At 71.7% G+C, this 55,396-nt stretch carries 52 protein-coding genes and 1 pseudogene (1 of these 53 cut by a window edge); 27 read left to right on the top strand and 26 right to left on the bottom strand.

What is annotated here, in order from left to right; translation table 11 throughout:
* The 4 genes from ACZ67T_RS39515 to ACZ67T_RS39500 all read right to left on the bottom strand — a co-directional run.
* Positions 1-405, bottom strand: the 5' portion of a protein-coding gene (locus ACZ67T_RS39515) for an SDR family NAD(P)-dependent oxidoreductase (protein ID WP_469990989.1). Its footprint begins 354 nt before the window's first position; only the first 405 of its 759 coding nucleotides appear in the window; its start codon is at positions 403-405; its stop codon lies beyond the left edge, outside the window.
* 26 nt (positions 406-431) lie between these two features.
* The gene (locus tag ACZ67T_RS39510) at positions 432-1,850 is read right to left on the bottom strand and encodes a DUF6421 family protein (protein ID WP_469990969.1); all 1,419 of its coding nucleotides are present in this window, start codon (positions 1,848-1,850) and stop codon (positions 432-434) included.
* 82 nt (positions 1,851-1,932) lie between these two features.
* Positions 1,933-2,877, bottom strand: a complete 945-nt coding sequence (locus tag ACZ67T_RS39505; protein ID WP_469990987.1) for an alpha/beta hydrolase — start codon at positions 2,875-2,877, stop codon at positions 1,933-1,935.
* A gap of 71 nt (positions 2,878-2,948) precedes the next feature.
* The gene (locus ACZ67T_RS39500) at positions 2,949-4,088 is read right to left on the bottom strand and encodes an LLM class flavin-dependent oxidoreductase (RefSeq protein ID WP_469990968.1); all 1,140 of its coding nucleotides are present in this window, start codon (positions 4,086-4,088) and stop codon (positions 2,949-2,951) included.
* Positions 4,089-4,240: 152 nt separating this feature from the next.
* On the opposite strand from ACZ67T_RS39500, the gene ACZ67T_RS39495 reads away from it, so the two are divergent.
* The 3 genes from ACZ67T_RS39495 to ACZ67T_RS39485 all read left to right on the top strand — a co-directional run bounded on the left by ACZ67T_RS39495 (position 4,241) and on the right by ACZ67T_RS39485 (position 5,800).
* Entirely contained in the window at positions 4,241-4,825 is a 585-nt protein-coding gene (locus ACZ67T_RS39495; protein WP_469990966.1) for a PadR family transcriptional regulator, read from the top strand.
* Positions 4,826-4,910: 85 nt separating this feature from the next.
* Positions 4,911-5,036 (top strand): hypothetical protein, encoded by a 126-nt coding sequence (locus tag ACZ67T_RS39490; protein ID WP_469990964.1) that lies wholly within the window; start codon positions 4,911-4,913, stop codon positions 5,034-5,036.
* A gap of 80 nt (positions 5,037-5,116) precedes the next feature.
* Positions 5,117-5,800, top strand: a complete 684-nt coding sequence (locus ACZ67T_RS39485) for a glycerophosphodiester phosphodiesterase (protein WP_469990963.1) — start codon at positions 5,117-5,119, stop codon at positions 5,798-5,800.
* Between the two features lie 56 nt (positions 5,801-5,856).
* Here the strand turns inward: ACZ67T_RS39485 and ACZ67T_RS39480 are convergent, their stop codons facing one another.
* Positions 5,857-6,408: a GNAT family N-acetyltransferase gene (locus ACZ67T_RS39480; protein ID WP_469990961.1), complete on the bottom strand. Its 552-nt coding sequence runs from the start codon at positions 6,406-6,408 to the stop codon at positions 5,857-5,859.
* Between the two features lie 79 nt (positions 6,409-6,487).
* Here ACZ67T_RS39480 and ACZ67T_RS39475 point away from each other — a divergent pair, with 79 nt between their 5' ends.
* Both ACZ67T_RS39475 and ACZ67T_RS39470 read left to right on the top strand, forming a co-directional pair.
* On the top strand, positions 6,488-6,874 hold the full coding sequence (locus ACZ67T_RS39475) for a VOC family protein (RefSeq protein WP_469990959.1): 387 nt from the start codon (positions 6,488-6,490) through the stop codon (positions 6,872-6,874).
* Positions 6,875-7,007: 133 nt separating this feature from the next.
* Positions 7,008-8,366, top strand: a complete 1,359-nt coding sequence (locus ACZ67T_RS39470; protein ID WP_469990957.1) for an NAD(P)/FAD-dependent oxidoreductase — start codon at positions 7,008-7,010, stop codon at positions 8,364-8,366.
* 23 nt (positions 8,367-8,389) lie between these two features.
* On the opposite strand, the gene ACZ67T_RS39465 is transcribed toward ACZ67T_RS39470, so the two are convergent.
* Genes ACZ67T_RS39465 through ACZ67T_RS39440 form a run of 6 tightly spaced genes read right to left on the bottom strand, consistent with a single transcriptional unit; the run spans position 8,390 to position 16,275 of the window.
* The gene (locus ACZ67T_RS39465; RefSeq protein ID WP_469990955.1) at positions 8,390-10,870 is read right to left on the bottom strand and encodes a penicillin acylase family protein; all 2,481 of its coding nucleotides are present in this window, start codon (positions 10,868-10,870) and stop codon (positions 8,390-8,392) included.
* Entirely contained in the window at positions 10,870-12,390 is a 1,521-nt protein-coding gene (locus ACZ67T_RS39460; protein ID WP_469990954.1) for a sodium:solute symporter family protein, read from the bottom strand. Before ACZ67T_RS39460 ends, ACZ67T_RS39465 begins: the two co-directional genes overlap by 1 nt.
* Positions 12,387-12,734, bottom strand: a complete 348-nt coding sequence (locus ACZ67T_RS39455) for a DUF3311 domain-containing protein (RefSeq protein WP_469990952.1) — start codon at positions 12,732-12,734, stop codon at positions 12,387-12,389. Before ACZ67T_RS39455 ends, ACZ67T_RS39460 begins: the two co-directional genes overlap by 4 nt.
* Before the next feature lie 34 nt (positions 12,735-12,768).
* On the bottom strand, positions 12,769-13,557 hold the full coding sequence (locus ACZ67T_RS39450) for an SDR family NAD(P)-dependent oxidoreductase (protein WP_469990951.1): 789 nt from the start codon (positions 13,555-13,557) through the stop codon (positions 12,769-12,771).
* A gap of 37 nt (positions 13,558-13,594) precedes the next feature.
* Positions 13,595-15,043, bottom strand: a complete 1,449-nt coding sequence (locus ACZ67T_RS39445) for an aldehyde dehydrogenase family protein (RefSeq protein WP_469990949.1) — start codon at positions 15,041-15,043, stop codon at positions 13,595-13,597.
* Positions 15,040-16,275 carry a M20 family metallopeptidase gene (locus tag ACZ67T_RS39440; protein ID WP_469990947.1) on the bottom strand — a complete coding sequence of 412 codons (1,236 nt, stop codon included), beginning with the start codon at positions 16,273-16,275 and terminating at the stop codon, positions 15,040-15,042. Before ACZ67T_RS39440 ends, ACZ67T_RS39445 begins: the two co-directional genes overlap by 4 nt.
* Positions 16,276-16,417: 142 nt before the next feature.
* Here ACZ67T_RS39440 and ACZ67T_RS39435 point away from each other — a divergent pair, with 142 nt between their 5' ends.
* Complete coding sequence (locus ACZ67T_RS39435; protein WP_469990946.1) at positions 16,418-17,197, top strand: FadR/GntR family transcriptional regulator; 780 nt, start codon at positions 16,418-16,420, stop codon at positions 17,195-17,197.
* A 129-nt stretch (positions 17,198-17,326) separates the two neighbouring features.
* Here the strand turns inward: ACZ67T_RS39435 and ACZ67T_RS39430 are convergent, their stop codons facing one another.
* On the bottom strand, positions 17,327-17,857 hold the full coding sequence (locus ACZ67T_RS39430; RefSeq protein ID WP_469990944.1) for a MarR family winged helix-turn-helix transcriptional regulator: 531 nt from the start codon (positions 17,855-17,857) through the stop codon (positions 17,327-17,329).
* A complete protein-coding gene (locus ACZ67T_RS39425) occupies positions 17,854-19,620 on the bottom strand; it encodes an FUSC family protein (protein WP_469990942.1) in 1,767 nt (588 codons plus the stop codon). The genes ACZ67T_RS39430 and ACZ67T_RS39425 overlap by 4 nt, the downstream gene beginning before the upstream one ends.
* Positions 19,621-19,836: 216 nt before the next feature.
* Here ACZ67T_RS39425 and ACZ67T_RS39420 point away from each other — a divergent pair, with 216 nt between their 5' ends.
* From ACZ67T_RS39420 to ACZ67T_RS39410, 3 genes are all read left to right on the top strand, one after another.
* Positions 19,837-20,388 carry a DUF5134 domain-containing protein gene (locus ACZ67T_RS39420; protein WP_469990940.1) on the top strand — a complete coding sequence of 184 codons (552 nt, stop codon included), beginning with the start codon at positions 19,837-19,839 and terminating at the stop codon, positions 20,386-20,388.
* A 202-nt stretch (positions 20,389-20,590) separates the two neighbouring features.
* Entirely contained in the window at positions 20,591-21,526 is a 936-nt protein-coding gene (locus tag ACZ67T_RS39415; RefSeq protein ID WP_469990938.1) for a M56 family metallopeptidase, read from the top strand.
* Between the two features lie 73 nt (positions 21,527-21,599).
* On the top strand, positions 21,600-22,274 hold the full coding sequence (locus ACZ67T_RS39410) for a phosphatase PAP2 family protein (RefSeq protein WP_469990936.1): 675 nt from the start codon (positions 21,600-21,602) through the stop codon (positions 22,272-22,274).
* A gap of 92 nt (positions 22,275-22,366) precedes the next feature.
* Here ACZ67T_RS39410 and ACZ67T_RS39405 read toward each other — a convergent pair.
* A pseudogene (locus ACZ67T_RS39405) lies at positions 22,367-22,610 on the bottom strand (DUF2630 family protein).
* Positions 22,611-22,902: 292 nt separating this feature from the next.
* Between ACZ67T_RS39405 and ACZ67T_RS39400 the strand changes: the two are divergent.
* Positions 22,903-23,583, top strand: a complete 681-nt coding sequence (locus tag ACZ67T_RS39400; protein ID WP_329576827.1) for a TetR/AcrR family transcriptional regulator — start codon at positions 22,903-22,905, stop codon at positions 23,581-23,583.
* On the opposite strand, the gene ACZ67T_RS39395 is transcribed toward ACZ67T_RS39400, so the two are convergent.
* On the bottom strand, positions 23,571-25,073 hold the full coding sequence (locus ACZ67T_RS39395; RefSeq protein ID WP_469990934.1) for an LVIVD repeat-containing protein: 1,503 nt from the start codon (positions 25,071-25,073) through the stop codon (positions 23,571-23,573). The genes ACZ67T_RS39400 and ACZ67T_RS39395 overlap by 13 nt on opposite strands.
* 115 nt (positions 25,074-25,188) lie before the next feature.
* On the opposite strand from ACZ67T_RS39395, the gene ACZ67T_RS39390 reads away from it, so the two are divergent.
* The 3 genes from ACZ67T_RS39390 (at position 25,189) to ACZ67T_RS39380 (ending at position 28,820) form a co-directional block, all read left to right on the top strand.
* The gene (locus ACZ67T_RS39390; RefSeq protein ID WP_469990933.1) at positions 25,189-25,833 is read left to right on the top strand and encodes a DUF305 domain-containing protein; all 645 of its coding nucleotides are present in this window, start codon (positions 25,189-25,191) and stop codon (positions 25,831-25,833) included.
* 95 nt (positions 25,834-25,928) lie between these two features.
* Positions 25,929-27,278 (top strand): FAD-dependent oxidoreductase, encoded by a 1,350-nt coding sequence (locus ACZ67T_RS39385; protein WP_469990931.1) that lies wholly within the window; start codon positions 25,929-25,931, stop codon positions 27,276-27,278.
* Positions 27,279-27,458: 180 nt separating this feature from the next.
* A complete protein-coding gene (locus tag ACZ67T_RS39380; RefSeq protein WP_469990929.1) occupies positions 27,459-28,820 on the top strand; it encodes a nucleobase:cation symporter-2 family protein in 1,362 nt (453 codons plus the stop codon).
* Here ACZ67T_RS39380 and ACZ67T_RS39375 read toward each other — a convergent pair.
* On the bottom strand, positions 28,776-29,168 hold the full coding sequence (locus ACZ67T_RS39375; protein ID WP_469990927.1) for an ArsR/SmtB family transcription factor: 393 nt from the start codon (positions 29,166-29,168) through the stop codon (positions 28,776-28,778). The genes ACZ67T_RS39380 and ACZ67T_RS39375 overlap by 45 nt on opposite strands.
* Positions 29,169-29,333: 165 nt before the next feature.
* Here ACZ67T_RS39375 and ACZ67T_RS39370 point away from each other — a divergent pair, with 165 nt between their 5' ends.
* Positions 29,334-30,413 (top strand): NADH:flavin oxidoreductase/NADH oxidase, encoded by a 1,080-nt coding sequence (locus ACZ67T_RS39370; protein ID WP_469990925.1) that lies wholly within the window; start codon positions 29,334-29,336, stop codon positions 30,411-30,413.
* Between the two features lie 58 nt (positions 30,414-30,471).
* Here ACZ67T_RS39370 and ACZ67T_RS39365 read toward each other — a convergent pair whose 3' ends face one another.
* Positions 30,472-30,726 (bottom strand): type B 50S ribosomal protein L31, encoded by a 255-nt coding sequence (locus ACZ67T_RS39365; protein ID WP_383095387.1) that lies wholly within the window; start codon positions 30,724-30,726, stop codon positions 30,472-30,474.
* A 127-nt stretch (positions 30,727-30,853) separates the two neighbouring features.
* Positions 30,854-32,401, bottom strand: a complete 1,548-nt coding sequence (locus ACZ67T_RS39360; protein WP_469990923.1) for a M81 family metallopeptidase — start codon at positions 32,399-32,401, stop codon at positions 30,854-30,856.
* A 43-nt stretch (positions 32,402-32,444) separates the two neighbouring features.
* Between ACZ67T_RS39360 and ACZ67T_RS39355 the strand changes: the two genes are divergently transcribed.
* The 5 genes from ACZ67T_RS39355 (at position 32,445) to ACZ67T_RS39335 (ending at position 36,949) form a co-directional block, all read left to right on the top strand.
* Positions 32,445-32,705 carry a hypothetical protein gene (locus ACZ67T_RS39355; RefSeq protein WP_469990921.1) on the top strand — a complete coding sequence of 87 codons (261 nt, stop codon included), beginning with the start codon at positions 32,445-32,447 and terminating at the stop codon, positions 32,703-32,705.
* A gap of 317 nt (positions 32,706-33,022) precedes the next feature.
* Positions 33,023-34,111: a WD40/YVTN/BNR-like repeat-containing protein gene (locus ACZ67T_RS39350; RefSeq protein WP_469990919.1), complete on the top strand. Its 1,089-nt coding sequence runs from the start codon at positions 33,023-33,025 to the stop codon at positions 34,109-34,111.
* Positions 34,112-34,145: 34 nt separating this feature from the next.
* A complete protein-coding gene (locus tag ACZ67T_RS39345; protein ID WP_469990918.1) occupies positions 34,146-34,823 on the top strand; it encodes a uracil-DNA glycosylase in 678 nt (225 codons plus the stop codon).
* Positions 34,820-35,866: an N-acetylglucosamine kinase gene (locus ACZ67T_RS39340; RefSeq protein WP_469990916.1), complete on the top strand. Its 1,047-nt coding sequence runs from the start codon at positions 34,820-34,822 to the stop codon at positions 35,864-35,866. Before ACZ67T_RS39345 ends, ACZ67T_RS39340 begins: the two co-directional genes overlap by 4 nt.
* A 132-nt stretch (positions 35,867-35,998) precedes the next feature.
* Positions 35,999-36,949 carry a sirohydrochlorin chelatase gene (locus ACZ67T_RS39335; RefSeq protein WP_469990914.1) on the top strand — a complete coding sequence of 317 codons (951 nt, stop codon included), beginning with the start codon at positions 35,999-36,001 and terminating at the stop codon, positions 36,947-36,949.
* An 87-nt stretch (positions 36,950-37,036) separates the two neighbouring features.
* Here ACZ67T_RS39335 and ACZ67T_RS39330 read toward each other — a convergent pair whose 3' ends face one another.
* The 3 genes from ACZ67T_RS39330 to ACZ67T_RS39320 form a co-directional block, all read right to left on the bottom strand.
* Positions 37,037-38,077 carry a lactonase family protein gene (locus ACZ67T_RS39330; RefSeq protein WP_469990913.1) on the bottom strand — a complete coding sequence of 347 codons (1,041 nt, stop codon included), beginning with the start codon at positions 38,075-38,077 and terminating at the stop codon, positions 37,037-37,039.
* 237 nt (positions 38,078-38,314) lie between these two features.
* The gene (locus tag ACZ67T_RS39325; protein ID WP_469990986.1) at positions 38,315-39,481 is read right to left on the bottom strand and encodes a nitric oxide synthase oxygenase; all 1,167 of its coding nucleotides are present in this window, start codon (positions 39,479-39,481) and stop codon (positions 38,315-38,317) included.
* A 630-nt stretch (positions 39,482-40,111) separates the two neighbouring features.
* Positions 40,112-41,623 carry an FUSC family protein gene (locus ACZ67T_RS39320; protein WP_469990911.1) on the bottom strand — a complete coding sequence of 504 codons (1,512 nt, stop codon included), beginning with the start codon at positions 41,621-41,623 and terminating at the stop codon, positions 40,112-40,114.
* A 421-nt stretch (positions 41,624-42,044) separates the two neighbouring features.
* On the opposite strand from ACZ67T_RS39320, the gene ACZ67T_RS39315 reads away from it, so the two are divergent.
* Both ACZ67T_RS39315 and ACZ67T_RS39310 read left to right on the top strand, forming a co-directional pair.
* Positions 42,045-42,929: an LLM class F420-dependent oxidoreductase gene (locus ACZ67T_RS39315; RefSeq protein WP_469990910.1), complete on the top strand. Its 885-nt coding sequence runs from the start codon at positions 42,045-42,047 to the stop codon at positions 42,927-42,929.
* Between the two features lie 153 nt (positions 42,930-43,082).
* Positions 43,083-43,670, top strand: coding sequence for a dihydrofolate reductase family protein (locus tag ACZ67T_RS39310; RefSeq protein WP_469990908.1), 588 nt, complete (start codon positions 43,083-43,085; stop codon positions 43,668-43,670).
* A 77-nt stretch (positions 43,671-43,747) separates the two neighbouring features.
* Here the strand turns inward: ACZ67T_RS39310 and ACZ67T_RS39305 are convergent, their stop codons facing one another.
* On the bottom strand, positions 43,748-45,970 hold the full coding sequence (locus ACZ67T_RS39305; RefSeq protein ID WP_469990906.1) for an NADP-dependent isocitrate dehydrogenase: 2,223 nt from the start codon (positions 45,968-45,970) through the stop codon (positions 43,748-43,750).
* 206 nt (positions 45,971-46,176) lie between these two features.
* Between ACZ67T_RS39305 and ACZ67T_RS39300 the strand changes: the two genes are divergently transcribed.
* The 4 genes from ACZ67T_RS39300 to ACZ67T_RS39285 all read left to right on the top strand — a co-directional run bounded on the left by ACZ67T_RS39300 (position 46,177) and on the right by ACZ67T_RS39285 (position 49,207).
* Complete coding sequence (locus tag ACZ67T_RS39300) at positions 46,177-46,659, top strand: Lrp/AsnC family transcriptional regulator (RefSeq protein WP_469990904.1); 483 nt, start codon at positions 46,177-46,179, stop codon at positions 46,657-46,659.
* A gap of 25 nt (positions 46,660-46,684) precedes the next feature.
* Complete coding sequence (locus ACZ67T_RS39295; RefSeq protein WP_469990902.1) at positions 46,685-47,383, top strand: HAD family hydrolase; 699 nt, start codon at positions 46,685-46,687, stop codon at positions 47,381-47,383.
* Between the two features lie 68 nt (positions 47,384-47,451).
* A complete protein-coding gene (locus tag ACZ67T_RS39290; RefSeq protein ID WP_469990900.1) occupies positions 47,452-48,075 on the top strand; it encodes a helix-turn-helix transcriptional regulator in 624 nt (207 codons plus the stop codon).
* Between the two features lie 154 nt (positions 48,076-48,229).
* The gene (locus tag ACZ67T_RS39285) at positions 48,230-49,207 is read left to right on the top strand and encodes a threo-3-hydroxy-L-aspartate ammonia-lyase (protein ID WP_469990898.1); all 978 of its coding nucleotides are present in this window, start codon (positions 48,230-48,232) and stop codon (positions 49,205-49,207) included.
* A gap of 62 nt (positions 49,208-49,269) precedes the next feature.
* On the opposite strand, the gene ACZ67T_RS39280 is transcribed toward ACZ67T_RS39285, so the two are convergent.
* Together ACZ67T_RS39280 and ACZ67T_RS39275 are read right to left on the bottom strand one after the other, a co-directional pair.
* On the bottom strand, positions 49,270-49,914 hold the full coding sequence (locus ACZ67T_RS39280) for a hypothetical protein (RefSeq protein ID WP_469990896.1): 645 nt from the start codon (positions 49,912-49,914) through the stop codon (positions 49,270-49,272).
* Positions 49,915-49,950: 36 nt separating this feature from the next.
* A complete protein-coding gene (locus ACZ67T_RS39275; protein WP_469990894.1) occupies positions 49,951-51,042 on the bottom strand; it encodes a baeRF3 domain-containing protein in 1,092 nt (363 codons plus the stop codon).
* A gap of 185 nt (positions 51,043-51,227) precedes the next feature.
* Here ACZ67T_RS39275 and ACZ67T_RS39270 point away from each other — a divergent pair, with 185 nt between their 5' ends.
* Positions 51,228-52,688: a basic amino acid/polyamine antiporter gene (locus ACZ67T_RS39270; protein WP_469990892.1), complete on the top strand. Its 1,461-nt coding sequence runs from the start codon at positions 51,228-51,230 to the stop codon at positions 52,686-52,688.
* Positions 52,689-52,728: 40 nt separating this feature from the next.
* Positions 52,729-53,991 carry an arginine deiminase gene (locus tag ACZ67T_RS39265; protein WP_469990890.1) on the top strand — a complete coding sequence of 421 codons (1,263 nt, stop codon included), beginning with the start codon at positions 52,729-52,731 and terminating at the stop codon, positions 53,989-53,991.
* 57 nt (positions 53,992-54,048) lie between these two features.
* Here the strand turns inward: ACZ67T_RS39265 and ACZ67T_RS39260 are convergent, their stop codons facing one another.
* Positions 54,049-54,462, bottom strand: coding sequence for a Zn-ribbon domain-containing OB-fold protein (locus tag ACZ67T_RS39260; RefSeq protein WP_469990889.1), 414 nt, complete (start codon positions 54,460-54,462; stop codon positions 54,049-54,051).
* 134 nt (positions 54,463-54,596) lie between these two features.
* The gene (locus ACZ67T_RS39255) at positions 54,597-55,265 is read right to left on the bottom strand and encodes a TetR family transcriptional regulator (protein ID WP_469990984.1); all 669 of its coding nucleotides are present in this window, start codon (positions 55,263-55,265) and stop codon (positions 54,597-54,599) included.
* Positions 55,266-55,396 lie beyond the last annotated feature (131 nt).

Below are 55,396 nucleotides of genomic sequence, written 5' to 3'. Positions count from 1 at the left end.
CTGGAACGCGAGGGAGGTGTGCTGGACCGTACGGATCAGGAGCTTTTCGAGGAGGTCCCAGTCGGCGAGGTCGGTCTCGGCGAAGGTGGCGCTGCCGCGCCAGCCACCGACGAGGTGGACCAGGCCGTCGATCCGGCCGAAGTCCTTCTCGATGTGGTTCGCCCAGTCCCGGGTCGCGTCCAGGTCGAGCAGGTCGACGGTGTCGCCGATGACGGTGGCGCCCCCGTGCGCGTAGCGCGCCGCGTCCACGGCCTCCGCCAGGCGGGTGGCGTCCGCGTCCGCTCCGACGACCGTGGCGCCCGCCTCGGCGAGGCGCAGCAGGGTGGCGCGGCCAGCGGGCCCCGCCGCTCCCGCGACCGCGACGACCGCTCCGTCCAGTGTGCCGTTTCCGTTGCCTTCGGCCATGGCCGTCGCCTCCTCGTCGCGAGCGCTCACGCGGCTGCCTGCTCGGCGCCCGCAGCGGTGATCCCCTTGGTGGAGGCGATCACGTCCTTCAGCTTCTTGGACAGTGCCTCATAGAACATGCTGAGCGGAAACTCGTCCGGAAGCACGTCGTCGACGAGCTTGCGCGGCGGCAGGCTCAGGTCGAGGGCGTCGGGGCCCTTGGCCCAGCGCGAACCGGGGTGCGGGGCGAGGTACTGGGACACCAGGTCGTACGCGGCGAACCAGTGCACCAGCTTCGGGCGGTCGATGCCGTCGCGGTACAGCTTCTCGATCTCGGCGCAGAGCTGGTTGGTGACCTGCGGGGCGCGCTCCCAGTCGATCTGGAGCTTGTTGTCGGTCCAGCGCAGTACGTCGTGCTTGTGCAGGTACGCGAAGAGGAGCTGGCCGCCGAGTCCGTCGTAGTTGCGCACGCGCTCGCCGGTGACCGGGAAGCGGAACATGCGGTCGAAGAGAACGGCGTACTGCACGTCGCGGCCCTGCGGGAAGCCGTCGGCCTCCAGCTTCACGGCCTCCTTGAAGGCGGTGAGGTCGCAGCGGAGCTCTTCGAGGCCGTACATCCAGAACGGCTGGCGCTGCTTGATCATGAACGGGTCGAAGGGCAGGTCGCCGTGGCTGTGGGTGCGGTCGTGCACCATGTCCCACAGGACGAACGCCTGCTGGCAACGGTCCTGGTCCGAGATCATCTCGCGGATGTCTTCGGGCAGTTCGAGCCCGAGGATGCCGACGGACGCCTCGGTGACGGCACGGAAGCGGGCCGCCTCGCGGTCGCAGAAGATGCCACCCCAGGAGAAGCGCTCGGGAGCCTCGCGTACGGCGATGGTCTCCGGGAAGAGCACGGCCGAGTTGGTGTCGTAGCCGGCGGTGAAGTCCTCGAACGTGATCCCGCAGAACAGCGGGTTGTCGTAGCGCGTCGCCTCCAGCTCGGCGAGCCACTCGGGCCACACCATGCGCAGGACGACGGCCTCCAGATTGCGGTCCGGGTTGCCGTTCTGCGTGTACATCGGGAAGACGACCAGGTGCTGCAGTCCGTCCTCGCGGTGCGCGGCGGGGTGGAAGGCCAGCAGCGAGTCGAGGAAGTCGGGGACCTGGAAGCCGTCTTCCGCCCAGCGCCGCAGGTCGGCGGCGAGCGCCGAGTGGTACGCGGCGTCGTGCGGGAGCAGCGGGGAGAGCTGCTCGACGGCGGATATCGCGCGGTCGAGCGTCAGCTCCGCCATCGCCTTGGACGGGGCGCCGTCGGCGGCGAAGTCGATGGAGCCGTCCTTCTGCTGCCAGGGACGGATCTCCTCCACGGCGGCCTTGAGCACGGGCCACGCCGGGTGTTCGACCACCCTGCTTTCGGGGCTTCCCCCGACCTTCTCCGGAGGAACCTTCCCCTCCACGCCCGACTGCACAAGAATTTCCGTCATTACCCATCCTCCACGGGAGAACCTCGCGTACAGACACCGTAAGCGGGCGAGGTTCTCCACCACAAGGGGAGTCGGGAGGAAGTTATCCTGCGTGACCCCCTGGTTCACCGTCGTTTTTCCTGCCCGACGCGGTTGAAACGATGGCCTTCGCCACATCCGCCAGGGCAGTGCGGGCGTCGTCGAGCAGCTCGGGGAAGCCGAAGAAGCCGTGGAACATCCCCGGGAAGTGGCTCTCGGTGACCGCCACACCCGCCTCGCGCAGGGCCGACCCGTACGCGAGCCCCTCGTCGCACAGGGGGTCGCAGCCCGCGGTCACGATGTGGGCGGGCGGCAGCGAGGCAAGGTCGGCCAGGAGCGGCGAGACGTGCGGGTGGGACCGGTCGCCGTCCGGGCCGAGGTACTGCTCGGCGAACCAGCGGCAGTGCGCCGCCGTCAGGAAGTAGCGGTCGGCGTTCCGCGCGAACGACTCCGTCGACTGATGCGCGTCGGTGGCCGGATAGACGAGGGCCTGGAGCGCGATGTGCGGGCCGCCCCGGTCCCGGGCCAGGAGGCAGATGACAGCCGCGAGGTTCCCGCCCGCGCTGTCCCCCGCCACGACAAGGGCGCCCGCGTCGCCGCCCAGCGCGGCGTGGTGGTCGGCCGCCCAGCACAGCGCCGCGTACGCGTCGTCGACGGCGGCCGGGAAGGGCGACTCGGGGGCGAGCCGGTAGTCGACGGAGAGCACCACCGCCCCCGCCTCGCGGCACAGCCCGCGGGCGGTGGAGTCATGGCTGTCCAGGCCGCAGATCGCCCACCCTCCCCCGTGGAGGAAGACGACGGTGGGGCGCGGGCCCGGGGCCTCGTCGGGGTCCGGTCGGTAGATCCGCACGGGGATCCGGGGCGCTCCGGCGGGGCCGGGGATGTCGCGGTCCTCGACCGAGCCGACGACCGGTGGCGGGAGCGGTGACGCGGGAGCCGCGGCCAGGATGCGGCGGGCCTCGGCCGCGTCGGTGACGGCGCCACCGAGGTCGGGGAAGAACGCGGTCATCGCGTCGACCAGGGCGCGGACGTCGGGTGCGAGGCGGTCCTCGGATGCGAGGCGGTCCTCGGGCGCGGGGTTCATGCGGACACCGCCTGCTCCTGGGCGCGGAAGTGCGGGATGACCTTCTCGCCCCACTGCCGCAGCGTCTCCAGGCAGGCCTCCTGGGGGACGGTGCCCATCTGGACGAGGCACATGATCTCGTCGGCGCCCGCGTCGCGCAGCCGCTCGACGTAGGCGATGGCGTCGTCGGCGGTGCCGTAGGCGTGGTCGGCGTTGAAGGTGGCCGTCGCGGTGGGACGTACCGGGATTTGGTGTTCGTGGAGGCGGGCCACGACCTGTTCGGCGGCCCTGCGCATGTCGGCCGCCTCGTCCGCGCCCTCCACCACGGCCTCGTCGGGGACGCCCGCACCGCCGTACCAGTGCCCGATGGACTGCGCGAAGAACCGCTGGCCGCGGATCCCGATGTTCCGGGCCGTCTCCCGGTCGTCCAGGACGATGGTCGGGCACAGGACGGAGAAGTGGTCGTTGACGACGCCGGACACGAAGCGGTCGGGGGTACGGGCGGCGATCGCGTCGTCGTAGGCGCGCCGCATGCCGGCGATCGACTCGGGGCCCGCGAAGCCCATCACGAGGGCGCCGATGCCGAGTTCGGCCGCCTGGGTGAGCGTCTCCGTGCGGCTGCACGCGAGGAAGAGGGGCGGGTGGGGCTCCTGTTTCGGACGCGGCAGGACGGGGTGCGGGTCGATGTCGAGGAGCTCCCCGTGGTGCTCCAGCTCGTCCTTCTCCCAAGCTTTCCCGATGATCCGCAGCGCCTCCTCGACCTCCTGCGTCGTGCGGTCCTTGTCGACACCGCACAGGGAGGTCTCCTGCTTGGTGCCGCCCCGGCCGGCCCCGAGGTCGAGGCGGCCGCCGGAGAGCAGGTCGAGCATGGCGGCCCGCTCGGCCACCCGCACGGGATGGTTGAAGTTGAAGGGCATGCAGACGACACCGTGCCCGATCCGGATGGTGCTGGTGCGGGCGGCGACCCAGGTCAGGAAGATCTCGGGGGCCGACATGTGCGCGTACCACTTGAGGGAGTGGTGCTCGACGGCCCAGATGCGGTCGAAGCCCATCTCCTCGGCGAGGACCGCCTGCTCCACGCAGTCGTGGATGACCTGGTGTTCGTGTTCGACGGTGGGATCGGCGAGCTGCGCCTCGAAGATGACGGAGAACTTCACGTTGCCTCCAGGGAGTTGGACCACACGCACTGTTCCGGTTAGGTATATGACTAACCGTCACGTCTTCCAGGGGCAAGACCGACGACGGTATTCGGCAATGACAAAGGCTCCAGGTCTTGCGGTGACCGGTTCCGGTCACTTCAATGCGGCGCATGGCTGACGACCTGCCACCGACCGCCTGGGCCGTCCTCGGGCTGCTGTCCTTCCCCGGGGAACGCACCGGATACGAGCTGAAGAAGTGGGCCGACGCCTCCCTGAGGTTCTTCTACTGGTCGCCCGCCATCAGCCAGATCTACGCCGAACTGCGCCGCCTCGAATCACTGGGCTACGTCACCTCCCTGCACTCCGGGGCCGAGGAGCCGCGCGCCAAGCGAACGTACGCGATCACCGAAGAGGGGCGCGGGGCGCTCGCGGTGTGGGCCGGGGGCGGGCAGGGCCTCGGCGCGCCCGTGCTCAAGCACCCCGTGCTGCTGCGCGTGTGGCTCGGGCACCTCGCCGCGCCGGAGCACCTGCGTGGCCTGGTGACGGAACACGTGGCGCGCACGAAGGGCGAACTGAAGGAGGTCCGGGACGCGCTCGAGAGGGCCGACGGGGTGGAGGCGTGGGCCCATCCGCAGATCGCGCTGCGCTGGAGCGAGCGGCGGCTCGCGGCAGAGGTCGAACTGGCCGAGGCCATGCTGGACGACCTGGACGCGGCGCCCGGTCAACCGCCGGGGGACTCGCCCACCCACGGGTGACACTTCCCGCGGCAGGCTGCCGCGGCGGTAGGACGGACCGGTCCCCGCCCCTTCCCTGCCCCTCCGCCCGTCTGGAGCCCAAAGCGTGAGCATCCGCGCCGTCCTGGTCGCCGCCGTCATCACCGGACTGGTCCTCGGAATCACCGCAACCAGAACGGACCACTCCACTCCCTCGCGTCGGACCGGTCCCATCGTGGAGACGGGCCGTTAGGCTTCGGCCGTGCCGCGCGGGCGACCCCGTCCACGACCTCGCGCGGACGCCGAGCCGCCGTCGACGGAAGCGAGACGATCTTGAACTTCCTCACCATCGGGCATCGTGGAGTCATGGGTGTCGAACCCGAGAACACCCTCCGGTCCTTCGTCGCCGCGCAGGCCGCGGGCCTCGACGTCATCGAACTCGATCTGCATCTGAGCAAGGACGGCGCCCTCGTCGTCATGCACGACGCCGACGTCGACCGCACGACGGACGGCCGTGGCCCCATCGCCGACAAGACCCTCGCCGAGCTGCGCGCCCTCGACGCCGGGCGCGGCGAACGGGTGCCGGTCTTCGAGGAGGTGCTCGACGCCGTCTCCACGCCCCTCCAGGCCGAGATCAAGGACGTCGCCGCGGCGCGCGCCCTCGCAGAGGTCATGCTGCGCCGTGATCTGGTGAGCCGCGTCGAGGTGATCTCGTTCCACGACGAGGCCGTCGCCGAGATCGCCCGGCTGGTGCCGGGCGTCCGTACGGCGCTGGTGGCCAGCCGGTACGGCACCGATGTGGTGGACCGGGCCACCGCCGTCGGCGCCACGTCCCTGGTCCTCAACATCCGGCGCCTGACGCAGGAGATCGTCGAGCGGGCCCGCAAGGCGGACCTGCGGATCATCGGCTGGGTCGTGAACACGCAGGACGATCTGCGCCTGGTGCGGGCGCTCGGCCTGGACGGCGCGACGACCGATCACCCGGAGATCAAACGGACCGGCCGCTTCACGGCCTGAGCCGGCCGAGCGGCCCGAGCCGGCCACGGGACCCGGGTGCCGGCCGGGAGGCCACGTCAGCCGAGGGACTTGACCAGCAGCTCGAACTGGAGGTCGTCCCGCTGCGGGATGCCGAAGCGCTCGTCGCCGTACGGGAAGGGGGTCATCTCTCCCGTACGGCGGTAGCCCCGGCGCTCGTACCAGGCGATGAGGTCCTCGCGTACGGAGATCACCGTCATGTGCATCTCGCGCACGCCCCAGGCCTCGCGGGCGGTGCGCTCCGCCTCCGCGATGATCACCTTGCCGAGCCCCGCGCCCTGGAGGGCCGGGCTCACGGCGAACATGCCGAAGTAGGCGTGCTCCCCGCGGTGCTCCAGCTGGCAGCACGCGACGACCGCGCCGTCGCGCTCGACGGTGAGCAGACGGCTGTCCGGCGACTTGATGACGTCGACGACGCCCTGCGGGTCGGTGCGCTGCCCCTCCAGGATGTCCGCCTCGGTCGTCCAGCCGGTGCGGCTGGAGTCCCCGCGGTACGCCGACTCGATCAGCGCGACGAGCACGTCGACATCGGCGTCGGTGGCGTCCCGGAAGGTGAGGTCGCCGGTCGTGGGGCGGGGAGCGATGGACATGGGACGGTCTCCGATCTCGTGCACGGCTGTCGGCGCGGGCGCCGTCGAGCCTAACGCCGAGCCTCTACGCTGCGTTCGCATGGTTCACGTACTGAGCAGCAGGACGCTTCTTCGCCCCACCGATCCCGAGCGGTCACGGGCTTTCTACGGCGGGGCGCTCGGCCTCGCCGTGTACCGGGAGTTCGGGACGGGGCCCGAGCGCGGGACCGTCTACTTCCTCGGGGGCGGCTTCCTGGAGGTGTCCGGCCGGTCGCAGACGCCGCCGTCGCCCGGGCTCCAGCTGTGGCTCCAGGTCGCGGACGCGGCGGCCGCGCACGAGGAACTGGCGGCACGCGGCGTCGAGGTGCTCCGGCCGCCGGTCAAGGAGCCGTGGGGGCTCATCGAGATGTGGATCTCGGATCCGGACGGCGTCCGCATCGTGATCACCGAAGTGCCCGAGGACCATCCGTTGCGCTACCGGCCTTGAGAGAGCGGGACCGGGGTACGGGAGCGGAAGACCCGTTCAGCGTGCGCGGCACCCGCGCGCGGAAGAGTATGGCGGAATGGCCGCAGACCGGCCCCTTCGCGTCCGGATGAGCCCGACCCTGGAGAGACATCGCATGGCAGCTCCTCGGATCCTGATCGTCGGCGGCGGATTCGCCGGCATGGAGTGCGCGCACAAGCTGGAGAAGATCCTCAAGCCGGGCGAGGCGCAGCTGCGGCTGGTCAGTCCGTTCGACCATCAGCTGTACCTGCCGCTGCTCCCCCAAGTCGCCTCGGGCGTGCTCACTCCGCAGTCGGTGGCCGTGCCGCTGCGCCGCATGCTGCGGCACACCGGCATCGTGCCGGGCGGCGCGGTGGGGGTGGACCCCGAGGCGAAGGCCGTCGTCGTACGGAAGATCAACGGCGAGACGGTGGTGGAGCGCTACGACTACCTCGTCCTGACGCCGGGCAGCGTCACGCGGCAGTTCGACATCCCCGGTGTGGACCAGTACGCGGTCGGCGTGAAGACGCTGGCGGAGGCGGCCTGGATCCGCGACCACGTCATCTCGCAGCTCGACCTGGCCGCTGCCGGCACCGACCGTGCCGAGCGGGAGTCACGGCTGCAGTTCGTGGTGGTGGGCGGCGGGTACGCCGGTACGGAGACGGCCGCCTATCTGCAGCGCCTGACCACCGCCGCCGCCAAGCGCCTTCGGGGGCTCGACCCGGCGCAGATCAAGTGGCATCTCGTCGACATCGCGCCCAAGTTGATGCCCGAGCTCGGTGACCGGCTCGGTGAGAAGGCCCTGTCGATCGTGGAGCGGCGCGGACTGCATGTGTCGCTCGGTGTGTCCGTGGCGAAGGCGACCGAGGACACGGTGACACTCACGGACGGCCGTGTACTGCCGTGCCGCACGCTGATCTGGACGGCGGGTGTCGCCCCGAGCCCGCTGATCGCGACGCTCAGCGCGGAGACGAACCGGGGCCGGCTCGTCGTGGAGCCGGATCTGAGGGTTCCGGGGCTCGACGGTGTGTTCGCGCTCGGTGACGCGGCCGCGGTGCCGGACCTGGAGAAGGGCGCCGACGAGATCTGCCCGCCGACCGCCCAGCACGCCATGCGGCAGGGCTGGGCGGCCGCGAAGAACGTGGCGGCCGCGCTGCGCGGACAGCCGCTGAAGCCGTACCGGCACAAGGACCTGGGGCTCGTGGTGGACCTGGGCGGCATTCAGGCGGTGTCCAAGCCGCTCGGTGTGCAGCTGACCGGGCTGCCCGCCCAGGTCGTCGCCCGGGCCTACCACCTGGGCGCGTTGCGCACCGGGACGGCCCGCTTCCGCACGGCGGCGAACTGGGGGCTCAACGCCGTCGCCGGCGACGACTTCGTGCGTACGGGGTTCCAGGCGCAGCGGCCCGCGACGCTGAAGGACTTCGAGAAGACGGACGCGTATCTGACGCCGGAGGAAGTGCACGCGATGGTGACGGCGCATGTCGAGGGCCGGTGACAGGGCCGGCCCGGTGAAGTGGCCTATCTCCCGTTCGGGTCCTGAGCGGTGGCCGGCGCGGGCGGGCGCAGGGTGATCGTCCGCGTGGTGTGCTTCTCCACCTGCTCGCGGGTGTAGAGGAGCGGGAAGGAGCCGTCGGCGGCCCAGGTGGCGAACAGGTCGCTGTAGTGCTCGCTGTCCGGATTCCCGGACTGGCCCGGTGAGTTCATGGCCACCGAGTCGTCCCAGGAGCCGACGTCGACGACCAGGCGGAACGTGGCGCCCGTCGTCTGGCGGAAGTCGGGTCCGTACGGCGCGACGCCCACCGTGTCACCGCTGCCGCCGCGCGGGGCGGGACCGACCGACGCCCACGGCGGCTGCGGTCCGTCCTGGAGGGCGGTCACCGGGTGGAACACGCGGGCGTGGTGGAGCGCGCCCCAGGTCCATGCGGCCGGATCGGGTCCGAGAAGGGCGGAGAGGTCGGCGACGGCGGCGGTCAGCGTGGCGAGCAGGGTGCCCGGGTCGAGGGCGGTCTGCGCGTCGGTGAGCAGGTCCAGGTCGACGCGCGGGTCGGAGGTCGGGTCGTCGGGCGGCAGGATCCGGGCGAGGGCCGCGGCGCGCTCGGCGTCGGGGGCGACGTGTCGCAGTGCCTTGCCGAAGACGGCGGGGCGCAGATGGCGGCGGTACCACATTTCGAAGAGCGCGGCGGCCGCCGAGTCCGCCGTGACGTCGGCGTCCCAGTGCCGCAGCAGGCCGATGGCCCGCGCCGTCGGTTCGTCGTCGGCGGCCAGATCGGCGAGCAGCGGCAGGATGCGGCGTGCGGGCAGGCTGACCGTGTCGGTCTGGAGCCGTACACAGTCCTCGACGGTCCAGTCCGTGCGCGCGTCGAGCTCTTCGGCGATGCGGTGGTGGCGGGTGGGGGCGTACCAGTCGTAGGTGACCGTGTCGCGGTCGTTGGGGTGGCCGGGCGGCAGGTTCATCTGGTTGGCGGTGGCGAACCAGCCCTGGTCCGGGTCGCGTTCGGCGGGCAGTGCGTCGGCGTCGAGGAAGCCGTCCCATTCGTACCGGCCGTCGCCGGGCACGGGCAGGGTGCCGTCCCAGTTCGGGCGGACCGGGACGCGGCCCGCGGGGCGCCATCCGACGGTGCCGTCGGGCGCGGCGTACACCTGGTTCTCGCCGGGCGCGCCCCAGCGGCGCAGGGCGGCGAGGAACGCGTCGGGGCCTTCGGCCCGCATGTAGCCGGTGCTGCCGAGGTAGGGCGCCATGCCGGGGCCGAGCCAGGCGGCGCGCACGGCGAACGCGGCGTCGCGCGTGGGGTGTTCGTGGATGACGGGGCCGTGCCGGGTGAACCACAGCTCGGCCTCGACCGGCTCCCCGTCCTTGACCGGGATGGTCTCGGTGACGTGGGTCATGGCTTCCCAGCGGCCTTCGTAGCGGTAGGCGCGGGGGTTTTGGGGGTCGGTCTCGTAGACGTACAGGTCCTCCTGGTCGATCGGGAAGATCGTGAAGCCGAACGCGATGTTCCCGTTGTGGCCGATGGAGAGGCCGGGCAGGGCGGGTTCGCCCGCGCCGATGACGTCGATGCCGGGTGCGGTCAGGTGCGCGATGTAGCGCAGCGCGGGCAGGGTGACCGCGCGATGCGGGTCGTTGGCGAGGATGGGACGGCCGGTGGCGGTCCTGGAGGGCGCGAGCACCCAGTTGTTGGAGCCGTCGATGCCGTGGAGGGCGGCGGCGTCGGGCCAGGGCGGGACCGTCGCGAGGTCGTACACGCGCAGCACGTCGTCCGGGATGACGCTCAGATCGAGGCCCTCGGGGACGGTGAGGTCGTGCGGGGCGGGTTCGCGGCGGCGGCGCAGGTCTTCGACGGCGGTGCCGTGGTCGCGCAGGGTGAGGGCGCGGGCGACCTCGTCGTGGAGGTTGTACTGGAGGCCGTGACTGCGGATCCGGGCGACGTCCGAGGGCTCCCAGAAGGCCGGCTGGTAGCGCAACGCTCCGAATTCCGGTGGTAGTTGGGAAGGGTCGCGGCGGCACAGGGACACGTAGGCGTTGATGCCGGTCACGAACGCCGTGGTGATCTGTTCGGTGTCCTCGCCGTACGCGCTCCACTCCTCGGCCATGTCACCGCGATAGAGGAACAGGCGGGCGGCGCGGTCGTGTTCGACGTACCGCCTGCCGAACACCTCGGACAGGAGGCCGAGTCCGCGGCGGCGCCACAGGTCCAGCTGGAAGAGGCGGTCGCGCGCCGCGTTGAAGCCCTGCGCCAGGAACAGGTCGTCCTGGGAACCGGCGTAGAGATGGGGGACGCCCCACTGGTCGACGAGGATCTCCACGGGGCCGGCGAGGCCGGGTATCTCGAAGTCGTTCGCTGCTTGCGAGTTCACCGGTACGTCTCCCCCGTCGCCGTGTACACCTGGGCCGCTGATCCGGCCGTCGGCCACGACGGTCGTGCCGGGCTCGGATCCGGCGCCGGTGCGGCTGCCGATGCGGGCGGCGCGGTGGAGGGCGGGTGCGCTCTCGTCGGTCATCAGGACTCCTTCGTCCGGGCCGCCGAGGCGGCCGGGGCAGTGGGCCGTTGCGGGGCGGGGGCGCTCGGGGCCGGTGTGGCGCGGGTGAGTGCGAATGTCACCACGAGGTTCGCGGCCAGCGCGATGATGCCGCCGTTGACCCCGTGCCACGGGTCGTTGTCGGTGGCCCACAGCGCCGTCATCACGGCGAGCCCGACGAGCATGCCGGAGATCCCGGCGCGGGCGGTCATGCGCCGCCAGAACAGGGAGAGCAGGACGACGGGCACGAGCTGGGCCAGCCCTTCGTAGGACAGGACGGACAGCTGGACGAGCGTGTTGGGGTAGAAGAGGCTGCCGCCGAGCGCGACCAGGCCGGCGAGGACGCAGACCGCCTGCGAGCGGCGCTTGGTGCGCAGGTCGTGGTCGGTGCTGACGGCTGGCCGCGGGCGGCGCGGGTCGGCGCCGTTGCCGCCGCCGAGGACGGTCTTTCCCCACAGGGTGCCGATGGACAGCATGAAGACGCTCATCGGCACGATCGCCGACAGGGCGCCCGCGACGCCGATGACCGCCACGACGGGCGACGGCAGCGAGTCGGTGACCAGCCTGAACAGGGCGAGGTCGGGGTTGCCCAGGCCCGGCAGCACGAACAGCGCGGTGGCGCCGACCATCATCGGTACGAACAGGAGCAGCTGGTACCACGGCAGCAGCAGGGCGTTGCGCCGCAGCGTGTTGGGGCTCTTCGCGCTGAGGTAGCCGGCCACGGTGGTCGGGAAGATGGTGATGGTGACGGCGTTGAGGACGACGGTGCTCAGGAACCAGGCGGCGTCGCGCCCGCCGGACATGTGTCCGGGGAAGGTGAGCCACTCGGGCTTCTCGGTGACCATGCGCTGCATGAAGTCGGAGAATCCGCCGAGGTAGTGCAGGGGGATGTAGACCGCGAGGAAGACGACCGCGAGGATCACGAGTACGTCCTTGAGGGCGCTCACCCAGGCGGAGCCGCGCAGCCCCGACACGAGGATGAACACCTCGGCGACGACGAACGAGATGACGGCGGCGACGTGCAGGTCGACGCTCCCGTACGTCATCGCGTTGACGACGACGCCCATGCCCTGGATCTGCACCTGGATGTACGGCACGAGGAACACGGTCCCGACGACGGCGACGAGGATCCCCAACGGCCGTGAGCGGAAACGGAATTCGGCGATATCGGCGATCGAGATGAGACGGTGCCGGGAGGCGTACGTCCACAGGGCGGGGCCCACGATGTAGGCGACGGCGAAGCCTACGGTGAGGTAGGCGACGAGGTAGAGGATCGGGGCGCCGAAGGAGTACGACCAGCCGGCGGTCCCCAGGAACGAGAAGCTGGTGTACGTCTCTCCGGCCATCAGGAGCCAGATGAACATCACGCCGAGGCCGCGGCTGGACACCGACCACTCGGCGAGGCCCTTGGACCGGCCGCGCGCGCTGAGCAGGCCGATCAGGATGGTGGCGACCATGGCCAGGCCGAACACGGTCGTCGCGACGGCTGCGGAGCCGCTCATCGGGTGCCTCCCTCGTCGGCGGGGACGGGTTCGACGGCGCCGGTGCGGTACGCCGGGTCGAAGCGGGCGACCAGCCAGATGGCGACGGGGCTGATGACCGTGGCGGCGATGACCCAGGCCAGCAGGAACGGGACACCCAGGATGCGGGGTTCGATGCGGTTGGCGACGAAGGGCGCGGCGCCGTAGAGGACGACGGGCACGAGCAGCATCCAGAGGGAGCGGCGGGCCCGGCCGCCGAGGGTGGGGAGTCCTTCGAGGGGGTCGGGCTCCGGGGAGTCGAGGGGGTCGGCCTCGCGCGGGTCCGGCTCCGGGGAGCGGCCGGCGGCCTCGTCTGTGGGGGACATGAACTTCCTTGAGGGGGGAAGGGCGGCGGATCGTTCAGAGCGTGGGGTCGTAGCGGCCGTCGACCGCGGTCCAGCCGCCGTCGACGGTCAGGACGCTGCCGGTGACGTACGTCGACGCGTCGGAGACCAAGTAGGCGACGGCACCGGCGAGTTCATCGGCGCGGGCCCAGCGCTTGAGCGCGGAAGCCTGGGCGTAGGCGTCGTACCAGGCGGGGTCCGCGGCGATCTGGTCGGTGAGCGGGGTGCGGACGACGCCGGGGGCGACGGCGTTGAACCGCACGCCGCGCGGGCCCCATTCGGCGGCGGCGGTGCGCAGGAACTGGATGAGGCCGGCCTTCGACGCGGCGTACACGCTCTGGCCCGCCTCCACCTGGAAGGCCCGCATGGAGGCGAAGCCGACGACGCTGCCGCGGCCGCGCTCCGCCATGCCGGGGGCGAACGTCTGGACGAGGCTGACGTAGGCCCGCAGGTTCAGGGCGATGACGCGGTCGAACTCGTCGAGCGTGTAGTCGGCGATGCGCTTGCGGACGTTGGCGCCGACGGTGACGACGAGCGCGTCGACAGGGCCCCACACGTCGGCGGCGGCGCGGATCGCCTCGGGGTCGAGGACGTCGAGGGCGTGGGCGCACGCGGTGCCGGACCGGACCGCGTCCGCGCCGGCCAGGGCGACGGTCTGCTCGGCGCCCTCCTCGTCCCGGTCGGCGACCACGACGTCGGCGCCCTGGGCGACGAGCGCGCGGACGGCCTCACGGCCGATGCCGCCCGCTCCGCCGACGACCGCGACACGCCTGCCGTCGAGCCGGAACAGATTCGCGTAGTCCATGAAGTGCTGCTGCCTTTCTGTCTGCTGAGGTGATCCGTCAGGGGCGGATGACGGCCATCCGCGTGACCGTCAGCTCCTCGATGGCGAACCGTGGCCCCTCGCGTCCGGTGCCGGAGTCCTTGACGCCTCCGTACGGGGCGATGTCGCTGCGGTAGCCGGGGACTTCGTTGATCACGACGCCGCCGACGTCGAGCGCTTCGACCGCGCGGAAGGCGGCGCGGAGGTCGCGGGTGTGGACCGCGGCGTGCAGCCCGTACCGGCTCGCGTTGACCAGGTCGTACGCGGCATCGAGGTCGGGGACGGTGCGCAGGCACACGACGGGGCCGAACACCTCCTCGTCCCAGGCGGGTTCGCCGTCGGGGACGTCCGCGAGCAGGGTCGGGGCGAGGCACCTCGCGCCGGTGCGGCCCCCGCCCGCGACGACCCGGGCGCCGGCCGCCCTGGCCCGGCCGATCCAGTCGAGGACGCGCTCGGTGGCGGCTTCGTCGATGAGTGCGGAGACCCGGGTGCCGGTGTCGCGCGGATCGCCGACCACGACGTCGGGCAGCCGTTCGGCGATCTTCTTCTCGAGGGCGCCGGCGATCGCCTCGACGGCGATGACCCGCTGGACCGAGATGCACGCCTGCCCGGACGCGTAGTAGCCGCCGCGGGCCACGGCGTCGGCGGCCGCGTCGAGGTCGGCGTCCGCCGCGACGACGAGCGCCGCGTTGGAGCCGAGTTCGAGGACGACCTTGCGGGGGGCCGCGTCCCGCGCGATGCGGTGCCCGACCGTGGCGGAGCCGGTGAAAGAGACCGCCGCGACGTCGGGATGCGTGGTGAGGGTGCGGCCCACCTCGGTGTCGCCGGTCACGAGTTGGACCGCTCCGGGCGGCGCGCCGGCCGCGGCGAGGCGCTCGCGGACGAGGTGGGTGAGCCAGAGGGTGGCGAGCGGGGTCGCCGGTGCGGGCTTCACGATCACGGGACAGCCCGCGGCGAGCGCCGGGGCGATCTTGTGGGAGGCGAGGAGTACGGGGTAGTTGAAGCCGGCGATGCCGACGACGACCCCGATGGGCTTGCGCGTCCAGAACCCGAACATGCCGTCGCCGGAGGCCTGGAGGTCCAGCGGGACGGTCTCGCCGTGCAGGTGGGCCACCTCGTCGGCGGCGGCCCGCCAGGTCGCGGCGGCGCGCTGCATCTCGATGTCGCAGTCGACTCGGGGCTTGCCGGTCTCCAGGACGAGCAGCTCCGCCATCCGGGACGACACACTTTCCAGGTCGGCCGCGACTGCGGTGAGCACGTCCCGCCGCACCCGCGCGGAGAGGGCCGCGACCTCCTTGCGGAGCCCGGCGGCGTGCTCGACGGCACGTCGCGCGAGGTCCACGTCACCGACGGGAGCCGAGGCGAACTCGCTCCCGTCGTACGGGAAGACGACGGGCTGTCGCGACGGCGCGGGAACCCAGGCGTCCCCGACCGGCAGGCCCGTGGGCACTTCTCGCGGATACGTCATCGCGCCGCTCCCCCGTTCGTACGGGCGGTGAGGAAGGCCTGCGCGGCGGCCGCGTACACGCGCGTGTACTCGGCGATCTCACGCACCTCGACATACTCGTCGGCCTGGTGCGCGATCCATTTGCCGCCGGGGCCGTACACGACGGTGGCGAGACCGGCGTCGCGGGTCAGGATCGTGCCGTCGGTGGTCCCGGGCACGGCTCCGAACGGTGGCGCCTGGCCATGCACTCGGCGGTGCGCGTCCACGAGCGCGGTGACCACGGGGTGGTCTTCGGGGATCTCGACGGCAGGCCGGTCGTCGACGACGGTGACCTCGACGGACACCCCCACTCCGGAGGCCGCCCGCTCCGCGAACTCCCTGACGCGTTCGATGAGTTCGGCGTGGTCGGTGCCCGGGACGGTCCGTACGTCGATGCCGACGACGCCGTGTGCGGGGATCACGTTGAGCTGGTCGGGGTCGCCGCCGAGCAGCACGGTCGGGGTGACGGTGACGCGGCCCGCGTACGGATGCTCGCCGTAGCGCTCCTCGGCCCACTCCTGCACGGCCGCGAGCGCCTCGACGATGCGGGCGCCGGCGACGATCGGGCTTCTGCCCTCCTGCGGCATGGCACCGTGGGCCATCACGCCGTGCAGGTCGAGACGGAGGCGGATCCCGCCGCGCGCCGAGGTGCACACCTCGTAGCCCTCGGGCTCGCAGACGATGACGCCGTCCACCTCGCGGGCGAGCGGTGACGCGGCGAACGCCTTCGCGCCGAGCATCAGCCCCTCCTCGTCACAGAGCACTCCGACAACGATCCGGCCGGGGAAGGGCCCGGCCAGCTGAAGGGCGCGGACCCCGTAGATCATGGCGGCGACACCGGACTTCATGTCGGCCGAGCCGCGGCCCCAGAGCTTTCCGTCGCGGATCTCGGCGCCGTACGGATCGACGGTCCAGTCGGCCGTGTCGCCCTCGGTGACGACATCGATGTGCCCCTCGAACATCAGCGTGGGACCGTCCCCGCCGCCGCCCTCGACCACCGCGACGGTGTTGGGCCGCCCGGGAACGACCTCCACCACCTCGTACTTCCAGCCGAACTCCGTGAAGAGCCGCTGGACGAGGTCGGCCGCGGGGCGCTCCACCTCGGGGGCTCCCGCTGCGTTGACCGTGCGCAGCCGGACGAGTTCCTGGGTGAGGGCGACCGCCGCCTCGGCGTCGGTCTCGGGGACGGACAGGGCTGTTGAGCGGGAACGCATGGAACCTCCAGGTCGGTCGGCCACGAGGCCAGTCGACTGGTCAGACCAGTTGATTTCCCGTACTCTGCCGCCACGTTCACGCCCGGGTCAATGGTCGGATCATGGATTCACTCCGGCGCAACCGGCCGACACGGAGAGGCACATGGCGCCCGACGACGATCTCTTCCAGCCGGTGAAGCCGGTCCGCGCCTACCAGCGGGTGGCCGAGCAGATCGAGGAGCGCATCCTCAGCGGCGACCTGCCGCCCGGCTCCCGGCTCCCGGCGGAGCGCGAACTCGTCGTGCGCTTCGACGTGGGCCGCTCGACGGTCCGCGAGGCGCTGCGCGTGCTCCAGTCGGCGGGCCTGATCCGCTCCCGGCCGGGCGATCCGCTGGGCGCCGAGGTCCTCGGCGTCTCCCCGGACAACCTCAGCCAGGCCCTGAGCCGCCTGACCCGAGCCCGTACAGCCTCGCTCGGCGAACTGGTGCAGTTCCGCATGGTGCTCGACGCGGAGAGCAACCGCCTCGCCGCGCGCCTGCACACCCCCGACGACCTGGCCCGCATGCGGGAGCAGATCGACCGGATGGAGCGCCTCCGCGCGTCGTCGACGGGAAGCCTGCGCGCCTTCAGCGAGGCGGACGCCCTCTTCCACCGGGCCGTCGCCGAGGCGAGCGGCAACTCCCTGCTCGGCCTGTGCGCCCGCGCGGTGCACGAGGCCGTGATCGGGGTCATCGAGGAGAAGATCGCGGGCGCCACGGACGCCACCGCCTGGATGGAGCGCTCGATCACCCACCACCGGCAGGTGCTCGACGCGATCACCTCGGGCGACGCGCCGCGCGCGGCCCGGCTCGGCCGTGAGGCGCTGTACGAGTACTACGCCGACCATGTGGAGCCGGAGACGCGGCGGTTGCTCGCGGCGTCCGTGGAGGATCCCTCGGCGTAGGGACTGACGCGGGCTGCCGACGGAGGGCTCAGCGCGGAGCAGCGGCTACGGCTGGCCACCGCCGGGGACCTCCACGTCGAAGCGGCCACCGCCGCGGGCCGCCGCCAAGCCATGGCGAAAAGGACGGGATCAGGCGCGCTGACCACCCGGACGACCTTCGAGCTGGCCGAGCAACTCGCCCAGCAGAACACTGAGTTGACCCTGCCCTGCGCCACCGAGGCCGGAGAGTACCGTTTTCTCGTACGCGAGCTGGTCGGGCAGCAGCGCGTCGACGAGGTCGCGTCCGGCGTCGGTCAGGCTGAGGTGGGAGACGCGCCGGTCGCGGGTGTCGCCGCGCCGGCCGACCAGACCGCGCTCCTGGAGCTGTTTGAGCCGCTTGGTGACGGCGGCGCCCGAGGAGAACGTCTCCCGGGCGAGGTCACCCGGGGTGAGTTCGTGACCGGTACGGCGCAGCGCGCCGAGCAGGTCGAACTCGGCGCGGGTCAGCCCGGCGCGGCGCAGCGGGGCGTCCTCGGCCTGCTGGAGGAGGGCGGCGCAGCGGTTGATCCGCCCGATGACCTCCATGGGCCCGGTATCGATGTCGGGGTGGACGGTCTGCCACTGCCGCACCACCGCTGCGACGGTGTCCTCCGCCGCCGCCCTGCCGTTCCGTGTCGTCATGCTCGCGTGTTCTCCCGGGCGTCCGTGCCGCCCCTGTGCTCGTCCGTGTTCTCGGTGTTCTCGGTGTTCTCGGTGTTCTCGGTGTTCCGGACGGTCCGCCGCGTCGCGCGTCGGACCGTCGCCGCGAGCGTACGGTGTCCGGCCTGCTCAGCGGTGACCACACGCTCCTCGGGCAGGGCGCGCTGCCACCATTCTCCGGCCGCGGTGTCGTCGGCGGCGCGCAGGTCGACGAGGGCTGCGGCGAGCCTGCGGCGTGCGAACTCCAGGGCGCCGGGCTCGGGCCGCGGGGCGGTGAGGGTGCGTTCCGCGGCCTCGCGGGCGCGGTCGGTCGCTTCGAGAGCCAGCTCGATGTGGTCGGCGGCGCGCCGGTTGGTGACGATCACTGCGGCGACGATGCCCAGCAGCGCCCCCACAAGGGTGTCGACGACCCGGTCCGTGATGAGCTCGCCGGCCTCCTGCGTCCTGGCGAACTCGGTGATCAGCAGCGCCATGGGGGTGACGCAGACGCTGCCGAGCCAGTAGTTGCGGGAGATGAACGCCTCGGCGCCGAAGCTGAAGAGCAGGCAGAACAGGACCACGAAGATCTGGCCGACGTGGGCGAGGGGCACCACGGCGGCGAAGACGAGCACTCCGGCGAGATTGCCGGCCACGCGCTGCACGGTGCGGTTCCAGGTGAGGGTGACATTGGCCTGGTAGAGCGAGGCGGCGGTGACCAGGGCCCAGTACGGGCGGCCGATTCCGAGGGCGAGGGACCCGTATCCGGCGAGGGCGCAGCCGACTGCGGTGCGCAGGGCGACCGGCAGGAGAGGCGAGCCGGGGGCGAGCCTGCGCCACAACGACGGCTTGCCGAAGGCGAGTTCGGCCTCGACGCCGAGGACTTCGTCGTCGACCTCATGGGCGTGCGCGTGGTTGATGCGCGGGACGGGTCCCGTGCCGCGCAGGCCCGCGGCCCAGTCGCGCAGGAGTGCGGGGTCGGTGTCGGCGGGGGCGGCGAGCGCGACCTCGGCGCGCACGACCAGGCGCTGCAGGGCGCGACGGGCGGCTCCCCGGCCGCCGGTGGCGAGGAGGGACTGCCAGGCGGCGTGGACGGCGGCGGCAGCACCGGCCCTGGCCCGCTCGCGTGCGCCGCCCTCCGCGCTCACGTACGCGGCGGCGGCGTTCAGGGCGCGTGCGGTGGCCCGCCGCTCCGGGCCGTGCGGCCGTACGAGGGCGGGGGCCATGCCGACGAGCCAGGCCACGGCGCCGGCACCGGCGGTCAGGGCGAGGTGGCCGGGTATCTGCCCCAGGTGCTGCGGTGCGAACAGGCTGGCGGAGCTGATGAACGTAAGGATCAGATGGCCGGGCGGGCCGATGCGGGTCGCGTCGCACAGGGTCTTCTGGGCGGCCGCGAGAAGCGCGCCGACCGCCACGAGCACGGCCGCCGAAGAGGTGAGCGAGGCGGTGAGCAGGGCCGCGGCGAGGCTCGCGAGCATGCCGAGGACGACCCAGGCGAGAGCCCGGGCACGCGCCGCGTACGGCAGGTTGTGCGCGTAGAGCGCGCACAGCGAGCCGGCCATCGTGTACATCGCGAGGTCGAGGCGGCCGAGGGCGAGCAGCGTCAGATTCGGCACCGCCGCGGACACGACGACACTCGTCGCGGGCTTGAACCAGATGTCGGACGGCTTGTGGAGACGCAGCACCCCCGCGAGCGGGAGCGGACGGACGGGCCTGGCCGGGGACGGGGTGGGGGTGGGGGTGGGGGTGGTCGTTTCTGCGCTGCTCATACAGAGAAGTTTAGCAAGTGTTTTACCTGGAAACTTTCTGTCTCTCCATCCGACCCCACAACCACTCACTGCGCCCTGGCGACAGCCGACCGCGCAACACCCGCGCAGGGGAGCACTGCCGAAAGCGCCCAGTGCTCCCCTGCGCTCGATTGCGCCCCGCCGCGCACGGGCATCTCGTCCCCGACGCAGTACGGCGTCCGACTGGGGGAGGTTCGCGTGCACGGACCGGGCTCGGCCGCCTGGCTGCTCGTCGCGGTGTGCGCGGCGACGGGGGCGTACTGCCTGCTGCGGATGCGCAGCGGAGTCGAGGAGCAGCGCCGCACAGCGGGCGGCGAGGCTCTCATGGGGTTCGGCATGGCGCTCATGGCGATACCCGCCGCGGTGATCACACCCCCGCCCGCCGCCTGGGCGGTGTACGCGGTCGTGTTCGGGGCCGCGGCACTGCGCGCGCTGTGGGCGGCGCGTTCGAGCGCGCACCACCTGCACCACCTGGTGGGCGCGTTCGCCATGGCGTACATGGCGGTGGCGATGGCCGCGGCGCCGGGCGGGCACGCAGGTCACGCGGGGGCGGGCGCACCGCTGGTGACCGGTCTGCTCCTGCTCTATTTCGCGGGGTACGTGCTCTGGTCGGGGGCGCGGTTGGTGCCGGTCGCGACGGCGGCCGGGGGCGGCCCGCCGGCGCCCGGGTGGGGCGACCGCCCGGAGCTGGCACGGGCCTGCCGGCTCTCGATGGGCATCGCCATGGTCGCGATGCTGCTGACCATGTAGACGCGCAGGACAGACATGCCGACCTGCCGCCCCTGCAGACGCGCAGGCCGGGGCCGTTGATGAGGCGCCGCCCCGAGCCCGCGCGGACAGGGATCCCGGGAAACTGCTCCATTGCGGACAACTGCCCGCCCAAAACCGTGGCGTACGTCACTTGACGCGACAGGCCGTACCCTCCGGTAGCCCCGGCTCATAGGCTGAGGCCATGACGGTCCCCGTAGCACTGCTGCTGCTCGGCACCCTCGCCGCTGTCCTCGCCCCGCGCCTTCTCGCGCGGGCCGAATGGCCGGAGCGCGAGCCGGTGGTTGCCCTGTGGGTGTGGCAGTGCGTGGTGGCCGGTGTCCTCCTGTGCTGCGCGCTCTCGATGACGCTGAGCGCGGCCGCCGCCTGGCAGGCCGTCCGCGGCCATGTGTTCGCGTCCGCCCCGCACGCCGTCGTCGACGCGTACGCGCTCCGGGCGGCCGGCGGATGGGCGGCGACGCTGGCCGTGACGCTCGCGCTCGGCGGCCTGTGGACCGCGGCGATGCTCGCCCGGGAGATCTTCCGCTCGGGGGCCGGACGCAGGCAGCGGCGCGCCGAACTCCTGGTGCGTTCCCCGCTGTTGCCGGGCGAGGAGCCGGGCAGCGACCGGCTCGTGGTCCTCGAAGGTGAGCGCCCCGACGCCTGGTGGCTGCCGGGCGCCGCGCCCCAACTGGTCATCACGACGGCCGCCTTGCGCCGCCTCAAGGGCCGTCAGCTGGACGCGGTCCTCGCGCACGAGAGGGGCCACGCGCAGTGGCGGCACGACTGGCTGCTGCACTGCTCGGGTGCGCTGGCCACGGGCTTCCCGCAGGTTCCGGTCTTCGCCGCGTTCCGCGACGAGATGCACCGGCTCGTCGAACTGGCCGCCGACGACATGGCGTCGCGCCGCTTCGGACGGCTGACCATCGCCCTCGCCCTGGTCGAACTCAACGAGGACCGCGGGGTGTTCGGCCCCTGCCCCACGCCGCAGTCCCATGTGCCGCAGCGCGTGCACCGGTTGCTGACCCCGCCGCGGCGGCTCACCCCGGCCCGGCGTCTGCGCCTGACCGCCGCGGCAGCCCTCGTACCGGTGGTGCCGCTCCTGGTGACGTTCGTGCCGGGCCTGCGCGCGCTGGGCTGACCGGCGAACCGAGCCGGACGCGCCCGCTCCGCATGATGGCCACCGGCGCCGCCCATGGGTGAGGATCTTCCCCATGCACCCGGCACCGGTCGACTCCCCGCCCCGTCCCCGGCATCCGCGGGCCGCACGCGCGTCGGCGGTGCTCGCCGCCCTCAGCGCGCTGCTGCTGATCGCGGTGGCGATGCGCTGGGAGCCGCTGATGACGCTGGACGGCGAACTGGCGCGCACCTTCCACCGCTGGGCCGTCGACGACCCCGGACTGACACAGGTGAACCGGCTTCTGACGGACTGGTTCTGGGACCCGTGGACGATGCGCGCCCTGTGCGCCGTGGTCGTCGTCTGGCTCGTATGGCGCCATAACGCCTGGTGGCTCGCGCTATGGGTGTTGGCCACATGTGCGGTGGGCACACTGATCCAGCAGGGCCTGAAGGCGGCCGTCGGCCGTGACCGCCCGGTGTGGACCGACCCCGTGGACTCCGCGCACTACGCGGCCTTCCCCTCCGGGCACGCCATGACGGCGACGGTGGCGTGCGGGCTGACCCTCTGGCTGCTGCACCGCTACGGCGCGGGCCGCGTCCTGTGGCGCACGGCGTGCGCGCTCGCGGTGGTGTCGGTCGTCGGCGTGGGCCTCACGCGGCTGTGGCTCGGCGTGCACTGGCCCTCGGACGTACTCGGCGGCTGGTTGCTCGGGGCGCTGACGGTGACCGTGTCGGTGACGGCGTACGAGCGGCTCGCGGCGAGCAGGTGATCCGTCAGGGCTGATCCGTCACGGCTGACCCGCAAGAGTTGATCCGTAAGAGTTGATCCGATCGGTCCCGGCCGTCCCGACGCGACCGGGCCTCACGACTGATAGCCCTCGACCTGCGACTCGGGCCTGACCCTCGCCTCGTCGAGGTCGTCGCCGAACTCCGCCCTGGCCCGGCGCTGGCGCAGCAGGTCCCAGCACTGGTCGAGTTCGCGCTCCACGGCGGCCAGGCGCTCGTGCTCGGTCGCACCGTCGATCTCACCGGAGGCGAGCGACGCGGAGCCACTTCTCGTCGTCGACCATCGCCGTGATCCGGGCCAGGATCTGCTCTTGATCCATGTCGGAACGCCTCCTGATCGGCTGCCCTCCGCGGTGGGGATTTCCGGCGTCGGCGGCCGTACCAAAAGCCCCCGCCGGATGCCCGTATCCCGCACCGGAAACCCGTACCGGGCCGGTGCCCGGACGGCACCGACGCCGTCCGGACACCGGCCCGGCAGGACCGGGCGTATCCGACGATCCCCCGCGTCGCCGGATACGCCCGACAGCCCTGGCCAAAGGTTGCGGAAAGGCCCCTCTGGCAGGGACGCGCTGAGTATACTGGCTGTGAGCCAGTCAACGCAGGAGTTACAGGATGTCCCCGCGCAGCGCATCGGTCAATGAGGAGTTGCGACGGCGATCCCGCGAGCGGCTTCTGCAGGCGACGGTCGAGCTCGTCGGGGAGCGCGGGTACGACGCGACGACCCTCGGCGACATCGCGGACCGCGCCGGTTCGGCACGGGGCCTGGTGTCGTACTACTTCCCCGGCAAGCGGCAGCTGCTCCAGTCCGCGGTGCACCGCCTCATGCACCGGACCCTGGAGGCGGCCCTGGAGCGCGAGCCGCACACCGAGGACGGGCCGGAGCGCCTCGCGCGGGCCGTCGACGCGATCCTCGGCCTGGCCGTCGACCACCCCGTCCTGATGCGGACGCACATGGCGGGGATCCTCCAGGCGGAGGGCTTCGTGCAGTGCCCCGAGCAGCAGCGGCTCGCCGAGCTGCTGCGCGACACGGTCCTGCGGAACGGCTCACTCAGCGTCGACCGCGACTATCCGCTGCTGCGCTCCCAGCTGATGGGCGCCGTGTTCGCGGCGCTGGTCCCGGGGGCGCCGATGCCGCTGCCGACCCTGCGGGCGGAGCTGTTCGCGCGATACGGGCTCGCGTGGGAGCTCGGAACCCCGCCGGACGACGCGGCGCCCGGCGGGAGAAGCCCGGAGAGCGCTCCGGACTTCTCCCAGTACTTCGAGCCGGGACGTCCCGGGTCTCAGTCGAAGTAGTCCGGCTGCGTCTGGACGTTCAGCTCGCCCAGACGGACCCGCTCGGCCGGGTCCGTGCGCCGGTCGCTCAGCTTCAGGACGTCGAAGCCCTTGGCGATGTCGTTCGAGTAGATGTAGCCGTTGTAGTAGTACGCGGACCAGGCACCGCCCACCTGAAGGGTGTCCGTGGTGAGCGGACCGCGCTCGAAGTAGCCGATCTCCTTCGGCTTCGAGGAGTCGGTGAAGTCCCAGACCGAGACGCCGCCCTGGTACCAGGCCTGGACCATGATGTCCTTGCCCTTGACGGGGATCAGCGAGCCGTTGTGGGCCACGCAGTTCTCGGTGTCCGCCTGGTGGCGGGGGATCTTGAAGTAGCTCGTGAAGACCAGCTTGCGGTGGTCGCCCTTGCCGACGACGGCGTAGATGCCGTCGGCGCCGCGGTCCGGCCCTACGGCCTCGTTGCAGGTGGCCGCCCCGCCGCCGCCGAGCTCGTCCGTGAAGATGACCTTGTCGGCCTTCTGGTTGAACGTCGCCGAGTGCCAGAACGCGAAGTTCGTGTTGTCCTCGACCTGGTCGATGACCTTCGGGTTCTCGGGGTCCTTGATGGAGAACAGGATGCCGTCACCCATGCAGGCGCCGGCGGCCAGGTCCTTCGAGGGCAGGACCGTGATGTCGTGGCAGCCGGTGGTCTTGGAGACGCCCGGGTTGGTGGGTCCGCCCGGGTTGCCGCCGCCGTCCGGCCCCTCACCGGGGAACAGCACGGGGAAGTTCACCATCGCGGCCTTCTCGGGTGCCTTGCGGGGCACCTTGATGACGGAGATCCCGTCGTGCGGCGGCTGGCAGTCCGGGAACGTCGCGCTCGGCGAGTACGAGGAGACGTACACGTAGACGTTCTTCTTCTCCGGGACCAGCGTGTGCGTGTGCGAGCCGCAGGCGGTCTCGACGGCGGCGACGTACTTCGGGTTCTTCTTGTCGCTGATGTCGAAGACCTTCATGCCCTCCCAGGAGGACTTCTCCGTGGCGGGCTGGGTGGTGCTGGCACAGGAGTTGTCGCTGCGCGAGGAGTCCGTCGACAGGAAGAGCAGGTCGCCGGAGACGGAGACGTCGTTCTGCGATCCGGGGCACAGGACCTGCGCGACGGTCTTCGGGGCCTTCGGGTTGCTGATGTCGAAGATGCGGAAGCCGTCGTAGTTGCCCGCGAAGGCGTACTTGCCCTGGAACGCGAGGTCCGAGTTGATGCCGGGCAGCGCGTCCTTGGGGATGTTGGCGAGATGTTCGATGTTGTCGGAGTGGACGACCTCGTCCTGGGCGGGTATGTCGCCGTTCGCGATCGCCGCCCGGGTGTCGGCCGCCGCGCTCTTCGAGAGCCGGTCGGCCTTGGCCGGGGCGTCGCCCGGATCGGGGGTCGCCGCCGCCGGACCGGCCATGAGCAGCGCGGCCAGCAGCCCCGCCGCGGTCGCGGCAACTCCCAGGCGTCTGCGTCGCGTTCGGGACGTGTCCAACAGGGTCACTGCTGTCTCCCTCGTCGAGGACTTCCCCGCATACCCGTTCACGCGGGAGCGGAGCACGGACCCCACGAGTATCGTCTTCATCATGCACAGATCAACAGATGGCAACGTACTCGTCATGAAAGTTGTTCTGCCGTTGACGGTCGCGGTGGCCGCACTCGTACTCGGCGGCTGTGACACGGCGCCGGACGGCGGGGGCGCCGGCACCGACTCCCGCGCGCGGCCCGGGCCTTCGGTGATCGCACCGGGCAAGCCGGGAGAGGGCGCCGAGACGCTGTCGGCCCAGGACGCACAGAAGCGCAGGCCGGACGACAGCCCCAACTCGGCCGACTTCAGTTACGCACAGATGATGATCGCGCATCACACGCAGGCCCTGCAGATGACCGAACTTGCCCCGAAGCGGGCCCGGTCGGGCCAGGTCAAGCGCCTCGCGGAGCGCATCGCCGCGGCGCAGGGGCCGGAGGTCGGGGCCATGGAGGGCTGGCTCGACTCCCACGGCAAGGAGCGCGAGAGCGGCGGGCACCACGAGCACGGGGCGATGCCCGGGATGGCGACCGAGGCCCAGCTGAAGACCTTGCAGGCGGCGCACGGCGCGGCCTTCGACGAGCTCTTCCTGAAGCTGATGATCACGCACCACACCGGGGCGGTCACCATGGCGACGGACGTGCTGTCCGAGGGGAACAACGTCCAGGTCGAGGAGATGGCGAACGACGTGATCGCGCAGCAGACGGCCGAGATCGGGCGCATGCGGAAGATGTCGTGACTCCCGGCGGGTGAGCTCCGCGCGCGTCACACCCTCCCGGCAGGGCCCCCTCGGTGTCATGCTGGAAGTCCGTCGGCCTGCGGAAGGAGTCCGCCGTGCTGCGCGTCGCCGTTGTGGGATCTGGGCCGAGCGGGGTGTACACCGCGCAGAGCCTGGTCCAGCAGGAGCGGGTGCAGGACGTCCATGTGGACGTCCTCGACCGGCTGCCCTGCCCGTACGGCCTGGTGCGCTACGGCGTGGCACCGGACCACGAGAAGATCAAGTCGCTGCAGAACAATCTGCGCACGGTCCTGGAGCACGAGCGCGTCCGCTTCGTCGGCGGCGTCGAGATCGGCCCCGCCCTGCCGCCCGACCGGCTCCTGGAGATGTACCACGCGGTCGTGTACTGCGTCGGGGCCGCGACCGACCGCAGGCTCGGCGTACCGGGCGAGGACCTGCCGGGCAGCTGGTCGGCGACCGATTTCGTCTCCTGGTACAGCGCGCATCCGGACGCGGTGGCCGGGGGTTTCGTACGGGACGTGGAGTCGGCCGTCGTCATCGGCGTGGGCAACGTCGCCGTGGACGTCACGCGGATCCTGGCCCGCGGCGCGGCCGAGCTGGCGCCCACCGACATGCCGCAGGCGGCGCTCGGCGCACTGGCCGACAGCCGGGTGCGGGACGTGCACATGGTGGGGCGGCGCGGCCCTTCGCAGGCCCGGTTCACCACCAAGGAGCTGCGTGAGCTCGGCACGCTTCCCGGAGTCGAAGTGGTCGTGGATCCGGCCGAGTTGGCGCTCGATCCCGCCTACCTCGACCCGTCGGGGCTGCCGGCGGCGAACCGGCGGAACGTCGAGGTGCTGCGCGGCTGGGCCGAGCGCCCCTCGCCGGGTCTCCCCCGCCGCATCCATCTGCGCTTCTTCCAGCGGCCGGTGGCACTCCTCCAAGGGGCGGCGGGCAGGGTGTCGGGCGTGCGGTTCGAGCACACGGCGCCGGACGGCTCGGGCGGCGTGAGCGGCACCGGCCGGTTCGACGACATCGACGCGCAGCTCGTCCTGCGCTCGGTCGGATACCGCGGAGTGCCCTTGGACGGGCTGCCGTTCGACGCGGCCACCGGGACCGTGCCGCACGGCGAGGGGCGCATCCTGCGGGCCGGCGAGGTCTCGCCCGGCGAGTATGTCGCGGGCTGGATCAAACGCGGCCCGACGGGCGTGATCGGCACCAACCGCCCGTGCGCCAAGGAGACCGCGCAGTCACTGCTCGACGACGCCGCGGCGCTTGTCGCCCGGCACGTTCCGGATGACGCGCTCCCCGGGCTTCGCGCGGCGGGCTGCGCGGCCGTCGAGTGGCCCGGGTGGCTCGCGATCGAGCGCGCGGAGGCGGAGTTGGGCCGGTCCCTGGGGCGCGGCCCGGTGAAGATCCCGGACTGGGCGGGCCTGCTGGCGGCCGCCCGCGACGGGACGACGTAGCGTCCGAGCAGCGATACGCACTGCCGCGTGGCGCCCGGGAAGGGCGACACATCCCGGCAACAGTCGTGAAATCAACAAAACGTTTAAGCCCCATACGGTCTCGTGCTGTCCGCCTCACCCTCGCACCCGCATTTCGCCTGCGCGTTCGCGTTCGCGTTCCGACAGCCCCTTGGAGTGTCCATGGCAGCCCCGGCCGCCCCACCGTCCGTACACCCCGTCGACGAGGTGCCGCCCGTGCGGCAGCTGGCCGTGTTCGGTCTGCAGCACGTGCTCGCCATGTACGCGGGCGCGGTGGCCGTGCCACTGATCGTGGGCGGCGCGATGAAGCTGTCGCCCGCCGACCTCGCCTATCTCATCACCGCGGATCTACTGGTGTGCGGCATCGCGACGTTGATCCAGTGCGTCGGGGTGTGGCGGTTCGGCGTCCGCCTGCCGATCGTCCAGGGCTGCACGTTCGCCGCCGTCTCGCCCATGGTCATCATCGGTACGACGGGGGGCGGGCTGCCCGCGATCTACGGGGCGGTCATCGTCGCCGGGCTCGCGATGATGCTGCTCGCGCCGGTCTTCGGCAGGCTGCTGCGCTTCTTCCCGCCGCTGGTCACCGGCACGGTCATCCTGATCATCGGTGTCTCGCTGCTGCCCGTGGCGGGCAACTGGGTTGCGGGCGGGGCGGGTTCGAAGGACTTCGGAGCCCCGAAGAACATCGCGCTGGCGGCGTTCGTCCTCGTGGTGGTCCTCGCGGTGCAGCGCTTCGCGCCGCCGTTCCTGAGCCGCGTCGCCGTGCTCGTCGGCATCGTCGTCGGCACGGCCGTCGCCGTGCCCACCGGCTTCACGGACTTCGGCGGTGTCGGTGACGCGCACTGGGTGGGCATCAGCACGCCGTTCCACTTCGGCGCGCCGACGTTCCACGGCGCGGCGATCGTGTCGATGCTGATCGTGGCGCTGGTGACGATGACCGAGACGACGGGCGACTTCATCGCGGTGGGCGAGATGACGGGGCGGCCCGTCCAGCCGCGCTCACTGGCGGACGGCCTGCGCGCGGACGGCCTCTCCACGGTCCTCGGCGGCGTGTTCAACACGTTCCCGTACACCGCGTTCGCACAGAACGTCGGCCTTGTGGGCATGACGCGGGTGCGCAGCCGCTGGGTCGTCGCCACGGCCGGCGGGATCCTGGTGCTGCTCGGCCTGCTCCCCAAGCTGGGCGCGGTCGTCGCCGCGATCCCGGCGCCGGTGCTCGGCGGCGCGGGCCTCGTCATGTTCGGCACGGTCGCGGCGAGCGGCGTGCGGACGCTGGCCCGGGTCGACTTCGCCGGCAACCACAACCTGACGGTCGTCGCCGTGTCGGTCGCGATCGGGGTACTTCCGGTGGGCGTGCCCGGGATCTACGCGAAGTTCCCCGACTGGTTCCAGACGGTCATGGACAGCGGGATCAGCGCGGGCTGCATCACGGCGATCGTGCTCAACCTGCTGTTCAACCACCTTCCAGGAAGCGGGAGTTCAGCCCCCGAGGCTGTCGGCACCGTCGGATCCCCCGCCGCCTAGCCGGTCGTCCTGCCGGGCGGCCGCCGCGAGGACGCTGTCGAGAAGGCCGGGGAAGAGCACGTCCAGGTCGGCGCGGCGCAGCACGCTCATCTTGGCGGTGCCCCGGTACATCTGCCGGATCACGCCGCTCTCGCGCAGGACGCGGAAGTGGTGCGTGGTGGTCGACTTCGTGACAGGCAGGACGAAGTGCGAACAGGAGAGCTCCGCGTCCTCGCCCTCCTCGGCCGCCAGCTCCCGCACCACCCGCAGGCGCATCGGGTCGGCGAGCGCGTGCAGCACCGACTCCAGGCGGATCTCGTCACGCGTGGGGTGAGCAAGCGCCCTGCTGCTCGGTGCGGCGGTCGTCACGGCGGCTCCACTTCGTTCGGCCCGGAGTGCGGACGGGCATGGCGGGTGCGTTCCGGTTACGTCAGGCCCATTGTACGAGATCTATCGTAGTTTGACAGGTGCCGTACTACGATGCCTATCGTACGAGGACCCGCCACGCCCGTCGTGAACGCATAGGAGTCTGCCGTGAGCGCGCTGTTCGAGCCCTACACCCTCCGGTCGCTGACCATCCCCAACCGGGTCTGGATGCCGCCGATGTGCCAGTACAGCGCCGCTCCCGAGGGACCGCTGACCGGCGTCCCGAACGACTGGCACTTCGCGCACTACGCGGCCCGTGCCGCCGGCGGCACCGGGCTCATCGTCGTCGAGGCCACCGCTGTCAGCCCCGAGGGCCGCATCAGCCCGTACGACCTCGGCATCTGGAACGACACGCAGGTCGAGGCGCTCCGCCGGATCACCGCCTTCTTCAAGGCGCACGGCACCGTTGCGGGCATCCAGCTCGGACATGCCGGCCGCAAGGCCTCGACCGACCGGCCCTGGAAGGGCGGCGCCCCGGTCGGCGCCGACGCGCACGGCTGGGACTCGGTCGCGCCGAGCCCCCTCGCCTTCGACGACAAGCACCCCGTCCCGGCCGAGCTCACCGTGGAGCGGATCCGCGAGATCGTCGGCCAGTTCGCCGACGGCGCCCGCCGCGCCCTGGACGCGGGTTTCGACGTCGCCGAGATCCACGGCGCGCACGGCTATCTGATCGGCCAGTTCCTCTCGCCGCACTCCAACGTCCGCACGGACGAGTACGGCGGCTCCTTCGACAACCGGGTGCGTTTCGCCCTCGAGGTGGTCGACGCGGTCCGCGAGGTGTGGCCGCAGGACAAGCCGCTCTTCTTCCGTGTCTCCGCCACCGACTGGCTGGAGGAGAACGGCTGGACGCCTGACGAGACTGTGCGCCTCGCCACCCTCCTCAAGGAGCACGGTGTCGATCTGCTCGACGTCTCGACGGGCGGCAACGCGTCCGGCGTCCGCATCCCGGTCGGACCCGGTTACCAGGTCCCCTTCGCCGCGCGCGTGAAGGCCGAGACGGAGCTGGCCGTGGCCGCCGTCGGCCTCATCACCGACGTGGAGCAGGCCGAGAAGATCCTCGCCAACGGCGAGGCCGACGCCGTCCTGCTCGGCCGTGAACTGCTGCGCAGCCCGTCGTGGGCGCGCTCGGCGGCGCGCGAGCTGGGCGGGGACGTACACGTGCCGGACCAGTACCACCGCTCGGTCTGAGCCCCGGCGATACGGCCCGTCCCTCAGCGGTACGGCGGTCGGTCAGGCGCCCGGGCGGTCAGCCCTTGTCCTGCTCGCCGTACCGCTTCTCGAACTTGGCGACCTGCCCCTCGGCGTCGACCACCCGCGCCTTGCCCGTGTAGAAGGGGTGCGACTCGGAGGAGATCTCCACGTCGACGACGGGGTAGGTCTCGCCGTCGTCCCACTCGATCGTCTCTTCGCTGGAGGCCGTCGAGCGGGTCAGAAAGGCATAGCCCGCCGACCGGTCGCGGAACACCACGGGGCCGTAGCCGGGCTGCTTGTCCTGCTGCATCGTGTCTCCTTCAGCGCGCGGTCTCGGCGCACCGGCTCGTCGACAGCCGGTACGGGCCCCTCCAGCCTCACCCGGAAGCGGCCGCTCCGCGACTCCGTCGGCCACCCGTCCGCAAGAGCACGCCCGCCTACAGGAGCACGGCCGTGAGGTCGGGGCCCGGCCCGTCCGCGTACGCGTCGTCATCGAACGGGTACAGCGGCCGCTCGACCCGGTGGTGCCCCAGGCGCAGGAGGTCCTGGTCGACGCCGCCCGGGGTGAGGGCGAGCAGCCAGTCGGCCGCCATGTCGTGGAGTTCGGGCTCCAGATAGCCGATCTTCACGACGACCAGGTCGTACGTGCGCGGGTCGATGCCGAGGCCGCCCTCGGCGGGGCCCATGAAGTCTGCGAGCGTGTGGAACGGCTTGCGGCGCTGCACGAGGACGACGGTGAGTCCGCCGACGCGCACGGCCGCCATGTCGACGCCGCGGTCGCGGGCGCCGCCCTCGGCCCGGTCCTTCTGCTCGCCGGCGCGCTGCAACGCCGTGACGGTACCGGTGAGTTCGTACGGTCCGCCGTGGCCGACGTCGACCTTGCCACCGACGCTCAGCGTCACCTCGGAGCCCACTCCCGCCTCGAAGCAGCGGGCCACGGCGACCAGGTCGGTGATGCCCGGGTGCACGGCCGTGACCTCTCCCGTGCGGATCGCGTCGTCGGCAAGGAGCTTGCCCAGCATGTACGCGAGGTCTCCGGCGCCGCCCGCGGTCGGGTTGTCGCCGGAGTCGCTGATGAGGAAGGGGCGCTTGTCGGAGGCCACCGCCTTCTCGATGCACTCCTCGGCGCTGCCGGTCGGGCCGACGAAGACGAAGTCCCTGCGGGCGTCCCAGTAGCGCCGGGCGAGCTTCTCCGCCTCCCCGGCGGCGAGTTCGGCGTCGTCGCCGGTGACGACGACGGCGGCCCTGCAGCGCGGCTCGTCCGCCCAGGCGTAGCCGACCCACATCGCCGCGTCGAGGATGCCTGGAAGCTTCTCCGTCTCGGCGAGCGAGGCGTACAGGGACTTGGCGGGTTCGAGGCGGGTGCTGGTCTTCTCGCCGGGCAGCAGGACGGGCACCTGGACCCAGGCGCGGTGCGGACGCGTGCCGTCGCGCAGGCAGCGTACGAGATTGCGGGCGGCGCGCTCGCGGGTGTCCCACGCGTCCTCGTGCGGGGCGAGGCGGTGGGCCGTGAGCAGGTCGCAGGGGTCGGCGAAGCGGCGCGACACATTGCCGTGCAGGTCCATCGCGGCGGAGAGCAGGGGGCGGGTGCCGTGGGCGTCGAGCGCGGCGCGGACCGCGTCCGTCAGGTCGCCCTCCGCGTCGGTGAGGCCGATGACGCTCATGGCGCCGTGGATGTCGTAGACCATGCCGTCGAGGGGGCCCGCCTCGCGTATGCGGGTGACGAGTTCGTCCTTGAGGACCAGGTACGACTCAGCCTCGACCGGGCCGCCGGGCAGCGCGGTCGCGTGCAGCAGCGGCACCCACTCGACCACGTCGGCGAGGTCGGAGTCGGGCCTGGTCCAGGTGTAGCGGTCGAGGAGTTCCTGGCCGCGGGTCTGCCGGAAGTCGTCCGTGGTGGAGCGGTGCGGGCAGAACGTGGAGGACTCGATGCCGATGCCGCCGATGCCGATGCGCAGGCGGCGTGCGGGGACCGTGCCGGTCATGCTGAGGCGCTCTCTTCCTGGGTGACGGGTGCGGTGGGAGGTTGTGGCGCAGGGCGGTGAGGCCCGCACCGAGCCGTCCTGCGTCGCGACCCGTGTCCGTCGCGGTGATCTCTACGTCAGATATCTCGTGTATCTCATGTATCTCGTGTTTCTCGTGTTTCTCGTGTTTCTCGTGTTTCTCGTGTTTCTCGTGTTTCTCGGGCTCAGCATCCCGCAGCCGTCCGCCGACTGGGACTCGATGCTGTCCGCCGGCATCACCTCCGCGCGGAACGGGCGCAGATCGACGGGCTCCTCGACACCGTGAGACTGCCGCGGGGCGCCGTCCACCGCCCTCCGCACGAGTTCTCCGGCGGCCGACGCCAACGCCCGGTCCTGGCCAGGGCGTTGACGGGCCCCACGCGGAAGGTGTGCGCGCGGCCGCTGCATCCGTACACGCGGGGTCTGCTCGACACCTTCGACGTGCCCGATCCAGGTGGCCTGTCATTTGCCGCTGCCCGTGCCGGAGGAAGCAGCCGCCCAGCCGGTGTGACCTGCGACGATGACAGCTCTGGGGGTGACTGTCAGTGGTCGGGTGCAGACTGGGCCGTACCTGAGACAAAGGCGTCCTCGGAGGTGTCCGGCATGACCGAAGTACTGCTGACGGTTGGCACGCGCAAGGGGCTTTTCATCGGCCGCAGGCGAGGCGGCGGCGCGTGGGAGTTCGACGAAGGCCCGTACTTCAATTCGCAGGCCGTGTACTCGGTGGCGATCGACACGCGGGGCGATGTCCCGCGGCTGCTTGCGGGCGGGGACAGCGCGCACTTCGGCCCGTCGGTCTTCCACTCCAACGACCTGGGCCGTACGTGGACCGAGCCGTCGCACCCCGCCGTCAAGTTCCCGAAGGACACGGGGGCCTCGCTGGAGCGCGTGTGGCAACTGCATCCGGCCGCCGCCGAGCGGGACGTGGTGTACGCGGGCACCGAGCCGGCAGCGCTGTACCGCTCCGAGGACCGGGGCGAGACGTTCGATCTCGTGCGTCCGCTGTGGGAGCACCCGACGCGGTCGAAGTGGGTGCCCGGCGGCGGCGGTGAGGGCCTGCACACGGTGGTCACCGATCCGCGTGACGCGAGCGCGGTGACGGTCGCGGTGTCCACGGCCGGGGTGTTCCGCACGCGGGACGGCGGACAGAGCTGGGATCCCGCCAACTCCGGGGTCTCCGCGGTCTTCCTGCCGGATCCGAACCCCGAGTTCGGCCAGTGCGTCCACAAGGTCACGCAGGACGCGGCCGACCCGGACCGCCTCTACCTGCAGAACCACTGGGGGGTCTACCGCAGCGACGACGGCGGCTCCCGGTGGACCGACATCGGGGCGGGCCTCCCCTCGACGTTCGGCTTCGCCGCCGCCGCGCATCCGCACCGCGGGGACACGGCGTACGTCTTCCCGATCAACGCCGACTCGGACCGCGTGCCCGCCGAGAGGCACTGCCGCGTCTTCCGTACCGAGGACGCGGGCAGGTCCTGGGAGCCGCTGACGGCGGGGCTCCCGCAGGGCGATCACTACGGGACGGTGCTGCGCGACGCGCTGTGCACGGACGACGCCGACCCGGCGGGCGTGTACTTCGGCAATCGCAACGGCGAGGTGTACGCGTCGGCCGACGACGGTGACAGCTGGCGGCAGTTGGCCTCACATCTGCCGGACGTGCTGTGCGTGCGGGCGGCCGTGGTCGGTTGATCGGCCCGTCCGTCACGGCAGTAGGGTGACGCCCGTGGCACCACGACCCTTGCACGAAATCGTAGAAGCCGGCTGGGCGAAGGCCCTTGAACCCGTCGCGGACCAGATCACCGCGATGGGCGAGTTCCTGCGCGCGGAGATCGCGGCGGGACGCACGTACCTCCCGGCCGGGCCGAACGTGCTGCGCGCGTTCCAGCAGCCGTTCGACGAGGTGCGGGTCCTGATCGTCGGCCAGGACCCCTATCCGACGCCGGGACATGCCGTCGGGCTCTCGTTCTCGGTCGCGCCCGAGGTGCGGCCGCTGCCCGGCAGCCTCATCAACATCTATCGCGAGCTGAACACGGACCTGGGCCTGCCCCAGCCGTCGAACGGCGACCTGACGCCCTGGACACAGCAGGGCGTGCTCCTGTTGAACAGGGCGCTCACCACGGCCCCGCGCCGCCCCGCCGCGCACCGCGGCAAGGGCTGGGAAGCGGTGACGGAGCAGGCGATCAGGGCGCTGGCCGCGCGCGACCGCCCGCTCGTGTCCGTCCTGTGGGGCCGCGACGCCCGCAATCTGCGCCCCCTCCTCGGCGACCTGCCGTCCGTGGAGTCCGCGCATCCCTCCCCCATGTCGGCGGACCGCGGCTTCTTCGGCTCGCGTCCGTTCAGCCGGGCCAACGACCTGCTGGCGCGGCAGGGCGGACAGCCGGTGGACTGGCGGCTGCCGTGACCAGCGGGCCGGCCACTGCCGGGCCGGGCGACGGAGAGAACTGTCCCGCCGGCCCCGAATGGGTCCTCGGCGTCGACTCCGGTGGCTCCGGTCTGCGCGTGGCGCTCGCCGCCGCCGGGGACCTCACCCGTCCCGAGACGACGGTGTCCCGCGAGCCCGTGCGGACCGGAGCGGCGGGCATCGACGCCGGGCATCTGCTCGCACAGATGCTTCCGATGGCCCGGGAGCTGCTCGCCCGCGTCGGCGACCGCGTCCCGGGCGTGCCACGGCTGAGCGCGGTCGCCGTCGGCGCGGCCGGCATGGCCACGCTCGGCGACGGACTGCGGGCCGAGCTCCCGGGCGCCCTCGCGGCCGAACTGGGCGTACGGCGGCTCGCGTTGGCCGCGGACGGTGTCACCGCGTACGCGGGCGCGCTCGGCCAGCGGCCCGGCGCGGTCGTCGCCGCGGGCACGGGCATGATCGCGCTCGGCACGGACCTCGGCACCTGGCGCCGGGCCGACGGCTGGGGGCATCTCCTCGGCGACTGCGGCGGCGGCGCGTGGATCGGCCGTGCGGGCCTGGACGCGGCGATGCGGGCGTTCGACGGACGGCGCGGGGGGTCCGCCGCGCTGCTCGCCCTCGCGGAGGAGCGGTTCGGGCCGGCGGGCGGGATGCCCGCCCGGATCTATCCGCGCACGGACCGTCCGGCCGTCCTCGCCTCCTTCGCGCCCGACGTGGCCCGCGCCTCACTCGACGACTCCGTCGCCGCGGGAATCCTGCGCGAGGCGGCCCGCCATGTCGCCGAGGCGGCCGCCGCGGTGTGCCCGCCGATGCCGGGCAGTGAAGTGGCGCTCACGGGCGGCCTGTTCAAGATGGGCGAGCCGCTGCTCGCCCCGCTCCGTACCGAGCTCGCGGAGCAACTCCCGTACGCCGAAGCCGTGTCGGCGACCGGCGACCCGCTGCACGGTGCGCTGGTGATCGCCGCCGCGCTCGCGCTCGACGGCCTGCTCCTGCCGTGCGACGGCCGCCTCCTCCACGTCCCCCGGGAGGATGCCGGCCACTGAGGGCGGCCCTTTCACCCCCTCTGACCTGGACAGTTGAGCCATTCGTCACTGAAAGGATAAATCCGGACGGATACCGCTCAGCTGCCCCCTCCCCGAACAAGGGAGACCCGCGAGCCAGTAGCATGCGGCGGCATGAGCTCCCCCACTGGGCCTGCATCCGGCCTGCCTGTACGAATGCCGCGACCCCGTCAGCCCGGTCGGCACCGCCGCCCGGAACCCGTGGCCGCCCCCGAGGGCGCACCCGCACTCGTCCTCGCGGTGCCCGGCACGCCCAGCAGCGCCTCGCGCAGCCTCGCCGAAGAGGTCGTGAGCATCGCCCGCTCCGAGCTGCCGGGCCTCGACGCCCGCATCGGATACCTCGACGGTGACGACTCGGAGGCCGCCGAGGCCTCGGCCTTCGCCGAGTTCCCCTCCCTGCGGGCCGTGCTGTCGCGCGCCGCGAAGGAGCGCACCGCCCGTTTCGAGCAGGCCCGTGCCGCGGGCGCCGACGTCGCGGAGCCCGACGGACCGGTCGCCGTGGTCGTGCCCCTGCTCGCGGGCCCGGACAGCGCGCTCACGCGCCGTATCCGGCAGGCCGTGATCGACAGCCGTACGGCCGCCGAGCTGACGGATGTCCTCGGCCCGCACCCGCTGCTCGCGGAAGCGCTGCACGTGCGTCTGTCGGAAGCGGGCCTGGCCCGGGCCGACCGCGCCCGGCTGTTCACGGTGGCGACCGCCGCCGACGGCATCATCCTCGCCTCGGTCGGCGGCGACGAGGCCGTCCAGGCCGCCGGGATCACCGGCATGCTCCTGGCCGCGCGCCTCGCGGTGCCGGTCATGGCGGCCGCGCTCGACGAGGAGGGCGCTATCGCGGCGACCGCCGAGCAGCTGCGCGGCTCCGGCTCGCAGCAGCTGGCGCTCGCGCCGTACCTGATCGGCCCGGAGATAGACGCCAGCCTCCTCGAGGCGGCGGCGAACGAGGCGGGCTGCGCGTCCGCCGAGTCGCTGGGCGCCTACCCGGCGATCGGCAAGCTGGCCCTGTCGAAGTACGCGACGGCGCTGGGCATCGCCCCGCAGCAGCCGCAGGGCGCGCCGGTCCTCTGACGAGCCGGGCGCACCTGCACAGGCACCGGAGACGGGCCCGAACCCCCAGGGGGTCGGGCCCGTCTCCGTATCCGCTCGGGAACGGTCTCAGCCGAAGATCACACAGGACGCGGCGGGCGCCTCGATGGAGCCGCCACGGCGTGGGAGGCCGGTCTCGCTGTCCACGGAGAACCAGGTCACGTCGCCGGACCTCTCGTTCGCCGCGTACAGGAAGCGGCCCGAAGGGTGCAGGGCCAGGGCGCGTGGCCAGTCGCCGCCGCAGGACACGGTGGCACGCAGCGTGGGGCGATCGCCGGTGGCGTCGAGGGCCAGGACAGAGATGACGTTCGCGCCGCGCGTGGCGGTCCACAGGAAGCGCCCGTCGGGCGCCACGACGACCTCGGACGGGAAGGCGTCGCCGTGTGGGGCGTCCGGCAGCACGGAGATCTCGCCGAGCGGCTGCAGGGCGCCCTCGGCGGCGTCCCACTGGCAGACGGTGACGGTCGGCGTGAGCTCGTTCAGGATGTACGCGCGGTCGCCGCGCGGGTGGAACGCGAGGTGCCGAGGCCCCGAGCCGGGCCGCAGCGCGATCTCGCGGTGCACCTCCAGGTGCCCGCCCTGCATCGAGCAGACCCGCACGGAGTCGGTACCCAGGTCCACGCTGACGGCCCAGCGGCCGCTGGGGTCCGGCCTCACCTGGTGGGTGTGCGGGCCCTGCTGACGCTTGGGATGCGTGCCCGAACCCTCGTGGCGCAGCACGTCGACGAACTCGCCGTCGAGAGTGCCGTCGGCGCGCAGCCGTACCGAAGTGACGCTGCCGGACCCGTAGTTGGCGGTGAGTACGTGGCCCTCGTACAGGGCGAGGTGGGTGGGGCCCGAGCCGCGGACGAGGACGCCGCGCCCGGCGAGTTCCGGCTTGCCGTCCGCGGTACGGAACGCGGCGACGGCCCCCTCTGCGGTCTCGCTCACCGCGTAGAGGAAGTCGCGGGCGGGCGAGAGCGCGAGGTACGAGGGGTCGGGGAGCGTGTCCACGGCGCTGAGCACGGTGAGTGAGCCGCTGTCCATGTGAACGGACGCGGTGACGATCCCGGAGCCTCCCGCGGCGGTGAAGGATCCGATGTACGCCCGTCCGCCCTGCCTGTCGCCCACGCGAAACCCCTTGCGCCGGATGCACGGTGAGCCCGGTGCTCGCCGTTCGTGCGGCCGACGGTAGCAGCGGGGCCAGGGCCTTTCGTCTGGATCAGGCCGGATCCGGGAGCGGGGTCCGGCGCGTGCGGATGCGAGGCGGAGGACTGAGGCGACGCGAAGGGGGTCCCGTCCGCTCGAGCGCGGACGGGAGCTCGGGGCAGCCGGCGCCCGACGACAACGCCGCAGACGGGCGTGGCCCTAGACCAGGAACTCACCGGACGCTCTGGCGAGCGCCTCGGGATGCTGCACGTACGCCGGCGTGCGCTCCGTGGTGTCGTACGTGCGGTGGAAGACGGGGGTGGCCGAGCCGGAGATCGGCGGCACGATCCAGGACCAGTCGGCGCCCGCGGTGCGGCCCTTGCGCTGCTCGCGGTCGAGGTGGGTGAGGAAGCGCCGGGACTCGGTGTGATGGTCCGTGACGGTGACGCCGGCGCGGTCGAAGGAGAACAGGACGGCGCGGTTCAGCTCGACGAGGGCGCGGTCCTTCCACAGGGACCGGTCGCTGGTGGTGTCGAGGCCGAGGCGTTCCGCGATGCGCGGCAGGAGGTCGTAGCGATCGGTGTCGGCGAAGTTGCGGGCGCCTATCTCGGTACCCATGTACCAGCCGTTGAAGGGGGCGGCCTGGTAGCAGACCCCGCCGATCTCCAGGCACATCGTCGACAGGGCCGGCACGGCGTGCCAGCGCAGGCCCAGCCCGGCCCACCAGTCGTGCTCCTCGTGCTCGATGGGCACTTCCAGGACCGCGTCGGACGGCAGGTCGAAGCACCGTGGCTTGTCGTCGGTGCCCTGGACGATCAGGGGCAGTACGTCGAAGGGGGTGCCGTCGCCGCCGCGCCAGCCGAGGCGCCGGGCGAGCGCGGTGAGGCCCTCATTGCGCGGGTCGCCGACGACGCGGCCGTCACGCTGGACGTACCCCGCGTACCGGATGAGCTGTTCGTTCCAGATTCGGGGCCCGGAGCGGTCGGGCGCGTCGGGTGCGAAGACGGTGATCAGAGGACGGATGCGGCCGCCTTGCGATGCCTCGCGCAGATGGTCGGTGCAGGCGGCTGCGATGTCCTCGGCGGCGGTGAGGTGGCGGCGGTCGCGGACGTGCAGGGAGTTCCAGTAGAGGCGGCCGATGCAACGGTTGGCGTTCCGCCAGGCGACGCGGGCCCCGAAGGTGAGCTCGCGCTCGGTGTGGCGATACGTTCCTGTGTCCGCGATCTCGGCGTATGCCTCCGCGAGGCGGGCGGCCGGGTCGCCGAGCCGCTCCTCGGCGTGGTGGAGGCGGATGAAGCCGGAGGCGGCGTGCCAGAGCTCCGGGGTGCGGGGGGCTGGGTCACGAGGGCCAGGGCCGCGGGAGTCGGGGCTGCGGGGGTGGCCGATACCGGCGTCAGCGGATGGGTGACGGCCAGCGGCGCCTTCCGGGCAGCGTTCGTGCCGTTCCTGGAAGCCTCCGCCCCAGGAGACGGCTCCGTCTCCGCTCGCGACCCCGTCCCAGGCCGCGGCTCCGTCCCAGGCTGCGGCTCCGTTCCGCGCAGCGCTGACATCCCTTGCCAGGGCCCGAATCCGGGCCGTGGCCCCGTCCCCCGCCCCACCGACATCCCTCGCCTCGGTTCCGTCCCAGACCGCGTCTCCTGCATCGGCTCGGTCTCTTGCCTCGGCTCGGTCCAGCCAGCCGGCGGGCCCGTCGGTTCGCTGCGGTGTATCGGGCATGGCGCACTCCCAGGGGGTCCCCGGCCGCGGGCCCTCCCGCGGGGCCGCGCACTCCGTGCGTCCACATGATGCCGCTGCGTCACCCGTCCGGGGGCCGATCCGTCGTCTACGTGACAGGCGAATCCGCCCCGGAACGTGCCGGGCCGTCCACCTCACAGGGCGTTGCCCCAGGTGGGACGAGTGATGCAGGACCGCGGCCGTACGGGCGATCGGGCTCTGAGGAGAAGGGAGCGCAGAGGGCAGTATTTGGGCGCGAATTGTGCGGCGCGCGCCCCTCGGGATGGCTCGCGCCGCGAGAGCTCAGGCGCTGACCGGAACGCGGTCGGATCCACGCAGGGGTACGGCGAGTTCGAGCAGAGCCTGCTCCAGGGCGTGGAGATGCGCCAGCACGGGTTCGCCCTCGACGAGCTGCGGCAGCGCGGCGGATTCGGTCTGGCGACGTGCCCCGCCCGTCGGCGTGTCCGTGAGCGCCTCGACGGCTGTCTCCACGCGCCAGCAGGCCGCGGCGAGCCGCGCGTCGTGCGAGGCCTCCGGGTCTGCGACGACGGAGGCGAGCCCGCGCACCTCGCGCGCGCAGTCGTCGAGCAGCTCGAGTACATGCCGGGCCCGGCCCATCCGCGCCCGCATCGGGCTGAACGGATGCACCAGCGGCGCGAGCGAGAGCCGCACCCTGCCGAGGATCGACTCCAGTTCGGCCACGCGCCGAGCCGGGTCGGCCGTCGGTGAGCCCGCGAGCCGGGCGGCGGCCTCGGCGGTGCAGGCGTGCACGCAGCGCAAGGCACGTTCGACCCACGCGTCGGTGACGGAGTGCGTGGTCACCGGCAGCACGAGCAGTACCGCGAGCACGGCGCCGAGCGCCCCGACGGCGGTCTCGCCGACCCGCAGGGCGAGCAGCGCCGGGTCGAGCACGCCGAGCAGCCCGTACAGCATGCTCGCCATGACGGTGACGGCGAGCATCATCCACGTGTACGAGACAGCGGCGGTGTAGAAGATCCCGAACACGCTGAGGGCGACGATCACGGCGGCCGTGACGGGCTGGTCGTGCAGTGGCACGGCCACGGCGAAGCCGAGGACGATGCCCAGCACCGTGCCCAGGAACCGCCGGAACCCGCGCACCACGGTCTCCCCGCGGGACGTGGTGTTCACGAACACCCACCACGTGGCACCCACGGCCCAGTACCACCGCTGGTCGGACAGCACCTGACCGGCGGCGAGCGCGAAGCCGGCGCCCACGGTCGCCTGCACGGCCTGCCGCGTCGTGATGCGTGCGAGCCGGCTCCCGCCGGTGGGCGCCACCACCGCCACGGCCACCGGCAGGCGGCGCTCGTAACACCACAGACCGAACCGCACGACCGACGCGGCGGCGAGCGAGAGGAGTACGGCGGCGTACAGCTCGGGGAGCTGGTCCGGCACGGTGTGCAGGAACTGCGCGGCGAAGAAGGTCATGAACGCGAACACGCCGAGGGAGTGCCCGCGCGGCCCCCACCGCCGCGCGTACACCCCGGCGCCCACGACCGCGAGGAACGCCAGGTCACGGGCGACGGGCAGGTCGTGCAGGGCGGCCGCGAGCCCGAGCACCGGGAGGCCGACCGCCGGGAGCAGCGCGGTCGTCACGGCCTGTCCGCGCACCGTCGCGTCGGTCACGGTGAACAGGGCGAGCAGCGCGGCCAGGCCACCGGTGATGGCCGCGACGAGCGAGTGTCCGGCGAGCCCGCACAGGGCCACCGCAAGGCTGATGCCGAGGACGCCACGGGCCGCGAAGCGCAGCCGCAGCCGCCCCGGATCCGGAGCCACGAACACCCTCTTCAGCACAGCCGCCCACCCTTTCCGCGTCACCGCGAAACTCCGCATGAAAAAGGCGCCGCGGAGATCCCGCAGCGCCATCGACAGAAGCATCACAGCATCTCAAGGGCCTATGGATCAACAGCGGGCGAAACCCTTGGGCCAATGGCCCAGTCGAACGCTCCGCGCGTCGGCCGGGAGCGGGCCAACGGACCACACCGAGGGGGACGGCGCAAAGCCGGCCTTCGATTCGGCAGGCGCGTGCATCACGACGATGATGATCGGCGAGAAGTGCGCCGACATGATCAAGGCGGGTTGAGCCGGGGAGGGTGTCGACGGTGACCACCCACGCGGCCATCACGCACAGCGTTGCAGTGAGGGAATACAAGATCGCCTATGCGGGTTGCGGCAGACGTCGGACAGTGATCCACCTGGCAGCGGGAGACAAGTCATGAGCTTCAGCGACAGCAGCACGCAGACATCCGCGATCGGCAGGTACGGCCTGTGGAACACCGGTCTGCGCGACCCGGACCCTGCTCGCGCAGCCGAACTCGCGGAAACCGCCGCGGAGTTGGAGCAGCTCGGCTACGGCGCGCTCTGGCTCGGCGGCAGCAGTGGCATCGAACACGCCGCCCCGCTGATCGAGGCCACCTCGAAGATCACCGTCGCGACCGGCATCCTCAGCATCTGGCAGCACGAGGCGCGGGAGACCGCCGACCGCTGGGCCGCCCTGGAGGCCGCCCGCCCCGGCCGGTTCCTGCTCGGCCTCGGCGTCAGCCACGCGAAGCTCACCACGCAGTACAAGCGTCCGTACGGCTCCATGGTCGACTACCTCGACGCGCTGGACGCCGCGGGGATCCCGGCCGACCGCCGTGTGCTGGCCGCGCTCGGCCCGCGCATGCTGGAGCTCTCCCGGGACCGTGCCGCCGGCGCCCACCCGTATCTGGTCACCCCGGAGCACACCGCTCAGGCCCGTGCCACGCTCGGCCAGGGGCCGCTGCTCGCACCGGAGTTCACCGTGGTCCTGGAGGCCGACCCGGACCGCGCCCGGGCGGCCGCCCGCGAGACGCTCGCGCGCTATCTGCAACTGGCCAACTACACCAACAGCTGGCTGCGTCTCGGCTTCACCGAGGACGACTTCGCGAACGGCGGCAGCGACCGGCTCGTCGACGCCCTCTTCGGCTGGGGTGACGAGCAGCGGGTGCGCGAGCGGATCGACGCCTTCCTGGACGCGGGCGCCGACCACGTCGCCATCCAGGTGCTGGCCCCGGGCGAGGACCGGGCCGACCTGCCCCGGGAGCAGTGGCGGCGGCTGGCGGCGGCACTGGAGCTCTGAGTCCAGCGGGGTGAAAACCTCGCGCGAAATCCTGTGCCTCCCAGGTCCGCCCCTGTCGCACCCCCATGCGCCGCGCACCCTCATACGGTTGAGGGACGACCGGCGGTAGTGATCCGCCCGGCCACAACCACTTCGAGGAAGGAGTGAGTTGAGATGCGAGACATCATTCTGGGCATGTCGGTTTCCCTCGACGGTTACATCGAGGGACCGGACCGCGACATCAGCTGGCACCGGGTCGACGAGGAGCTGCACCGGTACTTCAACGCGGAGCTCGCCGGGATGAGCGCCTTCATGGACGGGCGGGTCACCCATGAGCTGATGGTGTCGGTCTGGCCGACCATCGACGCCGACCCGGACTGCGGCGAGACGATGGCCGAGTTCGCCGGCATCTGGCGGAACATGCCCAAGATCGTGTTCTCCAGGACACTAAAGAACACCGCGGAGAACACCGCCTGGAACACGACGATCGTGCGGGACGTCGTCGTGGAGGACATCCTGGCGCTCAAGGCGCAGCCCGGCGGGGACATCTCACTCGGCGGGGCCGGTCTCGCTGCGACGTTCATGGAGCTCGACCTGGTCGACGAGTTCCGCGTGTACGTCCATCCGGTGCTGATCGGGGGCGGGAAGCCGCTGTTCCCGGCGGCGGGCCGCACCGTCGCGCTGCGGCTCATGGAGACCCGGGCGTTCGGGAACGGCGTCGTCATGCTGCGCTACCGCCGCGCGGCGGAGGCGGCCTCGTAAGTCACCCGTACCGCGGATACGGGACCGCCCCGGCCGGCTGATGCCGACCGGGGCGGAACACGTCAGACCGGGAGTGCTCAGGCGAGCGACGCGATGGCCTGGTTGAACGTGGCCGACGGACGCATGATCGCCGCGGCCTTGGCGGTGTCGGGCTGGTAGTAACCGCCGATGTCGGCCGGGTTGCCCTGGACCGCGATCAGCTCGTCGACGATCGTCTGCTCCTGCTCGCCGAGCGTCTTGGCGAGCGGCGCGAACGCCTCGGCGAGCTGGGCGTCGTCGGTCTGCCTGGCCAGCTCCTGCGCCCAGTACAGGGCGAGGTAGAAGTGGCTTCCGCGGTTGTCGATGCCGCCCAGCTTGCGGCTCGGCGACTTGTCCTCGTTGAGGAAGGTGCCGGTCGCGCGGTCGAGGGTTTCGCCCAGGACCTTGGCGCGGGCGTTGCCCGTGGTGGTCGCGAGGTGCTCGAAGGAGACGGCGAGGGCGAGGAACTCACCGAGGCTGTCCCAGCGCAGGTAGTCCTCCTTGACGAGCTGCTGGACGTGCTTCGGGGCGGAGCCGCCGGCGCCCGTCTCGAACAGGCCGCCACCGTTCATCAGCGGGACGACGGAGAGCATCTTCGCGCTCGTGCCCAGCTCGAGGATCGGGAAGAGGTCGGTCAGGTAGTCACGCAGGACGTTGCCGGTGACGGAGATGGTGTCCTCGCCGCGGCGGATGCGCTCCAGGGAGAAGGCGGTCGCCTCGACCGGGGACATGATCTCGATCTGGAGACCGTCCGTGTCGTGGTCGGCCAGGTACGTCTTGACCTTCTCGATGAGCGTCGCGTCGTGCGCGCGGCCCTCGTCGAGCCAGAACACGGCCGGGTTGCCGGTCGCGCGGGCGCGGGTGACGGCGAGCTTGACCCAGTCCTGGATCGGCAGGTCCTTGGTCTGGCAGGCGCGGAAGATGTCGCCCTCGGCGACCTCCTGCTCCAGGACCACGTTGCCCGCGGCGTCCACGAGGCGGACGGTGCCCGCGGTCTGGATCTCGAAGGTCTTGTCGTGGCTGCCGTACTCCTCGGCCTTCTGCGCCATGAGGCCGACGTTCGGCACCGAGCCCATGGTGGACGGGTCGAAGGCGCCGTTGGCGCGGCAGTCGTCGATGACGACCTGGTAGACGCCGGAGTAGCTGCTGTCGGGCAGCACCGCGAGGGTGTCGGCCTCCTCGCCGTCCGGGCCCCACATGTGGCCGGAGGTGCGGATCATGGCCGGCATGGACGCGTCGACGATGACGTCGGACGGTACGTGCAGGTTGGTGATGCCCTTGTCCGAGTCGACCATGGCGAGGGCGGGGCCCTCGGCGATCTCGGCCTCGAAGGACGCCTTGATCTCGGCGCCCAGGTGGGGCACGGAGTCCAGGCCCTTGAGGATGGCGCCGAGGCCGTCGTTCGGGGACAGGCCGGCGGCGACGAGCGCCTCGCCGTACTTCGCGAACGTCTTCGGGAAGAAGGCGCGCACGACGTGACCGAAGATGATCGGGTCGGAGACCTTCATCATCGTGGCCTTGAGGTGCACGGAGAACAGGACGCCCTCGGCCTTGGCCTTGGCGATCTGCGCCGTGAGGAACTCGCGCAGCGCGGCGACGTGCAGCACGGAGGCGTCGACGACCTCGCCCGCGAGGACCGGGACGGACTCGCGCAGGACGGTGGTGGTGCCGTCGGCGGCCGCCAGCTCGATGCGCAGGGTGCCGGGCTCGGCGATGACCGCGGACTTCTCGGTGGAGCGGAAGTCGTTGACGCCCATGGTGGCGACGTTGGTCTTCGACTCCGGCGTCCACTTGCCCATGCGGTGGGGGTGCGCCTTGGCGTAGTTCTTGACCGACGCGGGGGCGCGGCGGTCGGAGTTGCCCTCACGCAGGACCGGGTTGACGGCGCTGCCCTTGACCTTGTCGTAACGGGCGCGGACGTCCTTGTCCTCGTCGGTCTGCGGGTCGTCCGGGTAGTCCGGCAGCGCGTAGCCCTGACCCTGCAGCTCGGCGATGGCCGCCTTCAGCTGCGGGATGGAGGCCGAGATGTTCGGCAGCTTGATGATGTTCGCGCCGGGCGTCTTGGCCAGCTCGCCGAGCTCGGCGAGCGCGTCGTCGATGCGCTGGCTCTCCGCGAGGCGCTCCGGGAAGCTGGCGATGATCCGCCCGGCCAGCGAGATGTCGCGGCTCTCCACACGGACGCCGGCGGTCGAGGCGTAGGCCTCGACCACGGGCAGGAACGAATACGTCGCGAGGGCCGGGGCCTCGTCGGTGTGCGTATAGATGATGGTCGAGTCAGTCACCGGGTGCTCCGCTCCACGTCTGCAACATTGCTCGACATCAAGATATCTCGTGACCGACCCCCTCTCGACAGGACCCCGCGCCGGATCCCGCACCGGATCCCGAGCTGTCCCCCACGTGCGCTCCACCGGCCCACACAATCCCGGACCCACTGGACCATTGGTACAGTCATCCGGCGATCACCGCACCGCGAAGGAGGCCGCAGCCCATGGCCGTGGACGAGTTGGACACCCGCATCCTGCGCCTCCTCCTGGAGCAGCCGCGTACGAGCGTGCGTGAGTACGCCCGCATTCTCGGCGTGGCCCGCGGCACGCTCCAGGCGCGGCTCGACCGGCTGGAGCGCGACGGGGTGATCACCGGCACCGGCCCGGCCCTCTCCCCCACGGCCCTCGGCCACCCGGTCCTCGCGTTCGTCCACATCGAGGTCACGCAGGGCCATCTCGAAGACGTGGGCGACGCGCTCGCCGGCGTGCCGGAGATCATCGAGGCCTTCTCGATCACCGGCGGAGGAGACCTCCTCACCCGCGTCGCGGCACGCGACAACGGCCATCTGGAGGACGTCATCCAGCAGCTCAACCGGCTGCCCGGCGTGGTCCGCACCCGTACCGAGGTCGCGCTGCGCGAGCGCGTGCCGCACCGGGTCCTGCCGCTCGTCGAGGCGATCGGCCGGGCCGCCGCCGAGCGCCGGTGACCCCGGCCTTGGCATCCTGGAGCCCATGAGCACCCTGGGCAGCACCGCGGTCGTCTTCGACCTCGACGGAACCCTCGTGGACAGCGAGCCGAACTACTTCGAGGCGAGCCGGCACACCCTCGCCGAACACGGCGTCCCCGACTTCACCTGGCAGGAACACGAGTCCTACGTCGGGATCAGCACCCAGGAGACCATCGAGATCCTGCGCCAAAAGCACGGGATCCAGGCCCCGGTCGACGCACTGCTCACGGAGATGAACACCCGCTACCTCGCGCTCGCCCGCGTCGGCACACCCGTATATCCGCAGATGCGGAAGTTGGTGGAGCGGCTGCACGAGGCAGGGGTCCCGATGGCCGTCGCGTCCGGATCGTCGCCCGAGGCCATCGACGCGATCCTGTCGGGCACGGGCCTGGACGCACAGCTGAGGATCTACGTCTCCGCGGACGAGGTCGCCCACGGCAAGCCCGCTCCCGACGTGTTCCTGGAGGCGGCGCACAGGCTCGGCGCGATGCCCGCGCACTGCACGGTGGTGGAGGACGCGGTTCCGGGAGCGGCGGCCGCGTACGCCGCCGGGATGCGCTGCATCGCGGTCCCGTACGTGACTGCGCAGGCCGACGATCCCGCGTTCGCCGGCGCGGGGCTGCTGTTCCGGGGCGGACAGCGGGAGTTCACGGCGGAAGCGGCGTACGACTGGCTGGCGAGGACGGCGACCGCGGGTATGTGAGCCCGAGCTCCCCGGGACAGCACCTGAAGACTCTGGACGAACAGTCCAGCTCTTTATAAACTGTCAACATGTCCGAACCCGGTCACACCCATCTCATGGAGCAGCTCCAGCAGGTCGCCAAGGGGCTCGCGGCCACGTTCGCGCCGTTCTGCGAGGTCGTCGTGCACGACCTCGACGACCCGGACCACGCGATCGTCGCCATCGAGAACAACCTGTCGGGCCGTTCCGTGGGCGACCCCGCCACCGAACTCGGGCTCGCGCGTCTGGCCGACGACGCGTACCCGCAGGTCGTGGCGAACTATCCGAACCGGTTCGCGGACGGCCGCCGGGTCAAGAGCACGTCGATCGGCATCAAGGACGAGCGGGGGCACTACGCCGGCGCGCTCTGCCTGAACATCGACATGACCGTCTTCGACGGTATCGGCACCGTGCTCGACCACTTCGGCCGCTCCGACGGCACCGCCGCCCCCGCCGAGTCGCTGGACCCGGCGAACGGCGACACCATCCGCGCCCGCATCGACGCGTTCGCCGCCGACCGGGCGACCACTCCGCGCGCCCTGCGGACGAACCAACGCCGGGAACTCGTACGGGAGTTGAAGGCCCAGGGCTTCATGGAAGTACGCCGTTCGGCAGGCATCGTCGCCGACCACCTGGGTGTGTCGAGGGCGACGGTGTACGCGGACGCCAAATAGACGCATGCCCGGGTGCCCAGTGGCCCGAATGTCCGGATCTCCAGACGCCCGGACATTCGGACGCCCAGACGCCCAGACGCCCAGATGCTCAGATGCTCAGATGCTCAGATGCTCAGATGCCACATGATCAGCTGCCGATTGAGAGGAAGCTCCCATGGCCGACCTGACGCCGTCCGACCTGCCGACCTACGAGGACGTCGTGCGCGCGCACGAGCGCGTGGCCCCGCACGCCCACCGCACCCCCGTGCTCACCTCGCGCCTCACCGACGCCGAACTCGGCGCCTCCCTCCACTTCAAGTGCGAGAACTTCCAGCGCATGGGCGCCTTCAAGTTCCGCGGCGCCTTCAACGCGCTGTCCAGGTTCTCCCCGGAGCAGCGCCGGGCCGGCGTCGTCGCCTACTCGTCCGGCAACCACGCGCAGGCCGTGGCTCTGTCCGCCGCCATCCTGGAAATGCCCGCGACCATCGTCATGCCGCACGACGCGCCCGCGGCCAAGCTGGCCGCCACCAAGGGGTACGGCGCGGAGGTCGTGATGTACGACCGCTACACGGAGAACGTCGAGGAGATCGGGCACCGGGTCGCCGCCGAGCGGGGCCTGACGCTGATCCCGCCGTACGACCACCCGGATGTGATGGCGGGTCAGGGAACCGCGGCCAAGGAGCTGTTCGAGGAGGTCGGTGAACTCGACGCGCTGTTCGTGCCGTTGGGCGGCGGCGGGCTGCTCTCCGGGTCGATCCTCGCCGCCCGCGCCCTGTCCCCGGGCTGCGCGGTCTACGGCGTCGAGCCCGAGGCGGGCGACGACGGCCGGCAGTCGCTGCGCGAGGGCCGCATCGTCGACATCGACACCCCGCAGACGATCGCGGACGGCGCGCAGACACGGCACCTGGGCAAGCACACCTTCGCCGTCATCAAGGACGGCGTCGACGACATCCTCACCGCGACGGACGACCAACTGGTCGAGTGCATGCGGATCTTCCACACCCGGATGAAGACCGTCGTCGAGCCGACGGGCTGCCTCGGCTTCGCCGCCGCGCGCGCCCTGGCCGGGCAGCTGCGCGGCCGCCGCGTCGGTGTGATCGTCAGCGGCGGCAACGTCGACGTCGCACGCTTCACCGAGCTGCTCCGGCCCTGAGACGCTTCTCGGTTGCGCTGCGCCGCCCTCGGTAGCGCGGCGCCCTCAGCGGCACCGCGCTCTCAGTACCGCTGCGCCTTGACAATCTTCGCGGTCAGCTTCAGCTCCGGGGGCTTGCGGCTGATGGCCAGGGGCTGGGCCCGCTCGCCGGGGTCGAGGTTCTCCGCGCCGACGTACCGGGTCTCGACGACCTTGCCGTCGGGGTCCTTGAAGTCGACCTGCACGGCGTAGGACGCCTTCTTGTCGGTGCGGTTGGTGATGTTGACGACGACGGCGAACACGCCGCCCGTCTGGGACCGCGGCTTCCCGGTGAGGGCGACATCGGCCATGGCGTTGCCCTGGCCCTCCACCTTCAGGAGTTCGCTGGCGGCCGCGGCGTTGGCCCGTTCCACCTCGGCCGACACGGACGCCTCGAACTCGGAGGCCCTGGCCGACGCGGAGCTCGCCGCCGCCGAGGCCTCCGCCTTCGCGGAGGCGACGGCGGACGAGGCGGCCGACGCCATCGCGGAGGGCGGGGTACCCGAGAAGGAAGCCGTATTGGGGGGTGTGGGGCGCGGGCTGACACTCGACGAGCTGCCGTTGCCGTTGTCGGTGCTGCACGACACGAGGGCCGCGGCGCTTGTGGTGGCAGCGAGCACGGCCAGGACGGCCGTCATGGACCGCCGCCGGCGCGACGCTGGCTTCTTCCCGGAGGGACCGGCACTCATTCAGACGTCTCCTTGCATCTATCCGAAAGCTCTGGCTCAGTAGCGCATGATTCCGACGATTCCCGACTCGTCCGGGAGGGTTCCGTCAGGGACGAAGCGCACCTCGGCGCCCGTCTCCAGGGCCCGTTCGACGATCTCGTCGACGATGTCGTCGTGGGCGTCAAGGTCGCCCGGCTCGGCCGGGACCAGATGGTCCCCGTCCTGCCGGACGGTGGTGCGGAAATGCTCTTCGACGACCAGCGCACGGACCCGCCCGGCGGCGACGTGCTCCCACACCTCGTCCACGCCCGCGGCGAACTCCTTCCAGCCCCGCGCACGCTCGATGTCGGCCAGGGTGGCGGCCACACTCTGCTGCTCCTGAGCGGTGACGGCGGGCCGCACCGCCTCACGCACCGCCTCCGCACCGGCGTTCGCGAGTCCGCCGTGGGCCACGGGGACGGCGTGCTCGGTGACGGTTCCGACCTCGTTCAGCAGGGTGACGGCCGCCTGCTCACCGGCGACGTACAGCCGCGCGGTGGGAGCGAGGACTTCGTCGAGCGCCGTGTCGACCTGCCGGAGGAACTGGCGGGTCTGCTCGTCGCGGTAGGTGCTCGGGAGGTCCCCGACGCGCTCCTTGCGCTCGGCGTCGGGGTCGTCGAGGCTTCGGGTCAGCGGGAATCCTGCCGTGTGCTGCTCCACGAGGCGCCGCGCGTCGCCCTTCCACAGAGCGGCACGGTCCGCCGAGACCGCGAGGACCCAGTAGGGCTGTTCGGCGCTGTACGCGGCGACGAGATTGCGGGTCACATACGTGTCGGCGAGCACGACCCGTTCGGGGACGGTGCGCGGCAGCGACCACACGTGGTGCTCGCCCAGCGAGGCGAAGATCGCCAGACCGTCCTCGGCATGGTCGAGGTCGACCTCCGCGAGCGCCAGATCCAGCTGCCCGACGACGTCCTGGCAGCGCTCCGGGCTCACCGCGGGATCGGCTTGCAGCTCCTTGGCGGCCTCGGCAAGGAGATTGCGCAGCCGGATGGGGTCCTGCGCGTTGTCCGGCTTCCGCCGGTGCGTGGGCACGAGGACCGACACCGCCGGATAGTGCCGCGGCCGGCGCAGCGACGCGAGCACGGCCGGGGTCAGTTCGGGCTGCATGGGAGCGCCTTTCCAAAGGCGTGAGGCTTCACAAGGCTTCCTCGATGCACGATATGCCCGAATTTACGGTTCGGCGCGCGACGCTACTCCCCTTGCCGCCCCCAACCCTTCAATGGGGCATACAAGACATTTTGCGAATATGGTCGTCCTCTGTCGGCTCCCACGCACCACGGCCGGAGGAAGACATGACGCAGGCAGAAGGCACCGTCTCCGCCGACCAGCCCGAGCAGTCGCCCACTGCCAAGCTGACCCTCCTCACGCTGACGACGATGGTCGTCGGATCCATGGTCGGCGCCGGCGTCTTCTCCCTGCCGAGCCGCTTCGCGCAGGAGACCGGCGTGGCCGGTGCCCTGATCGCGTGGGCCATCGCCGGCACCGGCATGCTGATGCTCGCCTTCGTCTTCCAGACCCTCGCCGTCCGCAGGCCCGATCTGGACGCCGGCGTGTACGCGTACGCCAAGGCCGGGTTCGGCGAATATCTGGGCTTCTTCTCGGCCTTCGGCTACTGGGCCAGCGCGTGCGTCGGCAATGTGACGTACTGGGTGCTGATCATGTCGACCATCGGCGCGATCGCCCCCGCCCTCGGCGCCGGCGACACCGCACTCGCGATCATCCTGTCCTCGGCAGGGCTGTGGGCGTTCTTCCTCCTGATCCGGCGAGGCGTCAAGGAAGCGGCCACGATCAACCGCGTCGTCACCGTCGCGAAGGTCGTGCCGATCCTCGTCTTCGTCGTGCTGGCCCTGTTCTGCCTCAAGCCGCACGTCTTCGCGGAGAACTTCGGCGGCGCCGACTATGCGGGCTCACTGTTCTCCCAGGTCAGAGGGACGATGCTGGCCACGGTCTTCGTGTTCCTCGGCGTGGAGGGCGCGAGCGTCTACTCCCGCCACGCCAAACGCCGCCAGGACGTCGGCCGCGCGACCGTCCTGGGTTTCCTGAGCGTCTTCGCCGTCTTCGCCTCCGTCACGATCGTGTCGTACGGCATCCTGCCGATGAGCGAGATCGCCGAGCTGCGCCAGCCGTCCATGGCGGGCGTCCTCGAGGAGGCGGTCGGCACCTGGGGCAAGGTGTTCGTCAGCGTCGGCCTGGTCATCTCCGTGCTCGGCGCCTATCTCGCGTGGACGCTGATGTCGGCCGAGGTCCTCCTCGTCGCCGCCAGGGACAAGGACATGCCGCGGTTCCTGGCCCGCACGAACCACGCCGACGTGCCCGTGCCCGCACTGGTGATGACCACGGCCCTCTCCCAGGTCGTCCTGGTCATCACCTCGTTCTCGGACGACGCGTTCAACTTCGCGCTCGATCTGACCAGTGCCCTGTCGCTGATCCCGTTCCTGCTGGCTGCCGCGTTCGCCGTGAAGATCGCGCTGCGGCCGGACGAACTGACCGTCGGGACCCGCGACTCGCGCGGCGAACTCGTCGTGGCGGCCGTCGCGACCGTCTACACGGCGTTCCTTCTCTACGCGGCCGGGATGAAGTTCGTCCTGGTGTCCCTCATCATCTACGCCCCCGCCACCGTCCTCTTCGTGATGGCCCGCCGCGAACAGAACAGACGCCTGTTCTCCCCCACCGAACTCGTCATCCTCGCGGTGTCCGTGGCCGGAGCGGTCCTCGGTGTCATCGCCCTGGCGGCCGGCTGGATCAGCCTCTGACCGGCCCGCCCGTCGCACCGACTCCCTGGAAAGGCACATCGTGACCAGCAACGACACCACGGCCGAGCCGGCGCTCGGCGTCCACTCCGAGGTCGGGGCGCTGCGCAAGGTCCTGGTCTGCGCGCCCGGCCTCGCCCACCGCAGGCTCACCCCGACCAACTCCGACGACCTCCTCTTCGACGACGTGATGTGGGTGGAGAACGCCCAGCGCGACCACGCCGACTTCGTCAACAAGCTGCGCGGGCGCGGCGTCGACGTCGTCGAACTGCACGAACTCCTCGCCGAGACCATGCTGATCCCGGAGGCGAAGGCCTGGCTCCTGGACCGCAAGATCGTCGCGAACGAGGTCGGTCTCGGCCTCGTGATCGACACCCGGGCCTTCCTCGACGAGCTCAGCCCGCACCGTCTCACCGAGCATCTGATCGGCGGGCTCGCCACCACCGACCTGCCGGACGAGTTCCGCTCCGACTACGTCGCCCTGGTCCGCGAGTCGACGGGCGTACGCGAGTACCTCATGCCGCCCCTGCCCAACACCCTCTACACCCGTGACACGACGTGCTGGCTGTACGAGGGCGTCACCCTCAACCCGCTGTACTGGCCCGCACGCCACGACGAGACCCTGCTGATGAAGGCGATCTACACGTTCCACCCCGACTTCATGGGCTCCACCGTGTGGTGGGGAGACCCCGAACGGGACTGGGGCCAGGCCACGTTCGAGGGCGGCGACATCATGCCCGTGGGCAATGGCGTCGTCCTGATGGGCATGAGCGAACGCACCTCACGCCAGGCGATCACGCAGGTGGCGGCCGCCCTGTTCGAGAACGGCGCGGCGGATCAGGTCATCGTCGCCGGCATGCCGAAGCTGCGCTCCGCCATGCACCTGGACACCGTCTTCACCTTCGCCGACCGCGACATCGTCACGCTCTACCCGGCCATCATGGACGCCGTCCACACCTTCACGCTGCGCCCCGGCGACGATCCGTCCGGCCTGCACATCACCGACGAGGGCTCGCGCCCGTTCGTCGACGTCGTGGCGAAGGCGCTCGGCCTCGGCGCACTGCGCGTGATCGAGACCGGCGGCGACGTCTACGCCTCCGAGCGCCAGCAGTGGGACAGCGGCAACAACGCCGTCGCGGTCGAGCCGGGCGTCGTCATCACGTACGACCGCAACACGCAGACGAACACCCTGCTGCGCAAGGCGGGCGTCGAGGTCATCACCATCGTCGGCGCGGAACTCGGCCGCGGCCGGGGCGGCGGACACTGCATGACGTGCCCGCTGATCCGGGACCCCGTCGACTTCTGACCGGCGCCGTCCTGACACCCCGGCGCCACCCTGACAGCGGGGACGAGCGCGGCAGGGTCACTGCCAGTCGGTGCGTCCGCCCGTGTCGCACAGCTCGAAGACCACTTCCCCGGCGTCGGGGTCGCTGCCTGCCACGGGGCGCACGCGCGCGCCGATCCACACCAGGTTCGGGGCGGCACCGACGACGCGGCACCGGAACACGAAGCCTTCGGGGAAGCGGACGAGGGACTCGTTGCGCGCCGTCCCCGTGTACCGGTTCACGACGCTGGACTGGACGACGACGCCAAGACCGTCGCTGTGTTCGGCCTGCAGATCGCTCGACGCGCACACCGGGCACAGGAGCCGACGGAAGGAGGCGGTGCCGCACCAGCGACAGCGCTGGATCGTCAGGCCGGTCCCCTCGTGCCCGGTCGGCGCGGTACGGGACACCTCGTGCCCGATCGGCGCGGTGTGGGTTGCTGTCTCAAACACGGCTCGGCCCCCTGCGCTCGGCTCTGTTGCGCCGCACCAACGCGTCGGCGCCTCCGGCACCGTATGGCACTGAGTTCCCGACTGTAAAGGTACTGAGTGCCAAATTAAGCCGGATCCGCCCGGGGACCGGGCTCTCAGCCCTGCCCGAGGGCCGACTCGATCCGCTGCACGACCTGCCACATCGGGGCACCCTTCGGGGCGACCATCACCACGACTTCTTCCTCGGGGGCGGGCCGCGCCGCGCCGTCGTCGGCGCCGCTCCACACAGCGCGCACCATCCCGAGAGCGTGGTCCACGGCCGCGTACGGGTCTCCCTCACCACCCGAACGGAGCCAGGTTCGGAGCCCGTTGTTGTGAGCGGCGACGACGGACGCCGCGATCACCTCGGCCCGCAGCGCGCCGTCCCGCTCCCCCTCGAAGCGCGCCCGCAGATAGCCCGCGAGGGTGCGCTCGTAGCGCCGCACCACCGACAACTCGTACGTGCGAAGTCCCGGCACCTCGCGCGTGAGGCGGTAACGCTGCACGGAGAACTCGGGGTTGGCCGCGTACATGCGCAGCACGAGGCGCGCCCCGTCGGCCACCGTGCCCACCGGGTCGCGGCCGTCGGCCTCTTCGAGGAACGCGGTCATGTCGGCGAGGCAGCGCTCGTGATCCGGGAAGACCGCGTCCTCCTTGGACGGGAAGTACCGGAAGAACGACCTGCGCCCGACGCCCGCCCGGGCGACGATGTCGTCGACCGTGGTCTGTTCGAAACCCCGGTCGAGGAAGAGCTGGAACGCCGCCTCGGCGAGCACCTCGCGCATCGGCGCCTTCTTGGCCGGTCTGGTCGCCTCTGTCATGCCGGGAACGTAACACCGAAGCGGCTCGTCTGGCACCACGTACCTTGCCAGAGGGTACTGAGTGCCATAGTGTCACTTTGAGGAACCACACCAGG

It is taken from the genome of Streptomyces sp. NPDC107517, assembly GCF_055582645.1.
The sequence above is the reverse complement of the archived record's forward strand: the minus strand, read 5'-3'. Positions and strand labels throughout refer to the sequence as shown.

Excerpts from the sequence above, each read along its gene's own strand:
- ACZ67T_RS39255 (WP_469990984.1), bottom strand. The coding sequence starts at position 55,265 with ATGCGCGAGGTGCTCGCCGAGGCGGCGTTCCAGCTCTTCCTCGACCGG.
- ACZ67T_RS39275 (WP_469990894.1), bottom strand. The coding sequence starts at position 51,042 with ATGCAGCCCGAACTGACCCCGGCCGTGCTCGCGTCGCTGCGCCGGCCG.
- ACZ67T_RS39295 (WP_469990902.1), top strand. The coding sequence starts at position 46,685 with ATGAGCACCCTGGGCAGCACCGCGGTCGTCTTCGACCTCGACGGAACC.
- ACZ67T_RS39310 (WP_469990908.1), top strand. The coding sequence starts at position 43,083 with ATGCGAGACATCATTCTGGGCATGTCGGTTTCCCTCGACGGTTACATC.
- ACZ67T_RS39315 (WP_469990910.1), top strand. The coding sequence starts at position 42,045 with ATGAGCTTCAGCGACAGCAGCACGCAGACATCCGCGATCGGCAGGTAC.
- ACZ67T_RS39285 (WP_469990898.1), top strand. The coding sequence starts at position 48,230 with ATGGCCGACCTGACGCCGTCCGACCTGCCGACCTACGAGGACGTCGTG.
- ACZ67T_RS39435 (WP_469990946.1), top strand. The coding sequence starts at position 16,418 with ATGGCGCCCGACGACGATCTCTTCCAGCCGGTGAAGCCGGTCCGCGCC.
- ACZ67T_RS39465 (WP_469990955.1), bottom strand. The coding sequence starts at position 10,870 with ATGACCGACGAGAGCGCACCCGCCCTCCACCGCGCCGCCCGCATCGGC.
- ACZ67T_RS39300 (WP_469990904.1), top strand. The coding sequence starts at position 46,177 with ATGGCCGTGGACGAGTTGGACACCCGCATCCTGCGCCTCCTCCTGGAG.
- ACZ67T_RS39410 (WP_469990936.1), top strand. The coding sequence starts at position 21,600 with ATGCACCCGGCACCGGTCGACTCCCCGCCCCGTCCCCGGCATCCGCGG.
- ACZ67T_RS39415 (WP_469990938.1), top strand. The coding sequence starts at position 20,591 with ATGACGGTCCCCGTAGCACTGCTGCTGCTCGGCACCCTCGCCGCTGTC.
- ACZ67T_RS39455 (WP_469990952.1), bottom strand. The coding sequence starts at position 12,734 with ATGTCCCCCACAGACGAGGCCGCCGGCCGCTCCCCGGAGCCGGACCCG.
- ACZ67T_RS39335 (WP_469990914.1), top strand. The coding sequence starts at position 35,999 with ATGAGCTCCCCCACTGGGCCTGCATCCGGCCTGCCTGTACGAATGCCG.
- ACZ67T_RS39425 (WP_469990942.1), bottom strand. The coding sequence starts at position 19,620 with ATGAGCAGCGCAGAAACGACCACCCCCACCCCCACCCCCACCCCGTCC.
- ACZ67T_RS39430 (WP_469990944.1), bottom strand. The coding sequence starts at position 17,857 with ATGACGACACGGAACGGCAGGGCGGCGGCGGAGGACACCGTCGCAGCG.
- ACZ67T_RS39505 (WP_469990987.1), bottom strand. The coding sequence starts at position 2,877 with ATGACCGCGTTCTTCCCCGACCTCGGTGGCGCCGTCACCGACGCGGCC.
- ACZ67T_RS39360 (WP_469990923.1), bottom strand. The coding sequence starts at position 32,401 with ATGACCGGCACGGTCCCCGCACGCCGCCTGCGCATCGGCATCGGCGGC.
- ACZ67T_RS39495 (WP_469990966.1), top strand. The coding sequence starts at position 4,241 with ATGGCTGACGACCTGCCACCGACCGCCTGGGCCGTCCTCGGGCTGCTG.
- ACZ67T_RS39470 (WP_469990957.1), top strand. The coding sequence starts at position 7,008 with ATGGCAGCTCCTCGGATCCTGATCGTCGGCGGCGGATTCGCCGGCATG.
- ACZ67T_RS39450 (WP_469990951.1), bottom strand. The coding sequence starts at position 13,557 with ATGGACTACGCGAATCTGTTCCGGCTCGACGGCAGGCGTGTCGCGGTC.
- ACZ67T_RS39380 (WP_469990929.1), top strand. The coding sequence starts at position 27,459 with ATGGCAGCCCCGGCCGCCCCACCGTCCGTACACCCCGTCGACGAGGTG.
- ACZ67T_RS39390 (WP_469990933.1), top strand. The coding sequence starts at position 25,189 with ATGAAAGTTGTTCTGCCGTTGACGGTCGCGGTGGCCGCACTCGTACTC.
- ACZ67T_RS39350 (WP_469990919.1), top strand. The coding sequence starts at position 33,023 with ATGACCGAAGTACTGCTGACGGTTGGCACGCGCAAGGGGCTTTTCATC.
- ACZ67T_RS39280 (WP_469990896.1), bottom strand. The coding sequence starts at position 49,914 with ATGAGTGCCGGTCCCTCCGGGAAGAAGCCAGCGTCGCGCCGGCGGCGG.
- ACZ67T_RS39440 (WP_469990947.1), bottom strand. The coding sequence starts at position 16,275 with ATGCGTTCCCGCTCAACAGCCCTGTCCGTCCCCGAGACCGACGCCGAG.
- ACZ67T_RS39480 (WP_469990961.1), bottom strand. The coding sequence starts at position 6,408 with ATGTCCATCGCTCCCCGCCCCACGACCGGCGACCTCACCTTCCGGGAC.
- ACZ67T_RS39460 (WP_469990954.1), bottom strand. The coding sequence starts at position 12,390 with ATGAGCGGCTCCGCAGCCGTCGCGACGACCGTGTTCGGCCTGGCCATG.
- ACZ67T_RS39475 (WP_469990959.1), top strand. The coding sequence starts at position 6,488 with ATGGTTCACGTACTGAGCAGCAGGACGCTTCTTCGCCCCACCGATCCC.
- ACZ67T_RS39445 (WP_469990949.1), bottom strand. The coding sequence starts at position 15,043 with ATGACGTATCCGCGAGAAGTGCCCACGGGCCTGCCGGTCGGGGACGCC.
- ACZ67T_RS39270 (WP_469990892.1), top strand. The coding sequence starts at position 51,228 with ATGACGCAGGCAGAAGGCACCGTCTCCGCCGACCAGCCCGAGCAGTCG.
- ACZ67T_RS39290 (WP_469990900.1), top strand. The coding sequence starts at position 47,452 with ATGTCCGAACCCGGTCACACCCATCTCATGGAGCAGCTCCAGCAGGTC.
- ACZ67T_RS39510 (WP_469990969.1), bottom strand. The coding sequence starts at position 1,850 with ATGACGGAAATTCTTGTGCAGTCGGGCGTGGAGGGGAAGGTTCCTCCG.
- ACZ67T_RS39365 (WP_383095387.1), bottom strand. The coding sequence starts at position 30,726 with ATGCAGCAGGACAAGCAGCCCGGCTACGGCCCCGTGGTGTTCCGCGAC.
- ACZ67T_RS39400 (WP_329576827.1), top strand. The coding sequence starts at position 22,903 with ATGTCCCCGCGCAGCGCATCGGTCAATGAGGAGTTGCGACGGCGATCC.